The 51,585-nt window shown below is 65.7% G+C and carries 49 protein-coding genes, 1 other RNA gene, 3 pseudogenes and 1 riboswitch (1 of these 54 only partly in view); of the genes and pseudogenes, 24 read left to right on the forward strand and 29 right to left on the reverse strand.

What is annotated here, in order from left to right; all coding sequences use genetic code 11:
- Positions 1 to 307 carry the 3' portion of an aspartate 1-decarboxylase gene (gene panD / locus GQ57_RS22565; RefSeq protein ID WP_031398432.1) on the forward strand. It extends 80 nt beyond the left edge of the window, so 307 of the gene's 387 nt are visible here — the last part of the coding sequence; its start codon lies off the left edge, out of view; the stop codon is at positions 305 to 307.
- Between the two features lie 148 nt (positions 308 to 455).
- Here the strand turns inward: panD and GQ57_RS22570 are convergent, their stop codons facing one another.
- From GQ57_RS22570 to GQ57_RS22580, 4 genes are all read right to left on the reverse strand, one after another.
- The gene (locus GQ57_RS22570; RefSeq protein ID WP_034199053.1) at positions 456 to 1,124 is read right to left on the reverse strand and encodes a ParA family protein; all 669 of its coding nucleotides are present in this window, start codon (positions 1,122 to 1,124) and stop codon (positions 456 to 458) included.
- Between the two features lie 146 nt (positions 1,125 to 1,270).
- Positions 1,271 to 1,684, reverse strand: coding sequence for a DoxX family protein (locus GQ57_RS22575; RefSeq protein WP_034199054.1), 414 nt, complete (start codon positions 1,682 to 1,684; stop codon positions 1,271 to 1,273).
- A 151-nt stretch (positions 1,685 to 1,835) separates the two neighbouring features.
- On the reverse strand, positions 1,836 to 1,976 hold the full coding sequence (locus GQ57_RS43415; RefSeq protein ID WP_162836098.1) for a hypothetical protein: 141 nt from the start codon (positions 1,974 to 1,976) through the stop codon (positions 1,836 to 1,838).
- 82 nt (positions 1,977 to 2,058) lie between these two features.
- Positions 2,059 to 3,603: a cobyric acid synthase gene (locus GQ57_RS22580; protein WP_034199055.1), complete on the reverse strand. Its 1,545-nt coding sequence runs from the start codon at positions 3,601 to 3,603 to the stop codon at positions 2,059 to 2,061.
- A 74-nt stretch (positions 3,604 to 3,677) separates the two neighbouring features.
- On the opposite strand from GQ57_RS22580, the gene cobU reads away from it, so the two are divergent.
- The 4 genes from cobU to GQ57_RS22600 are packed head-to-tail and all read left to right on the forward strand — an operon-like array spanning position 3,678 to position 7,096.
- Positions 3,678 to 4,232 carry a bifunctional adenosylcobinamide kinase/adenosylcobinamide-phosphate guanylyltransferase gene (cobU, locus tag GQ57_RS22585; RefSeq protein ID WP_031398436.1) on the forward strand — a complete coding sequence of 185 codons (555 nt, stop codon included), beginning with the start codon at positions 3,678 to 3,680 and terminating at the stop codon, positions 4,230 to 4,232.
- The gene (gene cbiB, locus GQ57_RS22590) at positions 4,226 to 5,170 is read left to right on the forward strand and encodes an adenosylcobinamide-phosphate synthase CbiB (protein ID WP_034199056.1); all 945 of its coding nucleotides are present in this window, start codon (positions 4,226 to 4,228) and stop codon (positions 5,168 to 5,170) included. Before cobU ends, cbiB begins: the two co-directional genes overlap by 7 nt.
- Positions 5,163 to 6,182, forward strand: a complete 1,020-nt coding sequence (gene cobD, locus GQ57_RS22595; RefSeq protein WP_034199057.1) for a threonine-phosphate decarboxylase CobD — start codon at positions 5,163 to 5,165, stop codon at positions 6,180 to 6,182. Before cbiB ends, cobD begins: the two co-directional genes overlap by 8 nt.
- Positions 6,179 to 7,096, forward strand: coding sequence for a cobalamin-binding protein (locus tag GQ57_RS22600; RefSeq protein ID WP_034199058.1), 918 nt, complete (start codon positions 6,179 to 6,181; stop codon positions 7,094 to 7,096). The genes cobD and GQ57_RS22600 overlap by 4 nt, the downstream gene beginning before the upstream one ends.
- Positions 7,097 to 7,185: 89 nt before the next feature.
- Here GQ57_RS22600 and cobC read toward each other — a convergent pair whose 3' ends face one another.
- From cobC to GQ57_RS22625, 5 genes are read right to left on the reverse strand one after another with little or no spacing between them, the layout of a single operon-like run.
- Entirely contained in the window at positions 7,186 to 7,770 is a 585-nt protein-coding gene (gene cobC / locus GQ57_RS22605; RefSeq protein WP_034199059.1) for an alpha-ribazole phosphatase, read from the reverse strand.
- Positions 7,755 to 8,531, reverse strand: a complete 777-nt coding sequence (locus GQ57_RS22610) for an adenosylcobinamide-GDP ribazoletransferase (protein ID WP_034199060.1) — start codon at positions 8,529 to 8,531, stop codon at positions 7,755 to 7,757. Before GQ57_RS22610 ends, cobC begins: the two co-directional genes overlap by 16 nt.
- Positions 8,521 to 9,576, reverse strand: a complete 1,056-nt coding sequence (gene cobT, locus GQ57_RS22615; RefSeq protein ID WP_031398442.1) for a nicotinate-nucleotide--dimethylbenzimidazole phosphoribosyltransferase — start codon at positions 9,574 to 9,576, stop codon at positions 8,521 to 8,523. The genes GQ57_RS22610 and cobT overlap by 11 nt, the downstream gene beginning before the upstream one ends.
- Before the next feature lie 52 nt (positions 9,577 to 9,628).
- Entirely contained in the window at positions 9,629 to 10,444 is an 816-nt protein-coding gene (locus tag GQ57_RS22620; RefSeq protein ID WP_034199061.1) for an ABC transporter ATP-binding protein, read from the reverse strand.
- Complete coding sequence (locus tag GQ57_RS22625; protein ID WP_031398444.1) at positions 10,441 to 11,439, reverse strand: FecCD family ABC transporter permease; 999 nt, start codon at positions 11,437 to 11,439, stop codon at positions 10,441 to 10,443. The genes GQ57_RS22620 and GQ57_RS22625 overlap by 4 nt, the downstream gene beginning before the upstream one ends.
- 159 nt (positions 11,440 to 11,598) lie before the next feature.
- Positions 11,599 to 11,848: riboswitch (cobalamin riboswitch) on the reverse strand.
- Between the two features lie 154 nt (positions 11,849 to 12,002).
- On the opposite strand from GQ57_RS22625, the gene GQ57_RS22630 reads away from it, so the two are divergent.
- The 5 genes from GQ57_RS22630 (at position 12,003) to GQ57_RS22645 (ending at position 14,379) form a co-directional block, all read left to right on the forward strand.
- The gene (locus tag GQ57_RS22630) at positions 12,003 to 12,353 is read left to right on the forward strand and encodes an ATPase (protein WP_034199062.1); all 351 of its coding nucleotides are present in this window, start codon (positions 12,003 to 12,005) and stop codon (positions 12,351 to 12,353) included.
- On the forward strand, positions 12,350 to 12,664 hold the full coding sequence (locus GQ57_RS22635) for a cell division protein ZapA (protein WP_011352906.1): 315 nt from the start codon (positions 12,350 to 12,352) through the stop codon (positions 12,662 to 12,664). The genes GQ57_RS22630 and GQ57_RS22635 overlap by 4 nt, the downstream gene beginning before the upstream one ends.
- 81 nt (positions 12,665 to 12,745) lie before the next feature.
- A non-coding RNA gene (gene ssrS / locus GQ57_RS38525) (6S RNA) lies at positions 12,746 to 12,927 on the forward strand.
- A 71-nt stretch (positions 12,928 to 12,998) separates the two neighbouring features.
- The gene (locus GQ57_RS22640; RefSeq protein WP_031398446.1) at positions 12,999 to 13,460 is read left to right on the forward strand and encodes an EVE domain-containing protein; all 462 of its coding nucleotides are present in this window, start codon (positions 12,999 to 13,001) and stop codon (positions 13,458 to 13,460) included.
- Positions 13,461 to 13,638: 178 nt separating this feature from the next.
- Positions 13,639 to 14,379, forward strand: a complete 741-nt coding sequence (locus GQ57_RS22645) for an SIMPL domain-containing protein (protein ID WP_031398447.1) — start codon at positions 13,639 to 13,641, stop codon at positions 14,377 to 14,379.
- A gap of 111 nt (positions 14,380 to 14,490) precedes the next feature.
- Here the strand turns inward: GQ57_RS22645 and lgt are convergent, their stop codons facing one another.
- The gene (gene lgt / locus GQ57_RS22650; protein WP_034199063.1) at positions 14,491 to 15,381 is read right to left on the reverse strand and encodes a prolipoprotein diacylglyceryl transferase; all 891 of its coding nucleotides are present in this window, start codon (positions 15,379 to 15,381) and stop codon (positions 14,491 to 14,493) included.
- Between the two features lie 84 nt (positions 15,382 to 15,465).
- Positions 15,466 to 15,764 (reverse strand): annotated as a pseudogene (locus tag GQ57_RS22655) (LysR substrate-binding domain-containing protein); the annotation flags it as partial.
- Positions 15,765 to 16,040: 276 nt separating this feature from the next.
- On the opposite strand from GQ57_RS22655, the gene ilvD reads away from it, so the two are divergent.
- Together ilvD and GQ57_RS22665 are read left to right on the forward strand one after the other, a co-directional pair.
- Entirely contained in the window at positions 16,041 to 17,714 is a 1,674-nt protein-coding gene (gene ilvD / locus GQ57_RS22660; protein WP_034199064.1) for a dihydroxy-acid dehydratase, read from the forward strand.
- 126 nt (positions 17,715 to 17,840) lie between these two features.
- A complete protein-coding gene (locus GQ57_RS22665; protein WP_031398450.1) occupies positions 17,841 to 18,167 on the forward strand; it encodes a c-type cytochrome in 327 nt (108 codons plus the stop codon).
- A gap of 142 nt (positions 18,168 to 18,309) precedes the next feature.
- On the opposite strand, the gene GQ57_RS39955 is transcribed toward GQ57_RS22665, so the two are convergent.
- The 3 genes from GQ57_RS39955 to GQ57_RS22685 form a co-directional block, all read right to left on the reverse strand.
- Complete coding sequence (locus GQ57_RS39955; protein WP_407638585.1) at positions 18,310 to 18,981, reverse strand: DUF2486 family protein; 672 nt, start codon at positions 18,979 to 18,981, stop codon at positions 18,310 to 18,312.
- 466 nt (positions 18,982 to 19,447) lie between these two features.
- The gene (locus tag GQ57_RS22680) at positions 19,448 to 19,864 is read right to left on the reverse strand and encodes a DNA polymerase III subunit chi (RefSeq protein WP_031398452.1); all 417 of its coding nucleotides are present in this window, start codon (positions 19,862 to 19,864) and stop codon (positions 19,448 to 19,450) included.
- A 34-nt stretch (positions 19,865 to 19,898) separates the two neighbouring features.
- A complete protein-coding gene (locus GQ57_RS22685) occupies positions 19,899 to 21,410 on the reverse strand; it encodes a leucyl aminopeptidase (protein ID WP_031398453.1) in 1,512 nt (503 codons plus the stop codon).
- Between the two features lie 122 nt (positions 21,411 to 21,532).
- On the opposite strand from GQ57_RS22685, the gene lptF reads away from it, so the two are divergent.
- Genes lptF through GQ57_RS22700 form a run of 3 tightly spaced genes read left to right on the forward strand, consistent with a single transcriptional unit; the run spans position 21,533 to position 24,187 of the window.
- A complete protein-coding gene (gene lptF / locus GQ57_RS22690; RefSeq protein WP_031398454.1) occupies positions 21,533 to 22,624 on the forward strand; it encodes an LPS export ABC transporter permease LptF in 1,092 nt (363 codons plus the stop codon).
- Positions 22,625 to 22,627: 3 nt separating this feature from the next.
- The gene (gene lptG / locus GQ57_RS22695; protein WP_031398455.1) at positions 22,628 to 23,776 is read left to right on the forward strand and encodes an LPS export ABC transporter permease LptG; all 1,149 of its coding nucleotides are present in this window, start codon (positions 22,628 to 22,630) and stop codon (positions 23,774 to 23,776) included.
- 27 nt (positions 23,777 to 23,803) lie between these two features.
- Positions 23,804 to 24,187 (forward strand): sirohydrochlorin chelatase, encoded by a 384-nt coding sequence (locus tag GQ57_RS22700; RefSeq protein ID WP_031398456.1) that lies wholly within the window; start codon positions 23,804 to 23,806, stop codon positions 24,185 to 24,187.
- A gap of 82 nt (positions 24,188 to 24,269) precedes the next feature.
- Here the strand turns inward: GQ57_RS22700 and cobA are convergent, their stop codons facing one another.
- The 6 genes from cobA to GQ57_RS22730 form a co-directional block, all read right to left on the reverse strand.
- Positions 24,270 to 25,019 (reverse strand): uroporphyrinogen-III C-methyltransferase, encoded by a 750-nt coding sequence (cobA, locus tag GQ57_RS22705; protein ID WP_031398457.1) that lies wholly within the window; start codon positions 25,017 to 25,019, stop codon positions 24,270 to 24,272.
- 84 nt (positions 25,020 to 25,103) lie between these two features.
- Positions 25,104 to 26,420, reverse strand: a complete 1,317-nt coding sequence (locus tag GQ57_RS22710) for a sulfate adenylyltransferase subunit 1 (protein ID WP_031398458.1) — start codon at positions 26,418 to 26,420, stop codon at positions 25,104 to 25,106.
- 22 nt (positions 26,421 to 26,442) lie between these two features.
- Complete coding sequence (cysD, locus tag GQ57_RS22715) at positions 26,443 to 27,405, reverse strand: sulfate adenylyltransferase subunit CysD (protein ID WP_034199065.1); 963 nt, start codon at positions 27,403 to 27,405, stop codon at positions 26,443 to 26,445.
- Positions 27,406 to 27,485: 80 nt separating this feature from the next.
- The gene (locus tag GQ57_RS22720; protein WP_031398460.1) at positions 27,486 to 28,235 is read right to left on the reverse strand and encodes a phosphoadenylyl-sulfate reductase; all 750 of its coding nucleotides are present in this window, start codon (positions 28,233 to 28,235) and stop codon (positions 27,486 to 27,488) included.
- Positions 28,232 to 28,789: a DUF934 domain-containing protein gene (locus GQ57_RS22725; protein WP_034199066.1), complete on the reverse strand. Its 558-nt coding sequence runs from the start codon at positions 28,787 to 28,789 to the stop codon at positions 28,232 to 28,234. The genes GQ57_RS22720 and GQ57_RS22725 overlap by 4 nt, the downstream gene beginning before the upstream one ends.
- 25 nt (positions 28,790 to 28,814) lie before the next feature.
- The gene (locus GQ57_RS22730; protein WP_031398462.1) at positions 28,815 to 30,494 is read right to left on the reverse strand and encodes a nitrite/sulfite reductase; all 1,680 of its coding nucleotides are present in this window, start codon (positions 30,492 to 30,494) and stop codon (positions 28,815 to 28,817) included.
- A 214-nt stretch (positions 30,495 to 30,708) separates the two neighbouring features.
- Here GQ57_RS22730 and GQ57_RS22735 point away from each other — a divergent pair, with 214 nt between their 5' ends.
- The 3 genes from GQ57_RS22735 to GQ57_RS22745 all read left to right on the forward strand — a co-directional run bounded on the left by GQ57_RS22735 (position 30,709) and on the right by GQ57_RS22745 (position 34,389).
- Positions 30,709 to 31,650 carry a CysB family HTH-type transcriptional regulator gene (locus GQ57_RS22735; protein WP_031398463.1) on the forward strand — a complete coding sequence of 314 codons (942 nt, stop codon included), beginning with the start codon at positions 30,709 to 30,711 and terminating at the stop codon, positions 31,648 to 31,650.
- A 73-nt stretch (positions 31,651 to 31,723) separates the two neighbouring features.
- Positions 31,724 to 32,881, forward strand: a complete 1,158-nt coding sequence (locus GQ57_RS22740; protein ID WP_034199067.1) for an ABC transporter substrate-binding protein — start codon at positions 31,724 to 31,726, stop codon at positions 32,879 to 32,881.
- Positions 32,882 to 33,681: 800 nt separating this feature from the next.
- Positions 33,682 to 34,389 (forward strand): hypothetical protein, encoded by a 708-nt coding sequence (locus tag GQ57_RS22745; protein WP_034199068.1) that lies wholly within the window; start codon positions 33,682 to 33,684, stop codon positions 34,387 to 34,389.
- Between the two features lie 35 nt (positions 34,390 to 34,424).
- Here GQ57_RS22745 and GQ57_RS22750 read toward each other — a convergent pair whose 3' ends face one another.
- The 5 genes and pseudogenes from GQ57_RS22750 to GQ57_RS22765 form a co-directional block, all read right to left on the reverse strand.
- Complete coding sequence (locus GQ57_RS22750; protein ID WP_034199069.1) at positions 34,425 to 34,655, reverse strand: DUF2274 domain-containing protein; 231 nt, start codon at positions 34,653 to 34,655, stop codon at positions 34,425 to 34,427.
- Complete coding sequence (locus GQ57_RS22755; protein WP_034199070.1) at positions 34,652 to 35,968, reverse strand: TrbI/VirB10 family protein; 1,317 nt, start codon at positions 35,966 to 35,968, stop codon at positions 34,652 to 34,654. The genes GQ57_RS22750 and GQ57_RS22755 overlap by 4 nt, the downstream gene beginning before the upstream one ends.
- 2 nt (positions 35,969 to 35,970) lie before the next feature.
- Positions 35,971 to 36,723 (reverse strand): annotated as a pseudogene (gene trbG / locus GQ57_RS22760) (P-type conjugative transfer protein TrbG); the annotation flags it as partial.
- 4 nt (positions 36,724 to 36,727) lie between these two features.
- A pseudogene (locus GQ57_RS39960) lies at positions 36,728 to 38,158 on the reverse strand (ParB/RepB/Spo0J family partition protein); the annotation flags it as partial.
- 79 nt (positions 38,159 to 38,237) lie between these two features.
- Entirely contained in the window at positions 38,238 to 39,062 is an 825-nt protein-coding gene (locus GQ57_RS22765) for a DUF932 domain-containing protein (protein ID WP_034199071.1), read from the reverse strand.
- Positions 39,063 to 39,646: 584 nt separating this feature from the next.
- Here GQ57_RS22765 and GQ57_RS22770 point away from each other — a divergent pair.
- The 5 genes from GQ57_RS22770 (at position 39,647) to GQ57_RS39980 (ending at position 46,899) form a co-directional block, all read left to right on the forward strand.
- The gene (locus tag GQ57_RS22770; protein WP_160257548.1) at positions 39,647 to 40,693 is read left to right on the forward strand and encodes a PIN domain-containing protein; all 1,047 of its coding nucleotides are present in this window, start codon (positions 39,647 to 39,649) and stop codon (positions 40,691 to 40,693) included.
- A gap of 75 nt (positions 40,694 to 40,768) precedes the next feature.
- Positions 40,769 to 42,517 (forward strand): ATP-dependent nuclease, encoded by a 1,749-nt coding sequence (locus GQ57_RS22775; protein ID WP_034199072.1) that lies wholly within the window; start codon positions 40,769 to 40,771, stop codon positions 42,515 to 42,517.
- On the forward strand, positions 42,514 to 44,259 hold the full coding sequence (locus tag GQ57_RS22780) for a UvrD-helicase domain-containing protein (protein ID WP_034199073.1): 1,746 nt from the start codon (positions 42,514 to 42,516) through the stop codon (positions 44,257 to 44,259). The genes GQ57_RS22775 and GQ57_RS22780 overlap by 4 nt, the downstream gene beginning before the upstream one ends.
- Positions 44,260 to 44,346: 87 nt before the next feature.
- Positions 44,347 to 45,756, forward strand: coding sequence for a phosphoribosyltransferase-like protein (locus GQ57_RS39975; protein ID WP_081896743.1), 1,410 nt, complete (start codon positions 44,347 to 44,349; stop codon positions 45,754 to 45,756).
- Complete coding sequence (locus GQ57_RS39980) at positions 45,757 to 46,899, forward strand: reverse transcriptase family protein (protein ID WP_081896744.1); 1,143 nt, start codon at positions 45,757 to 45,759, stop codon at positions 46,897 to 46,899.
- Positions 46,900 to 46,912: 13 nt separating this feature from the next.
- Here GQ57_RS39980 and GQ57_RS22785 read toward each other — a convergent pair whose 3' ends face one another.
- The 4 genes from GQ57_RS22785 to GQ57_RS22800 all read right to left on the reverse strand — a co-directional run bounded on the left by GQ57_RS22785 (position 46,913) and on the right by GQ57_RS22800 (position 50,538).
- Complete coding sequence (locus tag GQ57_RS22785) at positions 46,913 to 47,233, reverse strand: helix-turn-helix domain-containing protein (protein WP_034199074.1); 321 nt, start codon at positions 47,231 to 47,233, stop codon at positions 46,913 to 46,915.
- Positions 47,233 to 47,595, reverse strand: coding sequence for a type II toxin-antitoxin system RelE/ParE family toxin (locus GQ57_RS22790; protein WP_034199075.1), 363 nt, complete (start codon positions 47,593 to 47,595; stop codon positions 47,233 to 47,235). Before GQ57_RS22790 ends, GQ57_RS22785 begins: the two co-directional genes overlap by 1 nt.
- A gap of 75 nt (positions 47,596 to 47,670) precedes the next feature.
- The gene (locus tag GQ57_RS22795; RefSeq protein ID WP_034199076.1) at positions 47,671 to 49,017 is read right to left on the reverse strand and encodes a tyrosine-type recombinase/integrase; all 1,347 of its coding nucleotides are present in this window, start codon (positions 49,015 to 49,017) and stop codon (positions 47,671 to 47,673) included.
- Between the two features lie 630 nt (positions 49,018 to 49,647).
- Positions 49,648 to 50,538 carry an alpha/beta fold hydrolase gene (locus GQ57_RS22800; RefSeq protein ID WP_034199077.1) on the reverse strand — a complete coding sequence of 297 codons (891 nt, stop codon included), beginning with the start codon at positions 50,536 to 50,538 and terminating at the stop codon, positions 49,648 to 49,650.
- 105 nt (positions 50,539 to 50,643) lie between these two features.
- Between GQ57_RS22800 and GQ57_RS22805 the strand changes: the two genes are divergently transcribed.
- Entirely contained in the window at positions 50,644 to 51,540 is an 897-nt protein-coding gene (locus tag GQ57_RS22805) for a LysR family transcriptional regulator (protein WP_034199078.1), read from the forward strand.
- Positions 51,541 to 51,585 lie beyond the last annotated feature (45 nt).

Genomic DNA, 51,585 nt, shown 5'->3' on the forward strand with positions numbered 1-51,585 from the left:
GATCGACGAAGACCTGCTCGAAGCATCGAACATCGTCGAGAACGAACGGATCGACATCTGGAACATCAACAACGGCGAGCGCTTCTCGACGTACGCGATCAAGGGCGAGCGCGGCAGCGGAATGATCTCGCTGAACGGCTCGGCCGCGCGTCGCGCGCAGCTCGGCGACCTCGTGATCATCGCGGCATTCGCGATGGTCGACGAAGCCGAACTGCAGGCCGGCTGGAAGCCGAAGCTCGTGTTCATCGACGACGGCAACAAGATCAAGGGCCATCGCGATCACGTGCCGACGCAGAACTGGACGTAATCCGCCCGCGTGGCCGGCCGCCCGCGCGCCGTGGCGCGCGGCGCATGACGCGGCTGCGGCGCTCACGGTAAAAGGGCCTGATTCCGTATCGCACGGGATCAGGCCCTTTCTCGTTTCATCGGGCGCGGCCCGCCCGGGTGCGATGCGATCAGGCCCCCTTGGCGGCCTTCTCCGGCTTCTCCGCCTTCGGCTCGCGGCGTTCGGCCCATTCGACGATCGGCCGCCACTGTTCGAGATCCTTCTCGACGCGGCTCTTCGCGACGTCCCACAACGTGAGGCCATGCGCGGCGATCTGCACGTAGTTCTGCGTGTCGCGCACATAGCCGAGCACCGGCAGGCCGAGCCCTTCGACGAACCGGTGAAGCTGGTCGGACGAGCGCGTGCGCGCATCGACCCGCATCCCGACGATCCCGACCTCGACATTGCCCTTGCGCACGGCCTTCTCGCCGGCGAGACGCTCCAGGAACTGCTGCGTGGCCAGGATATCGAACATCGACGGCTGCAGCGGCACGATCACCTTGTCGGCCAGTTGCAGCGCGACATTGAGCCGGTTGCCGTGCAGGCCGGCCGGCGTATCGATCACCGCATATTCGAGGCCGCGCGGCGGCTTCGACGGCGCATCCGGATCGAGCGCCCACGCCTCGATCGCCGGCAGGCCGGACGGCCGCAGGTCGAGCCACGCATGCGCCGACTGCTGCCGGTCCAGATCGGCAAGCGCGACCCATGCGCCCTGCGCCGCGAAATAGCCGGCAAGATTGGTGGACAGCGTACTTTTCCCCACGCCGCCCTTCGGATTCGCCACCACGATCACCGTCATGAATTCCCCCCGAAAAAGCCACGCGGCGCCCGCCGCATGGCCGGCGCCGCTCGATTGCGGATACAGGGAGCGATGATATCGGCAAACGGGGCGTCACCGGAACGGGTTGGCCGAACGGCTCGCCGCCGGCTCGCCCCGGCCCGCCGTTATGCGGGCCGACCCGCGGCCTCCCGCGCGCCGATCGCGAACGCGCCGCCGCCCAGCAGCGCCTGCACGGCCAGCGTGACGGCCCAGAACGCCGGATATTCCCAGCCGCCGTTCGGCGACGCGAAGCTCCAGCCGTTCGGCAGATGCGCGGCGGTCGCGCCGAGCATGAACGGCAGCAACACGAGCGCCGCGACGCGCACGCGGAAGCCCGCGAGCAGCGCCAGGCCGCCGGCCAGTTCGACGAACGTGGTCAGGTACGCGAGCCAGCCCGGCAGGCCGATCGACGCGAAGAACTGCGCGGTGCCGGGCAGCGTGAAGACGAACACCTTCTGTGCGACGTGTGCGAGGTACAGCACGCCGAGCGCGACGCGCAGCAGCGTCGCGGCGAAATCGTTCAGGCGATGGGAGGTCATGACGGGTTCCTTCGTGAGTGGATGAGAATGAATCGCACTCTATTCGAATCCGTTTGACCGATAAACTCGCAAATTCGCTTTAACTCGTTCCCATCTGGAATCAATTCGATCGAAAAAAAGGGCATGACCGATCATGCCCCTCCTGCCCGCGTCAGTAACCGCTCTTGCCCTGCGTGGCGTCACCTGAACCGGGCTGGCCGCCGCCCGATCCGGACGCGTCGCAGGCGTGCGCAACCGCCGACACGCCCAGCAGCGCCGCGAGCAGCACGCTCCACCACCATCGAGCCTTCATCGTCGCACTCCTCCAGGCGGACCTCCGCCCTCCTCTGTTGTACGCGATCGGACGGAAAAAGCGAGCGCGGCCCGGCGCCGGCTCAACGAAACTCGGCGTACAGCGCGTCGAGGTCGAGATGCGCCGCGAACGTATCCGCGAGCCGCTCGAGCGACGCCTCGCGCAGCGCCGGATAGTCGATGCGTTCCGCGCCGTCGAGTCCGGCCCATGCGAGCAGCGCCGCGCACGCGTCCGGCGCGTCGAACAGCCCGTGCAGGTAGGTCGCGAGAATCTGGCCGTCGGCGGAAACCGCGCCGTCCGGACGCGCGGCGTCCTGCGCGGCGTCCTGCGCGGCGTCCTGCGCGGCGTCCTGCGCGGCGTCGGCGGCCAGCGCCAGCGCCAGCGCAGGCGACGCGAGCGCCGGCCCGCGCGTGTCGCCCATGTGGATCTCGTAGCCGCGCACGGCGGCCCCGCCCGGCAGCGCGAGTTGCCCCGTCACGTTCCGGAGCGTCTTGTCGGGCTGCAGCGTCGTGTCGAAATCGAGCAGCCCGAGCCCCGGCATGCTGCCGGGCGCGCCCTCCAGGCCGAGCGGATCGTCGAGCGTGCGGCCGAGCATCTGCATCCCGCCGCAGATGCCGATCACCTTGCCGCCGTAGCGCAGGTGGCGGCGGACCAGCGCGTCCCAGCCCGCGTCGCGCAGCCACGCGAGATCGCGCTGCACGCTTTTCGAGCCGGGCAGGATCAGCAGGTCGGCATCCGGCACGGGGCCGCTCTTCCAGTACGTGAATTCGACCTGCGGATGCGCGCGCAGCGGATCGAAATCCGTGTGGTTGCTGATGCGCGGCAGCGCGGGCACGACGACGCGCAGCACGCCTGTCTCGCCGCGTGCGGCGGCACTGCGCGCCTGGGCGGGCAGCATGTCCTCGGCGTCGAGCAGCAGCCCGTGCAGGTACGGCAGCACGCCGAACACAGGCTTGCCGGTCTGCGCGCGCAGCCAGTCGAGGCCCGGTTCGAGCAGTCCGATATCGCCGCGGAAGCGGTTGATCACGAAGCCGCGCACGCGCGCGCGCTCGCTGTCCGACAGGCATGCGAGCGTGCCGACCAGGTGCGCGAACACGCCGCCGCGGTCGATGTCGGCGACGAGCACGACCGGGCAGTCGACGCGTTCGGCGAACCCCATGTTCGCGATGTCGCCTTCCCGCAGGTTGATCTCGGCCGGGCTGCCGGCGCCCTCGACGATCACCGCGTCGTAGCCGGCGCGCAGCCGCGCATACGATTCGAGCACCGCGTCGAACGCGACCGGCTTGTAGTCGTGATACGCCCGCGCGTCGAGGTTCATGCGCGCCTTGCCGTGAATGATCACCTGCGCGCCGCGGTCGCTCGTCGGCTTCAGCAGCACGGGGTTGAAATCCGTATGCGGCGCAACGCCCGCGGCGAGGGCCTGGAGCGCCTGCGCGCGGCCGATCTCGCCGCCGTCGGCCGTCACCGCGCTGTTGAGCGCCATGTTCTGCGGCTTGAACGGCGCAACGCGCACGCCCGCGCGACGCGCCAGCCGGCACAGGCCCGCGACGAGCGTGCTCTTGCCGGCGTCGGACGTCGTGCCCTGGATCATCAGCGTGCCGCGCGGCCGCGGCTCGGGTGCATTCATCGTGTCAAGGTGGTCGCGAGGCAAAGGCCGCATTATCTCCCGCGCCGGCGCCGCCGCGCCGTTACAATCACGCGATGATTCCGCACGACCTCACCTTCGTCCTCGGCGGCGCGCGCTCGGGCAAGAGCGTGCACGCCGAGCGGCTCGCCGCCGACAGCGGCCGCGCCGTCACCTACGTCGCCACCGCGATCGCCGCCGATGCCGAATTCGCGCAACGCGTCGCGCATCATCGCGCACGCCGGCCGGCCGACTGGGGTTTCGCCGAAGCGCCCGTCGACCTCGCCGGCACGCTCGCGCGGCTCGACGATCCGCACGCGTGCCTGCTCGTCGACTGCCTGACGCTGTGGCTCACGAACCTGCTGTGCCCGGCCGACGGCGAACCGCTCGACGACGCGCATTACGCGGCGCAGGTGGAGCGGCTCGAACACGCGTTGCGCGGTGCGCGCGCGAAGGTGATCGTCGTCAGCAACGAGATCGGGCTCGGCGTCGTGCCGCTCGGGTCGGTCACGCGCCGCTACGTCGACGAACTCGGGCGCCTGAACCAGCGCATCGCCGCGCTCGCGACGCGCGTGACACTGCTCGTCGCCGGGCTGCCGCTCGAACTCAAACCCGGAGCGCCGTCATGCTGATGCTGTCGCTGCCCGTCGTCGCGATGCTCGCGGTCGCGGCCGCGATCGTCGACCGCGCGATCGGCGAGCCGGCCGGCTGGCATCCGCTCGTCGCGTTCGGCCGCCTCGCCGCGCGCATCGAAGGCGCGCTGAACACGGGCCGGCGCGGCCGCGTGATCGGCGTCGCCGCGTGGCTCGCGGCGGTCGTGCCACCGGTGGCCGTCGCGGCGTGGCTCGCGGCCGTGCTGCCGTGGCCGCTGGCCGCCGCGCTGCACGTCGCGCTGCTGTGGTTCGCGCTCGGGGCGAAAAGCCTCGCCGACCACGTTGCACCGATCGCCGCGGCACTGCTGCGGCACGATCTCGGCGCCGCCCGCGCGCTGACCGCGCGCATCGTGTCGCGCGACACGAGCGACGCGGACGAAACCGCGCTGTCGCGCGCGGCCGTCGAATCGGCGCTCGAGAACGGCAACGACGCGATCTTCGGCGCGCTGTTCTGGTTCGTCGTCGCGGGCGGCCCGGGCGCACTGCTGTTCCGGCTCGCGAACACGCTCGATGCGATGTGGGGCTACCGAACACCACGCTTCCTGACCTTCGGCTGGGCCGCCGCCCGCCTCGACGATGCGCTCAACTGGATCCCCGCGCGCCTCACCGCCGCGAGCTATGCGCTGCTCGGCGACACGGCCTCCGCGTGGCGCTGCTGGCGCACGCAGGCGCGCCACTGGGACAGCCCGAACGCGGGCCCCGTGATGGCCGCCGGCGCCGGCAGCCTGAACGTACAGCTCGGCGGCCCGGCCGTCTATCACGGCGAGATCGAGGATCGCCCGGCGCTCGGCACCGGCGCGACGGCGACCGCCGTCCACATCGTCGCCGCCCTGTCGCTCGTCACGCGCACGCTGGCCCTGTGGCTCGCGCTGCTGGTCGCGAGCGGCGCCCTCGCCATGGCCACCCATCATGTCTGACACCCGCATCGCGCACGGCGGCAACCTGCACGAAGCCGCCCGCCGTCACGGCATTCCGTACGACGCCTGGCTCGACCTGTCGACCGGCATCAACCCGGCCGGCTATCCGGTGCCGCCCGTCCCGGCCGACGCCTGGCGCCGGCTGCCCGACGACGGCGACGGCCTCGCGGCCTGCGCCGCGCGGTATTACCGCGCCCCCGATCCCGCGCACGTGCTGCCGGTCGCCGGCAGCCAGGCCGCGATCCGTGCGCTGCCCACCCTGCTGCCGGCCGGCGACGCCGGCATCGCGGCGCTTGCCTACGGCGAATACGCACCCGCGTTCGCACGCCACGGCCATCGCGTCGTCCCGCTCGACATCCACGCGAATACGCTGCCCGCGACACTGCGCCACATCATCGTCGGGAATCCGAACAATCCGACCGCCGACTTCGTGCCGGCCGAGCGCCTGCTCGGCTGGCATGCGCAACTGGCCGCGCGCGGCGGCACGCTGATCGTCGACGAGGCGTTCGCCGATACGGGTGCGACCCAATCGCTCGCGCCTCAGGTCGACCGCCCGGGGCTCGTCGTGCTCCGCTCGGTCGGCAAGTTCTTCGGGCTCGCCGGCATCCGGGCAGGCTTCGTGCTCGCCTGTCCCGGGCAGATCGTCGCGCTGCGCGACCTGCTCGGCGCGTGGACCGTCAGCGGCCCCGCGCGCCACGCGGTCGACGCCGCGTTCGCCGATCGCGCATGGCAGGCGGCCACCCGCGAACGCCTCGCAGCCGACGGCGAGCGACTGGCCGGACTGCTGCGCACGCACGGCTTCGCGGTTCGTGCGACGCCGCTCTTCAGCTGGACCGACGACCCGCGCGCCGCCGCGCTGCATGCGGCACTCGCGGCACACGGGATCTGGACACGCTATTTCGCGACACCGTCGAGCGTGCGCATCGGCCTGCCGGGCAGCGCAGCCGAATGGCAGCGCATCGACGCCGCGCTCGCGCACTGCGTACCGCTGCTGCAACGAGGCGTCGCATGACGGCACACCTGTTGCGCCGGCTGGCGCCGGTCGCGGCGCTGGCCGCACTCGCTCACGCGCTGCCCGTGCATGCCGAGGTCGCCACGCGCGACGACGCCGGCAACACCGTCACGCTGCCCGCCCCCGCGCAGCGCGTGATCAGCCTCGCGCCGCACGCGACCGAACTCGTCTACGCGGCCGGCGGCGGCGCGAAGCTCGTCGGCGCCGTCACGTACAGCGACTACCCGCCCGCCGCGCGCGCGGTGCCGCGCGTCGGCGACAACAAGGCGCTCGACCTCGAACGGATCGCCGCGCTGAAGCCCGACCTGATCGTCGTCTGGCGGCACGGCAACGCCGAGCGGCAGACCGATGCGCTGCGGGCGCTGCACATTCCGCTGTTCTTCAGCGAACCGAAACATCTCGACGACGTGGCGTCGTCGCTGCGCCGCCTCGGCACGCTGCTCGGCACGCAACCCGCCGCCGACGCGGCCGCGGCCGCCTTTACGCGCGACATCGCGGCGCTGCGCACGCGCTACGCCGCCCGTGCGCCCGTCACGATGTTCTTCCAGGTCTGGGACCGTCCGCTGATGACGCTCAACGGCACGCATCTGATCAACGACGTAATCGAACTGTGCGGTGGCCGCAACGTGTTCGCGGCGCTCAAGCCGCTCGTGCCGGCCGTGACCGACGAGGCCGTGCTCGCGGCGAATCCGGAGGCGATCGTGACGACCAGCGCGGGCGCGACGCGCTCCGACGAACCGCAGCCGAGCCTGGCGCGCTGGCGCGCGTGGCCCGCACTGAATGCCGTGGCGCGCAACAATCTGTTCGCGATCGACGGCGATCTGCTGACGCGACCGTCGCCGCGCATCGCGCAAGGCGCGGCCGTGCTGTGCGAGGATCTCGATGCCGCGCGGGCGCGGCGGCCGACGCGCTGATCGGCGGCGATTCCCGCGCTTCGAGCGATGGGGCGCTTCGGTCGGCGTGGGCCCGCACGTCGCATCGCCGACATCCGGGCCATGCCGGCCTATTCGTCCCAGCGGACGACTTCCCACGCTCTCGCGCCCTCGCTCGCGCGCAGCCACACGACACCGCCGGTCGGCACCGGCCGCGACAGCAGCGTATCGAGCGGCACGTCCAGTACGTGCGATGCGAACGCGCGGATCACGCCCGCGTGCGTGACGGCCCAGTGCGGCCCGTCGAGCTGCGCAAGCGCATCGGCCCGCCTCGCCACGCGCGCGGCGAACCGCGCAACGCTTTCGCCGCCGTGCGCGCACGCATGCATCAGGTCGGCCGCCCACGCATCGAGCGCCGCACGGCCGATATCGTCCCAGCGGCGCATTTCCCACGCGCCGAAATCCATTTCCTGCCAGGCCGCATCACGCCGCAGCGGCACGTCGAACGCACGCGCGAGCCGTTCGGCGACCGTGGCGCAGCGCGCCAGCGGACTCGTCCAGACCAGCCGGGGCGGCGGCGCACCGGCAGCCGCCAGATGCGCGAGCACGGCCTGCGCGCCGGCGTCGGCCGGTGCGGCGAGCGGCACGTCGCTGCGTCCGTAGCAGATGCCCGGTTCGACACCGACGGCCGGATGACGGATCAGGACGACGTCCATCCGAGCACCACCAGATAGATCGCGAGTTCGCTCAACTGCTGCGCGAAGCCGAGACAATCGCCCGTGTAGCCGCCGATCCGCTTCACGAAATAGCGGGCCGCCCACGCGCGCACCAGCACGAGCGCGACGCAAACGGCCACGCCCATGCGCCAGTCCGGCCAGAACAGCCAGGGCAGGCCGAAAGCCGCCGCGATGCACGCCGCACGCGCGCCCATGCGTTGCGCGACCGGCTTCGCCTTGCCCTCGGGCCGCACGTAGTCGAGCGACATCAGCAGGCTCACGGCCGCCGCCCGGCTCGCCGCGTGCGCGGCGATCATCGTCCATGCCGCGCGCAGCGGCAACATGGACGCGAGCGCCTGCCATTTCAGGCCGAGCGCGATCACGAGCGCGACCGCGCCGAACGTGCCGATCCGCGAATCGTGCATGATGCGCAGCACGTCGTCGCGCGTATAGCCGCCGCCGAACGCATCGCAACTGTCGGCGAGGCCGTCTTCATGGAATGCGCCGGTCGCGAGCAGCGTCGCGGCCATCGACAGCCCGACCGCGATCGACGCGGGCAGCACGCGCACTGTGGCGAGATAGACGAGCGCGCCCCACGCACCGACGCAGGCGCCGACGAGCGGAAAATAGCGCGCGGCCTGGTCGAGATCGCCGGCCGCGTAGCCGATCGCGCGCGGCACGGGCACGCGCGTGAAATAGCCGAGCGCGACAAAGAAGTAGCGCAGTTCGGCACGCACGCCGCGCGCGCGATCAGGCGTCACGATTGTCGACGCCGGCGGATTCGAAGCTCGCCATCTCGCGAAGGAACGCGGCCGCCGCACGCACGAGCGGCAGCGCGAGCGCCGCGCCCGTGCCTTCGCCGAGCCGCAGGTCGAGCGCGAGCAGCGGCTTCGCGCCGAAATGCTCGAGCATGCGCCGGTGCCCGGCCTCGTGCGACGTGTGCGAAAACACGCAGTAGTCGCGCACGGCGGGGACGAAGCGCTCCGCGACGAGCAGCGCGGCCGTCGCGATGAAGCCGTCGACGAGGATCGTCATCCGCTCGCTCGCGGCCGCGAGATACGCGCCCGTCATCATCGCGATTTCGAAGCCGCCGAACGTCGCGAGCACGTCGAGCGGCGCGATCGCGTGCGAATGCTTGACGAGCGCGCGCCCGAGCACCGCGCGCTTGTGCGCGAGGCCCTGGTCGTCGAGGCCGGTGCCGCGCCCGACGCACGCGTCGACCGGCACGCCGAGCAGGCGGCTCATCAGGCAGGCGGCCGACGACGTGTTGGCAATCCCCATCTCGCCGAAGCCGATCACGTTCGTGCCGAGCGACGCATGCAGGCGCACGCGTGCAGCGCCGGCCGCGAGCGCGGTCATCGCCTCGTCGCGCGTCATCGCCGGCTCCGCCGCGAAATTGCGGGTGCCGCGCGCGACCGGCAGCGACACCAGCCGGTCCGACACCGGCAGCGGCGACGCGACCCCTGCGTCGACGATCTCGAGCGTGCTCTGCGCGACGCCCGAGAACGCGTTGATCGCCGCGCCGCCGGCCAGGAAGTTCGCGACCATCTGCGCGGTCACCGCTTGCGGATAGGGGCTCACGCCCTCCGCCGCGATCCCGTGGTCGCCGGCGAACACGATCATCGCGGGGCGTTGCACGACCGGCCGCTCGGTGCGCTGGATCAGGCCGACCTGCAGCGCGATCGCCTCGAGCTGGCCGAGGCTGCCGGGCGGCTTGGTCTTGTGGTCGATCACATGCTGCAGGCGCTTGCGCAGCGCGTCGTCGAGCGGCGCGATCGCGGGCGGAAAGGGAGTCGGTGTCGTCATCGAGGAGCCGTGTCGTTGGCGCGGCATGCGCCGCGCATCGCAGGGGAAACCGTCATTGTCGCTCGGGCCACGCCGGCAGCAGCGCATCGCGGCCGTTCTCGCGGATCAGCACGAGCGGATAGCCGAACGCCTCGCTCGCGCGCTCCGGCGTCAGGACGTCGTGCACGGGGCCGGCCCACGCATGGCCGCGGCCGTCGAGCAGCAACGCATGCGTCGCGAAACGCCGCGCGAGGTTCAGATCGTGACACGAGAACAGCACCGTGCGCGGGCCCGCGTCGAGCCATCCGGCCAGTGCGGTCAGACAATCGATCTGGTGATGCAGGTCGAGATGCGCCAGCGGCTCGTCGAGCAGCATCAACGGCGCATCCTGGCACAGCGTGGCGGCCAGCGCGACGCGCTGCCGCTCGCCGCCCGACAGCGACAGCACGTCGCGCGATGCAAGCGCGGCCAGATCGAACGTCGCCAGCGCATCGCGCGCGGCCGCGCGGTCGCCGTCGCGCTCCCATCCCCAGCCGCCGAGATACGGAAAGCGGTTGAGCAACACCGTGTCGAACACGGTCGCGCTGAAAGCGTCATGCAGTTGCTGCGGCATCAGCGCGCGCCGCTGTGCAAGCCGATCGGGCGGCCATGCGACAAGCGGCCGGCCGTCGATCTCCACCTGCCCGCCGGCCGGCTGCTGCAGCCCCGCGAGCGTCGCGAGCAGCGTCGTCTTGCCCGCGCCGTTCGGCCCGGCGACGCACCAGATCTCGCCCGGACGGAAAGCCTGGGAGAAGCCGTCGAGCAGCGTGCGGGCGCCGGCCTTCAGCGTCACGTCGACGGCCGCGTAGTTCAGGCCGCCGGTGTCGGCGGATGCTGCGGCCCACGTCATCGCGTCGGCCTCCTCAGCAACATCCACAGGAACACCGGTACGCCGATCAAGGCGGTCATCACGCCGACCGGCAACTGCGCGGGCGCGATCGCGGTGCGGGCAAGCAGGTCGGCCGCCATCACGCCGCCGCCGCCCGCGAGCATCGCGGCCGGCAGCAGCATGCGCTGGTCGTTGCCGAACGCGATACGCAGCGCATGCGGCACGACGAGGCCGACGAAGCCGATCGTGCCGGCCGTCGTCACCGCGGCCGCGGCGGCCAGCGACGCGACGAGATAGATCCGCACGCGCAGGCGCGCGACGGGCACACCGAGCGCGAGCGCGGTCGAGTCGCCGCGCAGCAGCACGTTCAGTTGCGGCGCGGCTGGCAGCGCGACGCATGCGGCCAGCAGCAGCGCACCCCACGCGAACCACGGCGCCGTCACGCCGTTCAGGTCGCCCGTCAGCCAGAAGATGATGCCGCGCAGCCGCGCATCGGGCGCGAGCGACAGCAGCAGCGTAACGAGCGCGCCCCACCCGGCCGCGATCACGACGCCCGTGAGCAGCAGTCGCGGCGACGCGTCGCGAGAATCGCCGCGCCACAGCTCGCGGCGCGCGAGACCGAGCACGAGCGCGACCGACACGAGCGCGCCGGCGAACGCCGACGCATCGACGAGCCACCACGCACCGCCCGCGATCATCGCGACGAGCGCGAAGCCGGCCGCGCCGCCGGACACGCCGAGCACGTACGGTTCCGCGAGCGGGTTGCGCAGCAGCACCTGCAGCAGCGCGCCGGCCAGCGCGAGCAGCGCGCCGCACGCGAAGCCCGCGAGCGCGCGCGGCAGGCGCAGCGTGCGGACGATGTCGGCGAACAGCGCGTCGCCGCCATGCGGCACGAGCGACGCGAGCGCCTGCCACGGCGACATCGGCACGCTGCCGATCGACAGCGACGCGACGAACAGCAACGCGACCGCCGCGGCCAGCGTCGCCCAGATCGCGGTGGCGCGCGCGGCGCTCATGCCGCGCGCAGCCCCGCGCGTGACGCGCGGCGCACCCACCTGTTGCTGCCGGACAGACACGACATGGGCGCCGCGCGGACGATTGGGGTCAGCATCGAAGAAGATTCCGTGAAGCGTTGCACGCCCTGCCTCCCCGCGGGCCGCGCGTCCCGAAGCCCGTGCGGGCTCCCCGTCTCGGCCGGTATCCGGGCTGGCGGCGGTCCGGCTCGCCTTCCCGCGCGATGACGCGCAGTGGCCCGCGCTCCGCGTGCGAAAGCCGCATGCGAAACGCGCCCGAGCCGGCCTGCGTCACGGGACGCGGCCGCTTACCGTTGCGGGGGCAGCGCAGGCTGGCGGGCTTCGCGCCCGCGCCCTGCTTCCCGTTTAACCGCGCATTCCACGCGCGAGCACCGAGGCGGCGCCAGTTTAGGAGCGGGTCGCGCGAGCGTCAAGGAAACGCCCGGAGACGTGCGCGACGCGTCGATTCGCGGCAAGAAGGGGGGAAGTTACGACTGGAAACGTTACAGATGTCGGATTGCGCGCTATTCCGCGCTAAAATGCTGGGTCTTTAGAGGACGCAGCAAATGCTCAACGAACTCGAAACCCTATCTCAAAATATTGGCCGTCTGATTTCGCTGAACAAGCGCTATCACTCGGAACGGCTCGCGCTCGAGGAGCAGGTCGCGCAATTGCGCGCGGACGCGGACACTGTCCGCGCGGAACTCGCACAACTGCGCGAGGAACGCAATACGCTCGAAGCCGAGCGCGACACCCTGTCGGCAAAGATCGACGACGCCCAGGTGAAACTGAACGCGATTCTCGAAAAGCTGCCGCGCTCGAAAAGCGCGGAACAGGCCGACAACCAGCTCGACCTGCTGGATGCGCAGGCGCGCAAGGATGGCGATGACGCGGCCAGCCACGGAGAACATGCATGAGCACCAAGCAGATCGAAGTCTCGATTCTCGGTCAGGCCTATCGGCTCGCCTGCTCGGCCGAGACCGAAGCGGCACTGCTCGAAGCCGTCGCGCGCGTCGACGCCGAAATGTCGAAAATCCGCTCGAACAGTTCGGTGCGCGGCACCGATCGCATCGCCGTCATGGCGGCGCTGTCGCTCGCATCGGAGTTGCTGCGGCTGCAAACCAGCGTGCGACACGGTGAAGCATTTCCGGCGGAGGAAATCCGTCGTACAATGCACCAGATGAATGAACAGCTCGGTGCGGTGCTCGCACAGCACGAGACGCAGTAACGTTTCAATCGATGTGTCGATTCCGCTTGATCTCGGCGATCAACGGTGGTCAAATTGGCGCATCGAATCACAGTTCAGTCAGCTTCCCTGCCTGGTTCGCCAAGGTCATATATTCCTTGAACCAATGCCATGTGCACGGTTGCGGAAATTTGTAGCACGGGCGCGCGCGTCACTCTGTCTGATGTACCCGAAGTGCTGCTAACTGCGACCAATTCTGAACCTCAGGTTCAGGATGCCGGCCTAGCGGCCAAGGCGGGGGCCTATCCAACGGCATCGGGCAAGTCCCGGTGCCGTTTTCTTTTGTAGCAGCCTCTTTCTGCGTCGATCACGATCCATGCAATACTGGCTGATGAAGTCCGAACCGGACGAAGCAAGCATCGACGATCTCGCCAACGCCCCGCAGCGTTCGCTGCCCTGGACCGGCGTGCGCAACTATCAGGCGCGCAACTTCATGCGCGACACGATGAAGATCGGCGACGGCGTGCTGTTCTATCACTCGAGTTGCCCCGAGCCGGGCATCGCGGGCCTCGCCGAAGTATCGTCGACACCCTACCCCGATCCCACCCAGTTCGATCCGGACAGCCCCTATTACGATCCGAAGTCGACGCGGGAAACGCCGCGCTGGCTGCTCGTCGACGTGCGCTACGTGAAGAAATCGCCGCTCGTGCCGCTCGCCGCACTGCGCGAGCACGATGCGCTCGCCGACATGCGCGTGCTCGCACGCGGCAACCGGCTGTCGATCACGCCTGTCACGCGAGCCGAATGGCGCTTCATCACCGAAAAGCTGATGAAGTAGGCGCACGCCAAAGGTCAAATCCGGTCGGCACGCGCTGCCGCCGCGGAACTCGCGGCACGTTCGCGCGGCCTAAGCAACCGCTGTCGGCCGATCGGGCCGGCCGCTTTTTCCGTCGCGCGGCATGCCCGCGTCGCGCACGCGCAATCCGCGTGCGCGCCCTCGCACAAGGAGTCCAACAATGACCAAGAAATCCGCACTCGCGCTGTCGCTCGCCCTCGCCGCCGCCGTTCCCGTCGCGCTGACGCTCGCGTCGCCCGCCGCGCATGCGCAGACCGCGAACCCGCACTTTCCCGAGCCGGCGGGCGTGCTGTCGCTTTCGTCGCAGGCCAGCGCCGACGTGCCGCAGGACATCATCCACATCACGCTGTTCTACGAACAGCAGGCCAAGGATCCGGGCAGCCTCACCGCGCAGTTGAACCAGCGCGCCGACGCAGCGCTGTCGCAGGCGAAGGGCGTATCGGGCGTCACTGCGCACACGGGCGCCTTCTCCGTCTATCCGAGCACCGATCGCGACGGGAAGATTTCCGCATGGCGCGGCCGTACCGAAGTCGCGCTCGAATCGCGCGATTTCGCCGCGGCGTCGAAGCTCGCGGGCCAGTTGTCGAACCTGATGCAGGTCGCGAACGTCGAGTTCTCGCTGTCGCCCGAGGCACAGCGCGCGGCCGAGCAGAAGCTCACGACCGAAGCGATCAAGTCGTTCCGCGCGCGCGCGGACGAAGCCGCGAAGGCCTTCGGCTACAGCAGCTACACGATCCGCGACGTGAATGTCGGCGGCGGCCGCAACGTGCAGCCGTATCCGCGCATGATGGCGATGGCCGCGGCGCCGATGGACAGCGCGAAGATGAGCGCACCGATCGCGGTCGAAGGCGGCAAGGCCACCGTGTCGGTCACCGTCAACGGTTCCGTGCAGATGAAGTAACGCACGGCGCGCGGCAGTCCGAAACAAAAACGCCGGCCCTCGGGCCGGCGTTTTTCATTGTGCGTGCGTACTGTCGATGCACGCGACGAACGCGCGCGCATCGACGTCGCGTCACGCCGCCGCGTTCGCCGCGCGACGGCGATACGCCCAGACCATCAGCGCGACACCCGCGAGGATCATCGGCAACGACAGCCACTGCCCCATCGACAGGCCGAGCGCGAGCAGGCCGAGGAAGTCGTCGGGCTCGCGCGCGAATTCGACCGTGAAGCGCGCGAGGCCATAGCCGATCAGGAACAGTGCGGACACGGCGCCCATCGGCCGCGACTTGCGCGAGAAGAAGAACAGCGCGAAGAACAGCACGATGCCTTCGAGCGCGATTTCATAGAGCTGCGAAGGATGGCGCGGCAGCATCTGGTATTGCATGAACACGTCGGCAAGATGCCACTTCTCGACGAGCGCCGGATGCTTCGGCAGCCATGCCGCATCGTCGCGCATCGCGCCAGGGAACAGCATCGCCCACGGTGCGGACGGATCGGTCACGCGCCCCCACAGCTCGCCGTTGATGAAGTTGCCGAGCCGCCCGGCCGCGAGCCCCGTCGGCACCATCGGCGCGACGAAGTCGGTGACCTGCAGCCAGTGGCGCTTGCGTTGCCACGCGAACAGCATCATCGCGAGCGTCACGCCGAGGAAGCCGCCGTGGAACGACATGCCGCCTTCCCACACCTTGAACACGTCGAGCGGATGCGAGAAGTAGAAATCGGCCTTGTAGAACAGCACATAGCCAAGCCGGCCGCCCAGCACGGTGCCGAGCACGCCGTAGAACATCATGTCGTCGATGTCCTTCGCGGTCCAGCCTTGCGCCGCGACGTGCGGCAGCTTCAGGCGGACCCGGCCGACGACGATCGCCGCGATGAAGCCGACGAGATACATGAGGCCGTACCAGCGCACGGCCAGCGGCCCGAGATGGATCGCAACGGGGTCGAAATTCGGGTGAATGATCATGGGTTAGCGAAGAAGTTTTCGAATGCGGTCCGGCCGTCGCACACGCACGGCACCGCGCTTTGGACGGCGCCGGCGCGCCATCGTTCACGTCACGCGGCGAAGCCCTGCAGCCGGCATCGGCAAGGCCGGCGGGGCCGGGCTCACGTCGCCCGTGCGCATGCACGGCCCGTCTCGACGAGCGGCGCATGACCGGCAAGCGGCCGGCCGACCACGCCGGTGCGCCGCAGGTTACGCAGCGATTGCGGCACCCGTGCGACGCCCGTGCCGGCCGGCACGAGGCTGGCGATCGTCCGCAACCGGATCGCCGCCCGGCCGATGCGCGGGGTTTCCCCCGCCGCGCCGCGGCAGGCCGTAATGATGTCATAAAAGCCGGGCGCCAAACGCGCGCGGCGGCGACAACGGCGCGCGGTCACCGGCGGCCGGCGCGAACGCGCGCGACAGCGGGCCGGCTTCGCCGCGCGCGAACCCCGGCCACGGACGCCGGGCAACGCCGCACGCGCCGGTCGAAAATCCTATCGATTTCACTCAATCCATTCAAAAAAACGACTGAATCGGCCATCAACAATAGATTGGACATCCCCATCCGGACACTCCATGCTTGAACGATACGAACCGGCGCGCCGGTCGCCGGCGTTGCCCAGACATCGATGGAGTCCGCCATGGCTTACAACCGTCGCTCCCAGCACATCACGCAAGGCGTGGCCCGCTCGCCGAACCGTTCGATGTATTACGCCCTCGGCTATCGGAAGGACGATTTCGACAAGCCGATGATCGGCGTCGCGAACGGCCACTCGACGATCACGCCGTGCAATTCCGGCCTGCAGCGCCTGTCGGACGCGGCCGTCGAGGCCGTGAAGGCGTCCGGCGCGAACCCGCAGATCTTCGGTACGCCGACGATCTCGGACGGCATGTCGATGGGCACCGAAGGCATGAAGTACTCGCTCGTGTCGCGCGAGGTGATCGCCGACTGCATCGAGACCTGCGTGCAGGGTCAATGGATGGACGGCGTGGTCGTGGTCGGCGGCTGCGACAAGAACATGCCGGGCGGGATGATCGCACTCGCGCGCCTGAACGTGCCGGGCATCTACGTGTACGGCGGCACGATCCGCCCCGGCCACTGGAAGGGCCGGGACCTGACGATCGTGTCGTCGTTCGAGGCCGTCGGCGAATTCACCGCGGGCCGGATGACGCAGGAGGACTTCGAAGGCGTCGAGCAGAATGCCTGCCCGACGTCGGGGTCGTGCGGCGGCATGTACACCGCGAACACGATGAGCTCGTCGTTCGAGGCGCTCGGGATGTCGCTGCTGTACTCGTCGACGATGGCGAACCCCGACCAGGAAAAGGTCGATTCGGCCGCCGAATCGGCGCGCGTGCTCGTCGAGGCCGTGAAGCGCGACCTGAAGCCGCGCGACATCATTACGAAGGAATCGATCGAAAACGCGGTATCGGTGATCATGGCCACGGGCGGCTCCACCAACGCGGTGCTGCACTACCTCGCGATCGCGCATGCGGCCGAGGTCGACTGGACGATCGACGACTTCGAGCGCATCCGCAAGCGCGTGCCCGTGATCTGCGACCTGAAGCCGTCGGGCAAGTATGTCGCGACCGACCTGCACCGGGCCGGCGGGATTCCGCAGGTGCTGAAGATCCTGCTCGATGCGGGGCTGCTGCACGGCGACTGCATGACGATCACCGGCCGCACCCTCGCCGACGCGCTGAAGGACGTCCCGGGCGTGCCGCGCGCGGACCAGGACGTGATCTTCCCGATCGACCGCGCGCTGTACAGGGAAGGCCATCTCGCGATCCTGAAAGGCAATCTCGCGGAGGACGGCGCGGTCGCGAAGATCACCGGCCTGAAGAACCCGGTGATCACGGGCCCGGCGCGCGTGTTCGACGACGAACAGAGCGCAATGGATGCGATTCTCGGCGACCGGATCCGCGCGGGCGACATCCTCGTGCTGCGCTACCTCGGCCCGCAAGGCGGCCCCGGCATGCCGGAAATGCTCGCGCCGACCTCGGCGATCATCGGCAAGGGGCTCGGCGAATCGGTCGGCTTCATTACGGACGGCCGCTTCTCGGGCGGCACCTGGGGCATGGTGGTCGGCCATGTCGCGCCCGAGGCGTTCGTCGGCGGCACGATCGCGCTCGTGCAGGAAGGCGACTCGATCACGATCGACGCGCATCGGCTGCTGCTGCAGCTGAACGTCGACGAGGCGGAACTCGCGCGCCGCCGGGCGGCATGGCGACAACCGGCGCCCCGCTACACGCGCGGCGTGCTCGCGAAATTCGCGGCGCTTGCCCGGCCGGCGAACCAGGGCGCCGTCACGGGCTGACGCGCGTGCGTCGCGGCATGCGACCCCATCAACCCGGGCGCCGGGGAAACGCCCCAAACGTGCTTTCCCTTTGCTTTTATAATGCGCGGACCATGAAGCCGGCTGTCCCCGCCGGTGGAGAACCGCATGAAACACACGATACTGCGCGTCCTGCTCGCCACGCTGCTGACCGGCGGTGCGGTGGCGGCGCGCGCCGACCAGGCCGACGGGCTCGCGCTGGCGCAGCGCAAGAACTGCATGGCCTGCCACGCGATCGGCAAGCCGCTGATGGGTCCGTCGTTCCAGGACATCGCCGGCAAGTACGCGGCGCGCGGCGACGCCGCCGATTATCTTGCCCAATCGATCGTGAAAGGCAGCGTCGGCGTATGGGGCAACGTGCCGATGCCCGCCAATACGCAACTGACGAACAGCGAGGCCCACACGCTCGCGCAGTGGGTGCTGTCGGTACGCTGAACCGGATGCGCCGGACGGGAATGGCGCAGCGTGCCGGGCTCCGCCGGCAGGCGCCCCTGCCCCGGTTGATCCACGCCTCGCCGGCGGATGCGCCGGCCCTCGCCGGAAATCGCCCCGCCTTGTCGCCGGGGCCGCCGCGCACTCAGCCGGAATGACCGGTGCGGCGGCGGGCGATCTCTTCGTCGACCGCGTCGCGAACCCAGTCCATGACCTCGGTTTCGAGCGCCAGCGCAACCTCGCGCGTGATCTGGCCGACCAGCCAGGCCGAATGCTCGTGCAGCGCGTCGCGGCAGCGGGCCTCGACGGCCTCGCGCCCCGCTCCGGTCAGATAGTTTGTCAGCCGATGACGCAGGCGCGCTGCGATGTGCTGCGCGTCTTCCGGCGTCAGCCCTGCCGCGGCCCGTGAATCCGGCTGCGGCACCGCGTCCGGCTCGACGGCCTCCTGCACGCACGCTTCAGGCGCGTGCGCGACCGCCTCATGCGCCGGTTCGGCGAACGCGGGCTGCGGCAAATCGTCACTGGCCAGCGACGATCGCAGCGACGCACGCATCGCCGCCGCATCTTCGGCGACCACACGCTCTGCCGCGCCGGGTTCGGGCGGCGCATCGGTCTCGCCCACCTTCGGCGCATCGGCCGTGGCCGCTTCGACCGTAGTCGCCTCGACCGTTGCCGTTTCGACCCAGGGCGTTTCGACAGCAGCCGCTTCGACCGTGGCCGTTTCGGCCGTAGCCGTTTCGATCGTGGTCTTTTCGGCCGTAGCCGTCTCGACCGTGGCCTTTTCAGCAGTAGCCGTTTCGACCGCAGCCGTTTCAATCGTGGTCTTTTCGGCCGTAGCCGTCTCGACCGTGGCCTTTTCAGCAGTAGCCGTTTCGACCGCAGCCGTTTCGATCGTGGTCTTTTCGGCCATAGCCGTCTCGACCGTGGCCTTTTCAGCAGTAACCGCTTCGACCGTGGCCTTTTCGACCGCAGCCGCCTCGACCGAGGCCATATCGGCCGGCAATTCAACCGCCGGCACGTGCGGCGTCGGCACGGGTTCGACCACGACGGCCTCAGCCTCGGGGTCGGGCACGTTTTGCATGAAATCGGTCGACGCCTTACCCGCGGCGGGCGGCACGATCACGTCGGCCAGTACCGGGATCGCCGCACTGTCATAAGGCTTCGGCGCCTCGGGCGCGGGTGAGCGCGCCGGCACCGGTTTGCCCGGCACCAGCACATCGGTCAGCGTCGGGATGGAGGATGAATCGGCTTCTGTCACGGGAACACTCCGTCGACGGGTGCGGCTAGCTGCCCTGCTTGTAGTTGTTCAGCGCGTATCCGCGGTCGCGGTAGAACCGGTAGCGGTCGCGGCCCGCGGCCAGCTCGTCCGGCGCATTGCCGACCACTTCGAGCAGGCGCTCGAAGCGGGCGAACTGCGCGGGCACGGCCGCGCCGAGATTCAGCAGCACGTGATGATGCGGCGCGCGATCGAGATCGGCGGCCAGCACGATCGGCGTGCCGTCGACGTGCTCGCTGTCGACGCCGCAATGCGGGATGAAGTCGAGCGGCGAAAACGTCCAGAGCCGCTCGTCGAGCGCGCGCAGGCGCGCGGGCTCGGCCAGCACGACGACCGGCTGCCCGGCCTGGTAGGCCTTGCGCAGCAGCCGGCATGCGTACGCGAGCGAATCGCCGACGTTCGAATGAAAATCGATCCGCGTCATTGCCCGCGCACCCGCATCGTCGTCAACCCCGCCATCACTGGCCGGCGCGGTCGATCAGGAACTGCGCGAGCAGCGGCACCGGGCGGCCGGTCGCCCCCTTCGCCGCACCGCCCTTCCACGCGGTGCCCGCGATGTCCAGGTGGGCCCACGGATAGCTCTCGGTGAAACGCGACAGGAAGCACGCGGCCGTCACGGCGCCGGCCGGGCGCCCGCCGATGTTCGCGAGATCCGCGAAGTTCGACTTCAGCTGATCCTGGTACTCGTCGTCGAGCGGCATGCGCCATGCCGGGTCGCTCGCCTCGCGCGACGCGTCGAGCAGCTCGCCCGCGAGCGCGTCGTTCGTCGAGAACAGGCCGCTGTTGTGGCCGCCCAGCGCGATCACGCAGGCGCCCGTCAGCGTCGCGACGTCGATCACGGCGGCCGGCTTGAAGCGCTCGGCATACGTGAGCGCGTCGCACAGGATCAGACGGCCTTCGGCGTCGGTGTTCAGCACCTCGATCGTCAGGCCCTTCATACTGGTGACGATGTCGCCCGGCTTCGTCGCGTTGCCGCCCGGCATGTTCTCGCAGGTCGGCACGATCGCGACGACGTTGATCTTCAGACCCATCTCGGCGACCGCGCGGATCGTGCCGAGCACGGAGCCCGCGCCGCACATGTCGTACTTCATCTCGTCCATGCCCTCGCCCGGCTTCAGCGAGATGCCGCCCGTGTCGAACGTGATGCCCTTGCCGACCAGCACGACCGGCGCGGCCTTCGCGGCGGCGCCCTGGTAATGCAGCACGATGAATTGCGGCGGTTCGACCGATGCGCGCGCGACCGACAGGAACGACCCCATCTTCAGCGCCTGGATCTGCTTGAGCCCGAGGACTTCGGCCTTCAGGCCCCAATCCTTCGCGATCTGCTTCGCGGTGTTGCCGAGGTAGGTCGGCGTGCAGACGTTACCGGGCAGGTTGCCGAGGTCGCGGGTGAGATCCATCCCGTTGGCGAGCGCGACGGCCTGCTTGACGGCGACCTTCGCGGCCTTGTCGTCGGACGGATCGACGCTGAACACCACGCGCTTGAGCGTGTGCGACGCCGGTTCCGGCTTGCTCTTCATCTGCGTGAAACGGTAGGTCTCGTTGCGCAGCGCGAGGATCGCGGCGCGCACGCCCCAGTCGGAGCTGCGCTCGTCGACCGGCAGCTGTGCGAGCGTGAACGTGACCTGGACGACCTTGGTCGCCAGCAGTGCGCGCCAGGCGGCCGTGGCGGCGTCGTTATAGGCTTTCTGATTGAAAGCATCCTGCTTGCCGAGGCCGACGAGCAGCACGCGCGACGCGCCGATGCCCGACACTTCGTGCAGGAACAGCGTCTTGCCGCGCTTGCCGTCCATGTCGCCGGCCTTCACCACGCGCGAAATCAGTCCCTTGGTGGCCGTGTCGATGTCGAGCGCCGCGCCCGACAGGGTCTGCGCCTCGAAGATGCCGAGCACGATGCAGTCGGACTTCCCGGTCAGGAACCCCTTCGCCTCGCCTTTGCTCCAATCACAGCCTTTTATGCTAAAGTCCATCGCGCTTGTCCTCGGATAAAATCTGGGCTAAGGATGAAAGCCGCAATTATCCGCTATTTTTCCCGTGGCGGCGCGAGCGCTCCACCACGCGTGCGCAGCCTCCCGCCCTCTTCTCATCAAGAATGATCTTCGAACGCTCCCTCCAGCGCGAGCTTGCGTATACGGCTGGCGCCGTGTTCATGGTGCTGCTCACGATCATGCTCACGACGATGATGATCCGCATCGTCGGCTACGCCGCGTCCGGTGAAATCGACCCGCGGGACGTCCTCGTGCTGATCGGCCTGACCGTGATCGGCTACCTCGCCGTGATGCTCGTCGTCACGCTGTTCGTGTCGATCCTGTTCGTGCTGACCCGGTGGTACCGGGATTCCGAAATGGTGGTGTGGCTGGCGTCGGGCGTGAGCCTCACGCGCCTCATCAAGCCGATCGGCGTGTTCGCCACGCCGATCGTCCTGCTGATCGCGTTCTTCGCATTCGTCGGCTGGCCTTGGTCGAACCAGCAGAGCAAGATGATCAAGGCGCGGTTCCAGCAGCGCGACGAAATCTCGCTGCTCGCGCCGGGCCAGTTCCGCGAGTCGGCCACGAACCATCGCGTGTTCTTCATCGAGAAGATGACGCCCGACCAGAGCAAGGTGCAGAACGTGTTCGTCACGTCGACCGAGAACGGCAAGGTCAACGTGGTCGTCTCGCAGACAGGCCACACGGAAACGCGCGACGGCAGCCGCTTCGTGGTCCTGGAGGACGGCCGTCGCTACGACGGCACGCCCGGCCAGCCGAACTTCAAGATCATGGAGTTCGAGCGCTACGGCGTGAAGATCACGAGCACGCCGGTCGTCAACGTGCCGACCACCAACAGCACGCCGACGCCCGACCTGCTGCGCAACCCGACGCGCGACAACCTCGCGGAATTCGCGTGGCGCGCGGGGCTGCCGCTGATCGCGATCAACCTGATGGTGCTCGGCATCCCGCTCGCATACCAGAACCCGCGCCGCAGCCGCACGATCAACCTCGTGATGGCCGTGCTGATCTATCTCACGTACTCGAACCTGCTGAACGTCGTGCAGTCGCAGATCGAGCAGGGCAAGATGTCGTTCGGCGTCGGCCTCGTCGGCCTGCACCTGGTCGTCGCGGCGATCGTCGCGTTCATCTTCTGGTTGCGCGTGCGCAATCGTCCGCTGTTTACACGCGCGCTGTTCGGCCGCTCGGGAGCATGATCGATGCGGCTCTATGAAAAGTATTTCGCGCGACAGATCTACGTCACGTTCGTCTTCATCCTGTTCGCGTTCTCGGGCCTGTTCTTCTTCTTCGACCTGATCAACGAACTGAACTCGGTCGGCCACGGCAACTACAAGTTCGGCTACGCCGTGCTGCGCGTCGCGCTGCAGACGCCGTCGCGCTTCTACGAGATCATCCCGGTCGCCGCGCTGATCAGCGCGATCTACGTGTTCGCGCAGATGGCCGCGAACTCCGAATTCACGATCTTCCGCGTGTCGGGCCTCGCGACCAACCAGGCGTTGCGCTCGCTGCTGAAGATCGGCGTGCCACTCGTGATCGTCACCTACCTGATCGGCGAATTCGTCGGCCCGTACGCCGACCAGCTGTCCGAGCGCGTGCGGCTGCAGGCGCTCGGGGCGTCGGTGTCGTCGAACTTCCAGTCGGGCGTGTGGGTGAAGGACACGCTCACGGCACGCGACAACGGCGAGCAGGTCACGCGCTTCGTCAACGTCGGCAGCCTGTCGCCCGATTCGACGATCAGCAATGTCCGCATCTACGAATTCGACTCGAAATTCCAGCTGCGGAACGTGCGGATCGCACAAACGGGCCGCTACGAGCCGCCCGGCCACTGGCTGCTGACGGGCGTCACCGAAACCGAGCTGACGCCGATCAAGCCGGTCGGCGGCCAGCCGGCCGATGCGCTGAATCCCGTCTACCGGTCGCAGCAGGTGTCCCTGCCCGAATACCGGCTGCGCTCCGACCTGACGCCGCAGATCCTGTCGGTGCTGCTCGTTTCGCCGGAGCGCATGTCGATCATCAACCTGTTCCGCTACATCCAGCACTTGCGCGAGAACCAGCAGGACACGCAGCGCTACGACATCGCGCTGTGGCGCAAGCTGCTGTATCCGTTCGCGGTGTTCGTGATGCTCGTGCTGTCGCTGCCGTTCGCATACCTGCACACGCGTGCGGGCGTGGTCGGCGTGAAGGTGTTTGGCGGCATCATGCTCGGCATGAGCTTCCAGCTCCTCAATACGCTGTTCTCGCACATCGGCACGCTGAACACGTGGCCGGCGCCGCTCACCGCCGCGACCCCGGGCCTCATCTATCTCGCGCTCGGCCTGTTCGCGCTCAAGTGGGTCGACCGGCACTGAGCGCCGCGTCACGACGGAGGCTTCGACATGAGTTCGCACGGCATCGTCCTGTTCGGCCATGGCGCCCGCGATCCACGCTGGGCCGAGCCGTTCGAGCGGCTCGCCGCGCGGCTGCGCGTCGCCGGCTCCCCGGCGGCGCACGTGTCGCTCGCGTTCCTCGAACTGATGACGCCGTCGCTCGGTGACGCCGTGGCGGCGCAGGTCGCCGCCGGCTGCACGCGCATCACCGTGGTGCCCGTATTCTTCGGCCAGGGCGGCCACGTCCGCCGCGACCTGCCGCAACTCGTCGACGCATGCCGCGCGGCGCATCCGGGCATCGAGATCCGCTGCGCGACGGCGGTCGGCGAAGACGACGGCGTGCTCGACGCGGTCGCGCGCTACTGCATCGGCCAGATCGGCGGCGACGCGTAAAACGACGCAGCCACAGCCCCCAAAGACAAAGCGCCGGCTTCCGCCGGCGCTTTTTTCGTTCCGGACGACGGCCGGCGCCCGCTCAGGCGGCGTCCCGCATCCGGTCGACCTTCCCGGCCTGCCCGGCGCGTTCGGCGAACGCTTCGCCGATCATCAGCAGGCTCGGCTCCGCGGGATCGAGCCACGCCTGCGCGTCACCCGCCGCCATCTGCGCGAGCGTCAGCGTCAGCGAGCGCTCGCGCGCGGTGCTGCACGCCTCGACGATCGCCACGGGCGTCGCCGGCGCACGGCCGGCGTCGATCAGTTCCTGCGCGATGCCGGGCGCGCTGTCGCGGCCCATGTAGTAGACGATCGAATCGGCGCGCGCGGCTTCGCGGATGTCGTCGCTGCCCGGCGCGCGGCTGTGCGTCGCGAACGCGACGCTGCGCGACACGCCGCGCAACGTCAGCGAACGCTTCAGCGTCGCCGCGCCAGCCAGCGCCGCGGTGATGCCCGGCACGACCTCGTAGTCGATGCCGGCCGCCTCGAGCGCACGCATTTCCTCCTCCGCGCGGCCGAACAGCATCGGATCGCCGCCCTTGAGCCGCACGACGCACGCGTGCTCCTGCGCCGCATCGACGATCTGCTTGTTGATGAAATGCTGCGCGGTCGAGCGCTGCCCGCAGCGCTTGCCGACCGCGATCCGGCGCGCGTTCGGCGCGTAGTCGAGCATCGCGGGCTCGACGAGCGCGTCGTGCAGCACGACGTCGGCCTGCGCGAGCAGGCGCGCGCCGCGCACCGTGATGAGGTCGGCCGCGCCCGGCCCTGCTCCGATCAGATACACCTTGCCCATGTTTGTCGCTTCGCTTGGTCCCTGCGAACGGCTGGTCCGGCGCGCGCCGCCCGTGGCGGCGCGGCTTGCCGCGCAGATTGACGATTACGCCGAGAACGCGCGGATCATGCCCGCGGCGACCGTGTGGTGCGTCGCCTCGTCGATCAGCACGAACGCGCCCGTGCCCGGATGCGCGTCGTACGTATCGCAGACGATCGGCTTCTGCAGCGTCAACTCGACGCGGCCGATGTCGTTCATCTTCAGGTCGTGGCGATCGGTCGCGTGCGACAGCGTATGCACGTCGAGCACCTGCTTGACGCCGCCGATCTTCGCGAACACCGTGCTGGTGGTCTGCTTCAACAGGTACTTGCGCTGCGGCGACAGCGGCGTCTCGTCGAACCAGCACAGATCGGCCTCGAGCTTCTTCGCCGGCGCAACCGGCTCGGCGGCCGTGACGAACATGTCGCCGCGCGACACGTCGACGTCTTCCGCGAGGCGGATCGTCACGGCCTGGCCCGCGAATGCGTGCGCGATCGACGCGGTGCCGCCCGGCACCGGCGCGACGATCTCGGCGACCGTCGCGGTGCGGTTCGACGGCAGCACGACGATCTCGTCGCCGAGCTTCACTTCACCCGATTCGATACGGCCCATGTAGCCGCGGAAATCGTCGGCCGAGCTGCCGTCCTGGCGCGCGACCCACTGCACCGGGAAGCGCAGCGCGTCATGCGCCTGCGTCTCGACCGTCAGCGATTCGAGCACGTCGAGGAGCGGCTCGCCCGCGTACCACGGCATGCGCTCGCTCGCGCCGACGATGTTGTCGCCCTTCAGCGCCGACACCGGCACGAAACGCACGTCGGCCAGGCCGAGCTGCTTCGCGAGCGCGACGTACGCATCGCGGATCTCGTTGAAGCGCGCTTCGCTGTAGTCGACGAGGTCCATCTTGTTGATCGCGACGATCACGTGCTGCAGCGCGAGCAGCTTGACGATCGCGCTGTGACGCTTGGTCTGCGGCAGCAGGTCCGCGACGCCGTTCTCGACCGTCACGCGCGTTGCGTCGATCAGGATGATCGCTGCATGGGCGGTCGATGCGCCCGTCACCATGTTGCGCGTGTACTGCTCGTGACCCGGCGTGTCGGCGATGATGAACTTGCGCTTCGCGGTCGCGAAGTAGCGGTATGCGACGTCGATCGTGATGCCCTGCTCGCGCTCGGCCTCGAGGCCGTCCGTCAGCAGCGCGAGGTCGAGCTCGTCGCCGACGGTGCGCTTGTTCTTCGCGCGCGACAGCGCGGACAGCTGGTCGGACAGCACCGCCTTGCTGTCGTACAGCAGGCGGCCGATCAGCGTGCTCTTGCCGTCGTCGACGCTGCCCGCGGTGATGAAGCGCAACACGCCGAGGTCTTCGGTGTTCTCGATGATGCTCATGATGTGAATGTCCTCGTGTGCTTCAGAAATAACCTTGCTTCTTGCGCTGCTCCATCGCGGCTTCGGAGGCCTGGTCGTCCATCCGCGTCGCGCCGCGCTCGGTGATCTCGGTCACCGCTGTCTCGGCGATGATCTTCTCGACGTCGTCCGCGTCGCTCTCGACCGGGCACGTGCAGCTGATGTCGCCGACCGTGCGGAAGCGCACCTGCGCGAACTCGCTCGTCTCGCCGTCGCGCATCGGTGTCAGCGGCGTGACCGGCACGAGCAGCCCGTTGCGGCGCACGATCTCGCGCTGGTGCGCGTAATAGATCGACGGCAGTTCGAGGTTTTCGCGCGCGATGTACTGCCACACGTCGAGCTCGGTCCAGTTCGAGATCGGGAACACGCGCAGGTGCTCGCCCTTGTGCAGGCGCGCGTTGTACAGGCTCCACAGTTCCGGGCGCTGCGCCTTCGGGTCCCACTGGCCGAATTCGTCGCGGAACGAGAAGATGCGCTCCTTCGCCCGCGCCTTCTCTTCGTCGCGGCGCGCGCCGCCGATCAGCGCGGTGTAGCCGTGCGCCTCGATCGTCTCGAGCAGCGTGACGGCCTGCGCGGCATTGCGCGAATCGGTCTCGCGGCGCAGCACGACCGTGCCGCGCTTGATCGAATCCTCGACGTGGCCGACGACCAGCTCGGCGCCGAGCTCCTGCGCGCGGCGATCGCGGAAATCGATCACTTCCTGGTAGTTGTGGCCCGTGTCGATGTGCACGAGCGGGAACGGCAGCGTCGTCTTGCGGTTCGCGCCGAGGCCGAACGCCTTAAGGGCCAGATGCAGCACGACGACCGAATCCTTGCCGCCCGAGAACAACAGCGCCGGCTTGCTGCATTCGGCGACCAGTTCGCGCAGGATGTGGATCGACTCGGCTTCGAGCCAGTCGAGGTGGCCCATGCGGCTGTCGGCACCGGCGGGCGGGGCAAAGGCGGATTGCTCGAGCGTCGTGCTCATGGTTTCAGTCCTTCTCTTCCGGGTTCGTGCCGCCCGCGGTCTGTCGCTGGCGGCGCAATATTCAGTTTTTTGTCAGGCTTTCAGTGTGCGGCGCCGGCCTCGGCGGTCGCGGGAAGCGGCGTGATCGTGATGTGCAGGCCGCATTCCTTCGTGTCGCGCGATTCCCACCACCAGCGGCCCGCGCGGCTGTCCTCGCCGGGGCGGATCGCCCGCGTGCAGGGCTCGCAGCCGATGCTCGGGTAGCCGCGTGCGTGCAGCGGGTTCACCGGCACGTCGAACGCCTCAAGGTACGCCCATACGTCGCTTTCGGTCCAGTCGGCGAGCGGATTGTACTTCGCGATCCCGCGCGCTTCGTCCTGTTCTTCCTCGTGCAGCTCCGCCCGCGTGACCGACTGCTCGCGGCGCTGGCCCGTGACCCATCCGCCGACGTCGGCCAGCGCGCGATTCAGCGGCTCGACCTTGCGGATGTGGCAGCACGACTTGCGCAGCTCGACGCTCTCGTAGAAAGCGTTCAGGCCGTGCTCGGCGACGTACCTGTCGATCGCGTCCTGCTGCGGGTGGAACTGCTCGATCTCGTAGCCGTAACGCTCGCGCACGCGATCGATCATGCCCAGCGTTTCCGCATGCAGGCGGCCGGTGTTCAGCGAGAAGATGCCGATCGGCACGCCTTTCGACAGGATCGCGTGCGTCAGCAGCATGTCTTCCGCCGCGAGGCTGCTCGCGAACTTCACGCGCTCGTGACGCTCGCCGATCTGCGCGAGCAACGCGTCGAGGCGCTCGACCTTCGCGGCAAGCTCCGGCGTCAGCACGGTGGCGGTCGCGGCGCTCATGCGCTCACCTTGGCGCCGGGCGCCGCCCCGTCGGCCGCGGTGGCGCGGCGGCGAAACAGCGGCGCCGGCTCGTCGAACGCGCCCTGGTAGCGCTGCGTGAATTCCGTGAACGCGTTCAGCGCGTCGTGGATGTCCTTGTCGGCGCGCACCGCGAATGCGTCGAAGCCGCAACGCGACATGTACAGCAGCTGGTCGCGCAGCACGTCGCCGATCGCGCGCAGCTCGCCCGTCCAGCCGTGGCGCTCGCGCAACAGGCGCGCGATGCTGTAGCCGCGGCCGTCCGCGAAGCGCGGAAAGTCGACCGCGACGAGCGAAATCGCGCCGAAATCGGCCGCGAGATCGGCCGGCTCGCTGTCCGGAGCGAGCCAGACGCCGAGTTCGTCCTTCGTCTTCGCGGCGACGAGCGCCGCGCGCTCGGCCTGCCACCACGCGAGCGGCACCAGCACCTTGCCGGCCGGCAGCGCATCGACCGCGGGCAGCGCACCGTCTTCCGCCGCGCGCACGACCTGCCATGCATCGTCGATCACTGCGCGGTTCTTGATAATCGAAGCCATCTGCTAATTCCTTCTACCCGGTTGGTTACGCGTTCACCGCCTGGCGCGCCGCATAGACGCGCTCCTTGAACGGCGTGAGGCCGATGCGGTCGTACGTGTCGACGAAGCGCTCTCCGTCGACGCGCGATTCGACGAACGTGTCGATCAGCTTCGCGATGACGTCCGGCACTTCCTCCGCCGAGAACGACGGCCCGATCACGCGGCCCAGGCGCGCGCCGTTGCGGCCCGTGCCCTGCTCGCCGCCGAGCGACACCTGATACCACTCCGCGCCGTCCTTGTCGACGCCGAGGATGCCGATGTTGCCGACGTGGTGGTGACCGCACGAGTTCATGCAACCGGAAATGTTCAGCGACAGGTCGCCGAGGTCGTATACGTAGTCGAGATCGTCGAAACGCTGCTGGATCGCCAGCGCGATCGGGATCGACTTCGCGTTCGCGAGCGAGCAGAAGTCGCCGCCCGGGCACGCGATGATGTCGGTCAGCAGGCCGACGTTCGGCGTGGCGAAACCGGCCGCCTTCGCCTTTTCCCACACGGCGAACAGGTCGCGCTTCTTGACGTTCGCGAGGATCAGGTTCTGCTCGTGCGACACGCGCAGCTCGCCGAGCGAGTAGGCGTCGGCCCAGTCCGCCACCTGTTCCATCTGCTGGTCGGTCGCGTCGCCCGGGGCCACGCGGTGATCCTTCAGCGACAGCGTGACGGCCGCATAGCCGGCCACCTTGTGCGGCGCGACGTTACGCTCGACCCAGCGCGCGAACGCCTTGTTCTCGAGCAGATGCTGCTCGAACGATGCGTCGGTGTCGGCCAGCTTCTCGTATACGGGCGGCTGGAAGTACTGCGACACGCGATCGACTTCCGCCTGCGTGAGCGTCGACGGGCCGTCCTTCAGGTGTTGCCACTCTTCCTCGACCTGCTGCGCGAACTTCGCGGGCGACAGCGCCTTCACGAGGATCTTGATGCGCGCCTTGTACAGGTTGTCGCGGCGGCCGTAGCGGTTATACACGCGCAGCACGGCTTCGCAGTAGGTGAGCAGGTGCTGCCACGGCAGGTCTTCCTTGATCACCGCGCCGATGATCGGCGTACGGCCGAGGCCGCCGCCCGCGAGGATGCTCGCGACCACCTCGCCCTGCGCGTTCTTCTTCAGGTAGACGCCGAGATCGTGGATCTGCACGGCCGCGCGGTCGTCCCTGGAGCCCGACACGGCGATCTTGAACTTGCGCGGCAGCCACGCGAATTCGGGATGGAACGTCGACCACTGGCGCAGGATTTCCGACCACGGACGCGGATCGATCTCCTCGTCCTGGGCGACGCCCGCGAACTGGTCGGCCGTGATGTTGCGGATGCAGTTGCCCGAGGTCTGGATGCCGTGCATCTGCACCGACGCGAGCTTCGCGAGGATCTCGGGCGTCTCTTCCAGCTGGATCCAGTTGAACTGGATGTTCGAGCGGGTCGAGAAATGGCCGTAGCCGCGATCGTGTTCGCGGGCGATGCGCGCCAGCATCCGGAGCTGGTCGCTGCGCAGGTTGCCGTACGGAATCGCGATGCGGTGCATATATGCGTGGCGCTGCATGTACAGGCCGTTCTGCAGGCGCAGCGGACGGAACTCGTCTTCGCTCAGCTCGCCCGACAGCCGGCGGCGCACCTGATCGCGGTACTGCGCGACACGTTCGTCGACGATCGTCTGGTCGTATTGGTCGTACTGATACATTCGGGGACCCCAGGGTTTTCGTGGTGACCGCGCGACGTCCTAGCCACGTCGCGCCCGAATCTCCGTTCCGCCGTCACCGCCGCCAACCACTGCCGGGTGGATTGCTAATGACGAAAACAGATATCCATATTTGAAAAACTCCGGTGAATCGTAATAAACTCGCCTTATATTTCAAACGACTAAAAAATTCTGTTGATATGCGGAAGGGTTATAAATGAACCTGCACCAATTTCGCTTCGTGCGCGAGGCCGTCCGGCAGAATTTCAATCTCACCGAGGCCGCGAAGGCGCTCTACACGTCGCAACCGGGGGTATCGAAGGCGATCATCGAGCTCGAGGACGAGCTGGGCGTGGAGATCTTCACGCGGCACGGCAAGCGCGTGCGCTCGCTCACCGAGCCGGGCCGGATCATCCTCGCGTCGGTCGAGCGGATTCTCCAGGAGGTTGAAAGCCTTAAAAGGGTCGGGAAAGATTATGCCGCGCAAGACCAGGGCAACCTGACCATCGCGGCCACCCACACGCAGGCCCGCTACTCGCTGCCGGCCGCGATCGCCGAGTTCAAGAAGCGCTTCCCGAAGGTTCACCTGTCGATCCTGCAGGGCAGCCCGACGCAGGTGGCCGAGATGGTGATCCATGACCAGGCCGATCTCGCGATCGCCACCGAGGCGATCTCCGACTATAAGGAGCTCGTGTCGCTGCCCTGCTTCCAGTGGCATCACGCGGCCGTCGTGCCGGCCGACCACCCGTTGCTCGAACGCAAGCCGCCGACGCTCGACGATCTCGCGCAGTACCCGCTGATCACCTACGACGATGCGTTCGCGGGCCGCAAGAAGATCAACCATGCGTTCGCGCTGCGCGGGCTGTCGCCGGACATCGTCCTCGAGGCGATCGACGCCGACGTGATCAAGACCTACGTCGAACTCGGCCTCGGCGTCGGGATCATGGCCGACATCGCGTTCAATCCCGAGCGCGACCGCAGCCTGCGGCTCATCCCGGTCGGCCACCTGTTCGGCAGCAACGTGACGCGCGTCGCGCTCAAGCAGGGCGCCTACCTGCGCAGCTATGTGTATACGCTCGTCGAACTGCTGTCGCCGACGCTGAACCGCAAGCTGATCGAGCAGGCGCTCAAGGGCGAATCCGAATCGTACGAGCTTTGACCGGCGTGTATAAACGCAGGGGCGCCGGCTTCCCGTTCGGCGCCCTGTTCCGCTGCCCGACGGAGATTCCCGCATGACGCTTCCCGCCCTGTTGCGCCGCGCCGCCGCCGGCGCCCTCGTGCTGGCCTGCACGGCCGCGCAGGCCGACCTGAAGGTCGGCGTCGACCTGTCGTCGACCGGCCCGGCCGCCGCGATCGGCATCACGAGCAAGAACGCGATCCTGATGTGGCCGAAGACGATCGCGGGGCAGCCCGTCCAGGTGACGGTGCTCGACGACGCCTCCGACCCGGGCACCGCGGTGCGCAACATCCGCAAGCTGGTCGACGAGGATCACGTCGACGTCGTGGTCGGGCCGAACATCACGCCGGCCGCGCTCGCAGCGCTCGACGCGATCGCCGCCGGGCAGACGCCGATGATCACGCTGGTCGGCTCCGGCGCGATCGTCGAGCCGCAGGAAGGCGCGCGGACCTGGGCGTTCAAGATGGCGCAGAGCGACCGCGCGATGGCCGACGTGATGACGCGCTACATGGCGAACCATGGCGTGAAGACGGTCGGCTTCATCGGCTTCGCGGACAGCTACGGCGACAGCTGGCTGAACGAGTTCACGCGCTTCGCCGAGCTGCGCAAGATCCGCGTCGTCGCGACCGAGCGCTTCAACCGCACCGACGCGAGCGTGACCGGCCAGGCGCTGAAGCTGATCGCGGCGAAGCCCGACGCGATCCTGATCGCGGGGTCGGGCACGCCGGCCGTGCTGCCGCAACGCACGTTGACCGAGCGCGGTTACAAGGGCCCGATCTACCAGACCCACGGCATCGCGACGCCCGAATTCATCAAGCTCGGCGGCAAGGATGTCGACGGGACGCTGTTCCCGACCCAGCCGGTGGTCGTCGCGCGCACGCTGCCGGCCGGGCATCCGGCCCGTCAGGCCGCGCTCGCGTTCGTCGACGCGTACGAAGCGAAATACGGCGCAGGCACCGTCACGCAGTTCGCGGGCGACGCGGCAGGCGTCTATCCGCGTCTCGCCGATGCGGTCGGCCGCGCGCTGAAGACCGCGCAGCCCGGCACCCCCGCATTCCGCGCGGCGCTGCGGCGCGAGCTGGAGCGCGCGCACGAACTCGTCGTGCCGAACGGCGTCGTCAACACGAGCGACAAGGATCATGTGGGGCTCGATCAGCGGGCGAGCGTGATGGGAATCGTCAAGCAGGGCCGGTTCATCTACCTGAGCCAGTGACGAGCGTGCCGGATGTCGTGCAGCTTGCCCGGCATCCGGATTTCCGCCATAATCCGCCTTTCGCCGCGCACGGCCTCACGCGTGGCCACGATCAAGCCCAGGTGGTGAAATTGGTAGACGCAGGGGACTCAAAAATAGGTACTTGTACCTATAGTTAGCTTGGGTTCATCGTCTGCAAGTCCGCGTCAGGTAAGGATTTTTTGGGGAACTCGGCTTCCGGTCAAAAAGCTCGCTTTTCGAGCCAGGAGCCAACTAGGAGTCAGTGCGGTGCTGGCTGGCTCCAAGTCAGTAGTAGCAGGTAGTTGAAGTATCATGTGCGTCCTGCCCGAGTGGTGGAATTGGTAGACGCAGAGGACTCAGACCAAATTTGAGCCCTCCAGGGGAAACCCCGGAGGTGAAGCCCGTCAAACTCGGTGAAGGCCCTGGACGCAAGTCCGAGCTAATGCCGAGCCAAGCCCTCGTACCGAAAGGTTCAAGGGAAGGTGTAGAGAGCAGACGGCGGGCACCTACGGCCGAGAGGCTATGGTGAAGGCGTGCTCCAGACCACGAACGCCCTGCCCCGTGCAGGTCGGCGGCGAAAGCCGAAGTGGGAAGAAAATCCTCCGCCGCAAGGCTTGTCGGTTCGAGTCCGACCTCGGGCACCAATTCAGAAGCCGCCTCTGTTCACGCAGAGGCGGCTTTTCTATTTCTGTAAAGTGCTAGTTGCGACCGCCGACGTCAGTGCGGCGACCTATGTGGATGTCCGCTTGCCCTCATGGACAACCTCTACGTCGCAGTGAAAAGCGCAACCCGGAGTGCAGATGAGAAAAGTTAATCCTAACGATGTCAAAGGCGACTTCACGACATTCATAAATGACCAAATCGCCTACTTCGACCGCTCTGTTGCACGCATCACGGCAGGACAACAGCACGCAGATGCAGACCTAAGCATCCTGGCGGAAACGACGCTGCATTCGGCATACGTTGGCTTTGAGAGGTTCGTTTCTGACCTGCTAATCGCATACGTTAATCGTGATTTCTCCCAGTATCAGGCTTCCTTGAAAGGAGCGATCACGAACTCGGTCAACTCCAAATTTGGCGCTTTTGGTGTTGCGCGAATGGCATTCACGCCAATTAAGCACATCAAGCTGGACGACTTGGAGGTACTGGTTGATCCAGAAGGCTGGAATCAGACTTTTAGCTCCGTCGAAAAAATGAAGGCCCGATTCAATGATTGGGTCACGCCTGCATTGCGCGCCGGCGTTACGGCCATCGATGACCACAACACGAAATTTATCGACTCAATGAGATCGGTACGCAACTTCATCGCCCACGGAAGCAAGGGGTCGAAAGACATCATGAATGCCGCTTTGGCCGACATCGCCACGGGCTCACCGATCAATGCCCCATTAGCAAGGGGACAGCATAACTTGCATGTGGTAGGCGCGTACTTGAAAGCCAAGGTAAATGGGGTTCCGCGTGTCAAGATCTATATGACTCGGATACGCGATATTGCGCAGACGATGTAGTCTGTCGGAGCCGCACTGTTCCGGCGAAAGTCTGATTAGCTTTTTCTACCTATGGCGTCCTTTCGGAACCCTCGATCCCCCGCCATGAACGCCTCCAGCATGTGCGGAATCAGCGTCGTCGCATCGACCGCCTTGCCGTAGGTCTGCGCGTGCATGGCCGCGTAGCGGTCGAGGTCGGCCTTGAGCGTGGCCGGGCACGCGAAGGTCAGCTTCACGCTTTCGGTTTTCGGCAGCGGCCCGAGCCGCAACTTGCGTGTCGTGCTCATGGTGAAGTCCCCCGATTGAAGAACAGCGGCTGGTACGGCCGCAGCACGATGTCGCGGTTGACGATGATGCTGACCGGCAGACCCGGCCGTTCGGTCAAGGTCGGCTGGATGTTGAGGTTGCGGCGCGTGAATTCCTGGCCGACCTGATTGGCCGTGTCCTGCGCGCTATCCCGGAACGCGATGACGGTATTGCCGTTGGCATTGCCTTGGTTCGAGACGGCCAGCTCGGAACCCACGCCCAATATAGTGGACAGCGCGGCACCCGCCAGAATGCGTCCCCAATGCCAATCGACGCCATCCTCCAGACCGGCATAGCCAGCCGGATCGGCACCAGCCAGGTTGTCCAGCGTGAGCGAAGACGTGTCCGGCAGGATGATGCGGTTCCACACGATCTGCACGCGGCTCTGCCCGTAGGCGACCTGGCTGTTGTATTTGCCGAGGATGCGCGAACCCTGCGGAATCAGCAGATAGCGGCCCGTCGCTGTGTCGTACACCGGCGCCGTCACGGTGCCGATCACGTCGCCCGGCAGGTCGGACTTGATACCCGTCACCAGCGCCGCCGAGATCACGGTGCCGGCCATCACCTGATACGGCGAGGCCGGCGTTTGCAGGCTGCCGGAATTACGGGTTTGCGTGGTTCCGGCTTTCTGGAACGCCTCTTTCTGATCTTGCCGGTTCTGCACGGCGGTCGGATCGGCCGGCTGCGCCGCCGTCGAGGCCGGGCCGGCGGCCTGCGGGTCGAAGCCCGCCAGACCGGATGCGGGCGCAGCCGAAGCGATCGGCGTGGGTGCAGCGGTAGCAGCAGCGGCGCGTTGCGGATTGCTGGAGCGGAAGAACACCGACGAACCCGCTGCCGCTTCGGCTTCCTTGCGCAGCGCATCGCGCTCGGCCGCCGCCGCGTCTTGGCCCGGTGGCGCGTAGTTGGCCACCGCCGGCTGCTGCGACTGGACGATGGCCGGACCGAGGTCGCCCGGCAGCGGCGGCCCCAGCTCCGGCACCTTCGCCGGCAACGGCGTTGGCTGCGGCGGCAGCTTCGAGTAGTCGGCGGGAAGCTGGCCGAGTTCTTCGGACTTCGATACGCGATCGACGTTGTATAGCTCGTTTGTATCGGTGTTGCCGCGCGAGTGCTTCGGCTGCAACGACCACATCGTTGCGCCGAGCACCGCAACGCCGAGGCCACCGGCCAGCAGTGCCAGCGTGCGCCGGTTGAGGCGCGTCACCGGGCGCGGCTGTGCGCGCAGCGCCACGTTGTCCGGCGCGACCTTCGGCGCCGCGTCGGGAATCGGCTCGCTCGGGATTTCGTTCTGGCTCATGGTCAGTTCCCCCGCGTGCCATCCGTGCGCTCGATACGCACCACGTCGCCTTTATCCCCGCCGAGACGCAATTCGGCTGCGCCGAACAACCGATCCACGATGTAATACGGCGAGCGGAAACGGTAGTTGACGAGCTGGCCGTCACCCTGCGCGCCGATGACGAACAGCGGCGGCAGTTCGCCTTGCGCGATGCCGGGCGGGAACTGGATGTAGACCTTTTCACCATCGTCGAAGGCACGCAGCGGTTTCCACGGCGGATTGCTGCCGCTAATCGCGTAGCGGAAGCGAATCTTCTCCAGCGATAGGCCTGTATCGACGGGGGCCGCCGCCTGCGCGGCCTGATCTTGCCGCTGCAAGGCCAGCATCTGATCCTTCGGGTATTCCCACGACACCGAGGCCATCCATGCCTTTTCGGTCGACGTCAGCTCCAGCAGGTAGGTACGTCGGCTCGTGGTGATGACCAGGTTCGTCTTGAGATCCGAACGGATCGGCTTCACCAGTACGTTCACGCGCAGCGCGTCGCCGGCGCCGCTGGACGTGTCGCCGACGATCCAGCGCACGGTGTCGCCGGCAGCGACCGTCACCAGCTCCTCGCCGGATTGAAGCGAAATCACGGTGACGCGGCCCGGCGCGGCATAGACCTGATACAACGCGCCGTCGGTAAAGGGCCAGACTTGGATCGCGTTGACGAAGCCCTCGCGCGTGGGTGCCATGCGCGCCGCGGCGTTCGCACGCGAGACGCGCACGGTTTCGTCGGTTGCCATGCACCAGCGCGGCCAGCGCAACATGCGGATGCCGTGCGACTTCGATTTGCAGCGCCGCCGTGCGGTGGGCGCTCAACCGCTGCGCCAGCCGGTCGGACAGGCTCGCGGTCTTGGGCGCTTCGCCTTCGTCGTGGCCTTCCTCGTCGTTCGCACCGTCGCCTGCGCCGAAACCCTGCCGCAGCTTTTCGAGTGTCCGCAGCGCCTTCGCCTCGGCCTCGCGCAGCAGGCCGCGATGAATCACGGCGTCGCCTTCACGGTCAAGCGTGACGATGGCACCGGCCACGGCGCGCACGTCTGGGGCATAGCCTTGCAAACCGTCCTCGATGGCTTGCAGTTCCTCGGCCACCTGTTCGCGGCGCGGTTCCAGCGTTTCCACCTTGTCCCCATCCTCGGTGTCGTAGGCTTCTTCCAATTCGGCGTCGAGCTTGTCGAGGCGATTTTGCAGGGACGCGATGCGGCGGGCTTCGCGGCTGGTCGGTTCGCGGCGCTGGCGCGGCGCGTTCTGGAACGACTGCCGCTCGGCGTGGTTCATGTGCGGCACGGCTTCCACCCACGCCCAGCCCTCGGCGCGCACGTCCTCGGCCTGCGCGTCCAGCTTGTCGCGCACCAGCGTTTCCAGCAGCGCGGCGTCGGTCAGGTAGGTTCCCGCGTTGCCTTCCGCGAACAGGTCGCGGAGGATGCCACCGCCTGCATGCGTGTAGGCGTCCAACCCGACGAAACGCACCAGCGGATGCGTGGCGGTGATTTCACGCTCGGTCAGGCGGTCGCGCAGTGCGGATGCGCCGCGCTGCCATTCTGGCGCACCGTAGTACGCGGTTTCCTGTGCGGCGTGGTCGTCGGTGATGGTCAAGGCCATCAACTGTTCCAGTGTGGCGGCTCCGGCGCGGTAGTCGGTCAGCAGGCGCGGCGAGACATTCGCCAGCTTCAAACGGCGCTGCACCACCAACGGGGACACGCCAAAGTCGGCGGCAATGTCTTCCACCGGACGGCCTTCCTTGACCAGCGCAGCGAAGGCCGCGAACTGGTCGGCGGGGTGCATGGCTTCGCGCTGCACATTCTCGGCGAGGCTGACGGTACGGGCAGACGCATCGGCCACCAGCAGGCACGGCACTTCGTAGTCGGCGGCGATGCGCTTCTTCTTCGCCAGCAGCTTCAAGGCGGTCAGGCGGCGGTCGCCTGCGACGACTTCGTATTGCTCGCCATCGGCGGACACGATGACGATGAGGTTTTGCAGCAGGCCGACACGGGCGATGCTCGCGGCCAGTTCGGGGATGGACTGGCGCGGAGTCGTGCGGACGTTGCGCTTGGAACGGCGCGGCAACAACTGCGACAGAGGAACCAGAATCAGGTTCTTGGTCGGGTCGGCCACTTCCAGCGGCGCGGCGGTTTCGAGGGCGATGGCTTCGGTTTTGAGTACGGCGTTCATGGTGATAACTCCTTGCGGTTAGGGATACAGCAGCGAGAGAAGCGGCAAGGGCTGCTGCCTGCCCCTGCCGCGTGGGTAATCAGGCTTTCAACTGGCGCAGGCCATCGGCCAGCAGCCACAAGGCGCGATTCAGGCGGATGCCGTTGTCGATGCCTTGCACCGGGCGCGTGGTCTGGCGACGACCATTCGCGGCGCGGGCGGACAGGCCGCCTTTGATGAGGTTTTCTTGCGTGCGGTTGAACACGCTCCACAAGTCGCGGCGGCTGTCGTCGTGACGGCGCGGCAGCAGGATTTGCGATTCGGTGATGGGCGCGGGCTTGTCGTCGTCGTACTTCAACGCCAGCGCAGCGCGGGCGAACACTTCCGATTCCCCTGCATCCAGCGTGATTGCCTGCATGGCATCGCGGGATTCCTGCGCCCGGTCGAAACCGTGCAGGACTTCGTAAGCGCCTTCGATGACGTGGGCGGCTACGTCGCCCTTGTGGGGAACGCGCACGTCCGCCACGGTGTCGCCACAAACGAGGCCGTTCTGGCAGACGAAGCGGAACATCCCGGCCAGCATCTGATAACTGCTGGTGCCATCGTGCGAGTTCAGCAGGATGATTTCGTTGGCTTCGCGTCCGTTGATCTGGCTGACATGGCGCAGTCGGAGCATGTGCTTGGTGTAGTCGCGGCGGTCGTCGGCACGCACGCGGGTCTGGCACACCATGAACGGCTCGAAGCCTTCGCCGCGCAGTTCTTGCAGCACGGTCGCGGTGGGGATGTAGCTGTACCGCTCGGAGCGGCTTTCGTGCGGGGCGTCCGCGAAGATGGAAGGCGCGACGGCGCGGATTTGGTCATCCGACAGCGGATAGTCGGAACGCAGTACCGGCGAGCGCGAAGCGAAACGGGAAGCGAGTTGCATGGCATTTCTCCTGACGAAAAGGGTTTGCTGTTCAAGCCGCACACCGGATTTCTAGATTCGGAGCCCGCCTTTCGGCGGTTCTGTGCGGTCGGCACGAGGAACCCGGTTGGCCCTGTTGCCACCGTCTTTCCTGAGTTCATCGCCCGCGACGGTCAGGAGCGCGCGGACGGGGGCCGTCAAGGAGGAAAGCGCAGGGTTGGTGCGGCCCGCAGCGCAGCGAGGACACGGCCCTGCGCGCCTTGACGGCACACGGGAGCGGGCTACAGTCGCGGACAAGGTGATGAAGTCAGGGGAGACGGCTGGACAAGGCAACGGCCATCCCTGTGTGCCGACCGCACGCAAGCGAAGCGCGCAGGCCCGGATCGAGGAATCCGGGCCGTAGGCGTCAGCGATGGAAGCCCGCAGGGGGCGAAACTCGCGCAGCGAGGTTCGATGCGAAGCACGAGAGCGCGACCGGCCGCCTGGCCGGGGACGCCCATTGGAAACTTCCTAAGCGTCCAGCAGCATGAGATAGCATCTCTTTTGTCGGGCAAAATGCCGCGAGACCTATCCGATGCGATGGCTCAAACGATCAAAATTTGGAGATGGCTTTGAAGCTTCATCTGCTTATAGATACGTGCGTCTGGCTGGATCTGGCCAAAGACTATCGGCAACTTCCGCTTCTTGATGCTGTACTCGCCATGAAAAACGCCGGCGAACTTGAAATCGTCCTTCCTCAGATAGTGGTGGCGGAATTCAACCGAAACAAAGAGCGCATCATTGCCGATAGCAAGCGCAGCCTGTCGAGTCATTTCAAGCTAGTTCGGGAAGCCATGTTGAAGTTTTCACAGGAAGAAGGGCGTGAAGACGCACTGCGAAAACTGAATGAGGTCGATCACCGGATAGCGATCGGTGGTGAGGCGGTGAACGACGCCATCGAGATCATCGAAAAGATATTCGCGTCCACCGATCACATCTCACTTACCGATGCCGTTAAGGCCCGAGCAGCAGATCGCGCGATCGCAAAAACCGCCCCATTCCATCGGCAACGTAATGGCATCGATGACGCCATCATCATCGAGACATACATCGATGCACTTTCCGCCAAGACGGATACCGACGAGGTGTATGGCTTTGTGACCCATAACATCCACGACTTCAGTGATCGCGGCAGCGACTCGCGCTTGCCGCATTCGGATCTGGCCGCGATATTCGACAATAGCAGCTCCCGATATGCGACCAGCCTTGGGCCGTTGTTAGGTGAGTTCGCCGAAGACCTGCTGGAAGAAGTTAAATTTGAGCGAGAATTCAACCAAGAGCCACGCAAACTGTCTGAACTGCTGGAGGCCGAACACCGGCTGTTCACGCAGGTTTGGTACAACAGGCATTGGAACTTGCGCATTTCTATCGAGCGTGGAAAACACAAGCTGGTAAGTGGCGAGGCGTGGGAGAAGTTGTCGCCCAAGAAGCGGATCAACACGACCGTAGATACGGTATGGGAAGGCGCTCTTGCGGCGGCCAAGCGAGCAGAAGACGAACTTGGCCCGGATGGCATTGGTCCGTGGAGCGATTTCGAGTGGGGAATGATTAACGGCAAGCTATCCGCCATCCGATGGATGTTAGGCGACGATTGGGACATGCTCGACACGTAAGTGCGGCCTGGCGGTCCGGGAACGACAACCTCGAACTATCGCAGGCACATCAAAATTTGTGACTAGGGGGCGCAAGTGCATTTGGCGCAGTTAACGATCTCGAATTTCCGAAAATTGCAGAAAGCAGAATTGCGATTCCAACCGGGCTTAAATGTCCTGGTGGGTGCCAATAACGTCGGGAAGACTGCCGTGGTTGATGCCTTACGGGCTTTACTTGCCGGGCACGACGAACCCTACCCACGCCTCGACATCGATGACGTTCATCGACCTCACGGCGGGGTGCCCGGCGGAGACATCACGTTCCAGTACATATTCCGCGGCCTCGATGAAGACGACGAAGCCGACTTCCTGCCGGCGTTGAAGATAGATGCCGCTGGCAAGGCTGAGGCTCACATCACCATCCGCTATGCGGAAGCCGACAAGATTGGCCGGCTGCGCGCCAAACGCTGGTGTGGCGATCACGAAGACGTCGGGCTGACCGCCGACATGATGGAAAATCTGCGCGGGGTGTACTTGCCACCGCTGCGTGATGCCTCCCAAAGCTTGAAACCGAGTCGCAGTAGCCAACTTGCCCGGTTATTCCAGCTTCTGTCCGACGATGCCGGGCGGAAAGAGATCAACGAGGCACTGGAGAAGCTCGATGAAGAACTGAAAAAGCATCAGCCGATCACCAATACCCATACGGCCATCAAGAGTCGGCACGACAGTATGCTCGGCCCGCAGTTGGCCCAGCTTCTGGAACTCGGATTGAGCGGAAGCGACTTTCAGAGACTGGCATCCCGTCTTTCGCTCATGGTCGATGCTTTCGAGATCGAACAGAACGGCCTCGGCTTCAATAATCTGATTTTCATGGCAGTCGTCCTCAGCGAATTGGCCAAGAACCCGGAATCAAGTTATCGCGGATTGATTATTGAAGAGCCGGAAGCGCATTTGCATCCTCAGCTCCAAGCTGTCCTCTTGGGTTATCTGGAAACGATCAAGGCAACCGATGGAGAGAAGCCGGTTCAGCTTTTTGTAACCAGTCATTCTCCGAATTTTGCCAGCATTGCCGACATCAAATGCTTGGCCTGTCTGGTGGATACGGGAAGCACGGTCGAAACCTTCTTCCCGCGCGACGTTGCCTTCGAGAAGGGGAAGCGAGAGAAGTTGGAGCGTTACCTCGATGTGACGCGCGCGGAGCTATTTTTTGCTCGGCGCGTCATCTTCGTAGAGGGCGCCGCTGAATTGATGCTGGTCAGTGTGCTGGCCGAAAAAGCCGGATACAAACTGCGCGAGCATGGTGTAAGCCTCATCAGCGTGGAGGGACTGAACTTCGACTCGTTTCTTCCCTTGTTCGGCGAAAGTGCCTTGAAGATCCCAGCTTCCGTGATAACCGACGCGGACCCCGTGGACACGCCAACCGATGGAAGCGAACCCAAGGCGCTGTATCCGGCTGCCGGCGATGCCGTCAAGGTATCCGACAATACGGCCAAGATGAAACAGAGCGAGGATGCGCTCGTCAAGATTTTTCACGGGGTCAAGACACTGGAGTACGACCTAGCCCTGCATGAAGATAATCGCTCGGCGATGCTCAAAGCACTCAAGGAACTGCATCCAAAAATCGGCGAAGCCGTCGAGACTACGGTCAATGCGGCCATTGGAGATGCCGACAAAGCCCGCCTTCTGTTCAGCGGCATGTTTGAGCGCACGCAGAACAACGTCCAGAAAGGGCGATTCGGACAGGCTCTCGCTCAAATTCTGGCCGAGGGAGCCGCATGCACCGTACCCGAGTACATCCGCCTAGCCATTGAACACGCCTGCCAGAAGACACCGGAGAATCCATGACGGAGCTTTCCTCGGAACAGTCCACAATTATCGATGCGACGCTTGCACCCATGTCTGTCATCGCGTGTGCGGGCAGCGGAAAAACGCTGACATCGGTTCGACGGCTCGCGGAAATACGCCGACAACTTGGCGACCATCGAGGACGGGTTGCGTTGCTTTCATTCTCTAATGTGGCCGTGGATACTTTCCGACAGAACTATCAGGTTCTGCTCAAGGAAATGTCTGTTGGCATGGGTGGCCACCGTGTTGACATCGATACGCTGGATGGATTCATCACGCGCCATGTGCTTCACCCACATGCCCATCAAACGATGGGCGCGACGCAGGCTGCCTTTCTCGTCATGGGTGGCGAGTCGTTTCTAAACGGATTTACGTTCAAGCCAGGGAATTATCCCGTCAGCATCACGAGCATGCAGGTCGGCGCACGCACGTCTGGCGTCTACTTCTATTATGTGAACAACGATCAGGTGGTCGAGCTGAATCAAAGCGACGCATCCAAGCTCGTGCATCGACTAGGGAAGACGGGCGCCTACACGCACAATCTTGGTCGCTACTGGTGCTACCGAACGCTGCAAGAACAGCCGGTCATCCTGCGCGCCTTAGCTCGCCGGTATCCACACATTCTTATCGACGAGGCGCAGGATATTGGCACGCTGCACCAAGCTATCCTCGAACAACTCATCGGCGCCGGCGTACGAGTCTCGCTGATCGGAGACCCCAACCAAGGTATCTACGAATTCGCTGGCGCAAATGGCGCGTTTCTCTCGCAGTATGGCGGGCGCACTGGGGTCACGGACCTTGGACTGACCCGAAACTATCGGTCTGTACCGCCGCTCGTCAAACTGGCAAACAAGCTGTCCGCACGCAATGATGTGGCCGATCGAGAAGCACCTGATACCACGCATGGCGCGTTCTTCATTCCGTACAAAACGGCCGAGCGCGATAAAGTCGTCACGGCCTTCCAAGCGGCGGTGCTTGCAGCGGAACTGAAAGTTGAACGATCCGCGGTGTTATGCCGTGGCCGCGACCTTGCCGACAAGCTAGCCGGCAACGATTCCCCGGCCGGTCAAGGAACAGTGAAGGGCTTTGCTCAGGCGGCCATTGCCCGCGACAAGAAACAGGACTATCTGGGCGCCTTCAAGGGCGTAGCTACATGCGTCGTTAGCCTCCTTGCTGATCCACCGAAGGGGTTGGTGGCCTCGATTACTCAGCCCGCACGATACCCCGAGGCCCAAAGTCTGCGGCGTCTCATTTGGCGCTTTGCGCGTAACCCCGATACGGGCTTGCCGTCCACGACACTTCTGGCCGACACGGAATGGCATCCACAACTACTCGCCAGGGTGAAAGCATTGCTCGCCGTCTTGGAGAGCGATCACGGTCTTAAGCCTACTGACAACATCGGCATGAAGCTGGCAAAAAAGAGCTTACCCAATGCACCGCTAGCCGTTGTTTCCGACCTCGCCGCACCCAGCGCCGCTCGGGTTCGCGTGGATACTGTTCACCAGGCAAAGGGCGAAAGTCTGGATGCAGTGCTGTACATGGCAAACAAGGAGCACGTTTCAGCGCTGCTGGGCGGAGTCAGTTCCGAGGTCGGACGCATAGGCTACGTGGCCGTTACCCGTGCCCGAAATCTCTTATGGCTGGGCGTGCCCTCCAATGCGCTACCAGACCTACGCCAAAGCTTGATTTCGCATGGTTTTCAAGAGGCTGGCATTTCCGCTGTCCCCTCCGTAACCAGCTGAGTCTCAGAATTAACTCGGCGAAAGCAGCATTCCTTAAGAACGGAACACGGAATAGAACAACACAAGTCTATATCAGCGAGTCAAGCCATGACACCTCATAAGACAAAATTGCAGCAGCTTTCAATTAGTGCAATTGAGCAATCCGCTGAGATTCAGGCGTGGCTATCTCAGTTTAATACCGGACAACAGGCCACCGCCAAAACGCTACTGAGTCACATAAAATTTGTATCACGGGACGAGTTCGCGTCGTGGTTGCGTCAAGCCATAGGACAGCTTCCACCTCAGCAAGTACATGCCTTGTACTCAGTAAGAAAACTGGAGTCAGAACAAACAAATTTTTTTGATGACTCAGGGAATCCCATTAGCAGACCGGGAGATTCGCTCGGAAGCGAGGACTTGGTCTACTCGCTCATATCGAACTGTGTCCGGGCAAGCAATGGAAAACTTCTTGACCATCCTTCGCTGTCGATCTTGAAGTCTCAAAAAATACGAAGCTATGTGCTTCTCGATGATTCCATTGGAAGCGGCGATCGCGTCTCGGGCTTCATCAACGCGATGCTGAAAAGTCCGACATTCCTGAGTTGGTGGAGCTTTGGCTGGATTAAGTTTCATGTTGTCAGCTTTGCAAGACCGCGCGAAGCCGAGACAAAAATTATCGCCAAAATTCGTGGCTCAGACCACGGAAAACGCCATTTCAGAAAATCCGAAAAAGTCGATTTCACTAGTGAAATAGTCTATGAAACCGATTGGTATCAGGCTCGCTGGGGTGAGCAGTATAGGCTGGTGATCGACCTTTGCCGCCACCAGACCAAAATTCCGACTAAATGGCGCCTAGGATACGGGGCCGTTGCTGCGAATATCGTGTTCTACCATAGCGTTCCAAACAATCTTCCTGGTGTGCTCTGGTACTCGAAGGAGGACAAATGGCAGGGACTGATGCCGGGGCGCGCAGTCCCTGACTGGCTTTTGGCATTCCTTGACCAAGACCGCAGAGAAGTGGTTCGGGGCAATACCTCAATCTCAGAGGAAATATATAAGCTGCTAGCGCTAGTAAAACGTGGAATCCGCAGCCCAAACAGTGTCGCGCTTCGGCTCGGCCTCGACCAAAGGTATGCCCAAAATCTGATCTTACATGCGGGGGCACTCGGACTACTGACGCCACATACTCGCCTGACCCCGGCCGGCCTTAACTGCCTGATGCAATCAAACAAGGTTGCGAATATACCCAAGTGGGATCATAGCCTGTATATTCCAGTTTCGTGGTGTGCTGGCCGGGCGACCGTTCAGCCGTTGACCGATGATGAAGGCAGTGCCTTTCAGGAGTCGACAAATTCTGTCGTAGCTTCTACATCGACAGATGGAGATGTCGGACAGGCATCTCTGGAAAGATCTGACGCTAAGGCGGCTGCGCCGCCCTTCAGTGTCATGCCCCAATCACCTTCGATGTCTCGGGAGAGCCATGACACTGATGGCCCCGTGGGCTCAAAGGAGAGGTGAATGGAGACCTGGTCAGTACACCACCTTTCCCAACAAGCGACTTCCGTTCTCGGCAAATCAATTGCTCAAGACCTAACTTCGTATGCTCAACGCCTACGACGCTCAGGGCTGCCGGTAGTTTTCACACTGCGCCATCTTTCCAGAATCGTTGGTGTCGATTATTCCCTGCTGCGAGCATCAGTTGAAAGGCGCCGAGAGTCTGCCAATTACCGCATGTTTGCAATCAAGAAACGCTCGGGCGGCCGACGGCACATTCATGCAATCACCGGAGACCTGTTTAAAGCACAGCAATTTATAAATGCGGAAATTTTGCAGAAACTAAATCCACATCCAGCATCATTCGCCTTTCATCCCGGGGGAGGAATTCGAGCCTGCGCCGCTGCGCATTGTGGCGCTCGTTGGCTGTTTCAGTACGATCTCTCGGATTTTTTCCATTCGATCAGTGAGGCTGATGCCTATAAGGTTTTTTTTACCGCTGGGTATCGACCCCTACTTGCCTTTGAGTTAGCCAGAATTTGCACAACGACTCGATTGCCAGACCATTTGAAGCATCATCTCTGGGCACACCGAGCTTGGAGGGATTATAAATTCTATGGCGACCATACTCACGCGATGGGAGTGTTACCGCAAGGAGCGCCAACGAGTCCCATGCTAAGCAATTTGGCTGCACATCATTTGGATATAGTGCTGACGGAGTTTGCTGACCGGCATGGAATGAGCTATACCCGCTATGCAGACGACTTGACTCTATCTACAAGCAGCGATTTACCTGATGGGATGTCCATCGGGAACATTCATCGCGCAGTCATTGGAATCATCCGCAAGAGCGGTTTTCAGGAAAATAAGAAGAAGATAAGAATTGCCGGCCCAGGCTCAAAAAAGATCGTACTAGGGCTACTTGTCGATGGCACTGCGCCAAGACTATCAAAGGAAACATACAAGCGCATTGATCGACATCTACACGCCACTCAAAAATACGGACTTGCTAACGTAGCAAGTCATGAGGGCTTTGACTCACCACTTGGCTTCTACAATCATCTCAGCGGCTTGATTGCATTCGTGAAGGATGTTGATCTAGTTCGATGGAAAGAATTTCACGATCAGTTTTCAAAAATAGAATCACCCATGAACGGGGGAGTCTAAGGGAATCACTCTGCTAGACAGCGACGGTGATGCCGGGGGTATGTGCTCGATGTGCAGGCTGCACGATGATTTCGACGCGCTGATCGAGCGACACCAGCGCCTGCATCAGCCGCTCCAGCGAAATGTTCTGGAGCTTGTAGCGGCGCACCTGCGACACCTTCGGCTGGGTCATACCGGTGATCATCGCGGTTTCAGACTGACTAAGGCCGCGCTGGTCGATCAGTGCGTTGAGCTTGAACGCAAGCGCGGCCTTTGCCGACAACTCCTTGGCGTCGTCGAAACCGAGGTCGAGCAACACGTTGTCGGTGCCTGGGGGATGGTTGATACGGGTCATCACGCTCTCCCGCTCGCCCCATAACGGGCAAGCACTGCTTTCAGCCGCTTCTCGATCAGTTCCACGTCCGGCTGCGGCGTAGCGATGCCAGACTTGGATTTCTTCTGGAACGCATGGAGCACATGCACCGCGTCGCCGACCCGCACGGTATAGACCGCGCGAAAGGTGTCGCCGCGATGGTCTTCCGCCAGCTCATACACGCCGGAACCCAGCCCCTTCCAGGGCTTGGCCGAATCCGGCGTGCCGCCCAATTGGACGACGAACAACGCCACACCCATGTCCTTCTGCACGTCGATCGGGAACTCCTTGAAGTCCTTTTTCGACGAGCCTTCCCAATAGAGAAGCTTGCGTTTCTGTACCATGAAATTATATCCGTTCGGGTATGGATGGCAAGTCCGAATTGTCGTATCAGCGATACGACAATTCGGGTGCCAGGTTCAGGTGCCGGCGGCCGCCCCTGGTGTGGCCCGCTTTGTGCCAGGCGGCACGGCGCGCTTCGGGCTTTTGCGGTGGCGATAGGGCCGATAGTTGCCCTGACTGGTGCGGGTCTTCTCGCCTTCCGCGATGGCGGAAACGGCTGCCGGCGGCGCAGTCGGCGTAGCCGACGCCCGGCTGTCGATGGCATCCCGACGCAGGTTGGCGACCTTCTCGGCAGCCGCCCGGATCGGGTCATCCTCGGTATGCACATACGTCATGAACTGCGTGACGGTCTTGTGCGCGGTCAGCGCCATGCCGACCTTGATGGGAACTCCGGAATTGGCGATGTCGGTGGCCGCGCGATGGCGAATGCCGTGCGTGCCGACGTGCGGCACCTTGGCCCGCTCCAGAATGCGCCGCCAAGAGTTGTAATAGGTGCCTTCAGGCAGCGGTTCCTTGCTATCGAAGATGGCTGGACACACGTAAGGCGAATCGTTGATGCGCGGGGCATTGGACAACAGTTGGTAGGCTGCTTCGCTCATCGGCTTGGAAATGTCGCCGGTCTTGCTGTCTGGCCAGACGACTCGGCGATTCTCGAAATCGACCCAGGCCCATTCAAGCGTGCGGATCTCTATCATGCGTGCCGAAAACTCGAATTGCAGGCGGATCGCCAGCGTCAGGATCGGGTGCTCTAGCCCTTCGGCATCCGCCCGGTCCAGATAGGCATAGAGACGCGCCAGCTCGTCGTTGACGATGTAGCGCGTCTCGCCATCTTCCCGGTACTTGGGGACGTGACGGCATGGATTGGAGCCGTCCGGCCGATAGCCCCACACTTCGGCCATGTTGAGCATCTTGCGCAGGCAGGCCAGAAGTCGGTTGGCCGTGACGGCGATGTGTGCCTTGTCCCGCATCAGCGCCGTAATGTCCGCCCGCGTCAGGTCGGGCACCTTCATCTTGCCCAGCGCCGGGATGATGTGACGGTCGATGTAGCCTTGGTAGGTATCGACCGTGCGAGGCTTGTTGCGCGGCTTCGAGTATTCCTCGATGAACTGCCCACATAACTCCTTGACCGTGGGGGCCATGCGCGCGGCCAGCTTGGCGGCGCTGGGGTCGTTGCCCTTGCGCACGTCGGCCAGCCAGTCCTGAGCGATCGAGCGGGCCTGCTCGACGGTCAGCTCGCCGAACTGGCCGATTTTCGGCTTGCGGCGCTCGCCCCAGTTTGTGCGGTACTGGAGCATAAAGACCTTGCGGCCGTGGGCGGTGACTTTGCAGAGGAATCCGGGGACAATGGTGTCCCGCAGTTCGTAGTCTTTGCCGGTGACTTCGGCCACATCGACAGCGGATTTGGTGAGCTTGATCTTGGCCATGACGCCTCCTAGTTCGGGATCGAACGCAGGAACCAGCCAAGAGCCACGACATCGGAAAGTGTGCCGCAATCGGTCTGGTCAAGGCGTAAGGTTAGACGGGACTAACCTCTTGGAAAACCAAGCCCAGCAAGGCTTAGCGGGTTCCAGCGTAGTCCCATGCTATTCTTCAAGAACAATCTCAAAATCCCCCGCCGCAAGGCGTGCCGGTTCGATTCCGGCCCTGGGCACCAGTATTTAGCAGCGTCTCACGATGCCGCAGACGAAACCCGCACAAGCTCGCCGCTTCGCGGGTTTTTTGTTTTTTGCCGAGCACGCCGCAACGCGTGCCCCTGCGCGACGGCCCGGCCATCCAGAGGACGCGCGGCACGAAGGCACGCAATATCGGTGCGCCCGATACCGTCTCCGCCCTCCCCCGGCATGCGCGTCATGGCGCGCTTGCTCATCGCGGACGGAAACGACATGCCGAGCGCCCGAATCCGCTCCCGGACGCCATCCCGCATCGCCCCGAACGAAAGGCCTCAACCGGCCATCGTCCACCTCCCCTGCGCACGCCATCGACACCCGCGCGAAATCGAGTAACGCAGGCCGAGCAGCGCACCCCGCGTCGCCGACCGTCACCGGCCGACAGCATCAGCCGTGCCCGCAGAACCCGACGATCGCATCGGCGACCGCCGCCGGCGCCTCGCGCTGCGGAAAATGGCCGACACCATCCAGCACGGCGCGCGCATAGCGGCCCGAGAAGAACCGCTCGCGCCCGGCGGACGTATCCGCGGCATTGCAGGTATCCACGGCGCCGTGCAGCACGAGCGTCGGCACCGACAGCACGGGTGCGGGCGTCAGCCGCGCCTCGTCCCCCGCGTACGCGGCCCCGCCGTCGACGAATCCCCAGCGATAACGGTACGAATGCAGCACCACGTCGATCCAGTCAGGCCCGTCGAACGCCGCGGCAGCCGCGTCGAAGTCGCGCTCGTCGTACCAGCCGGCAGGCGACCACGTGTCCCACATCAGGCGCGCGAATGCGCGACGATCGTCGCGCAGCGCGCGCTCGCCGCGCGCCGTCGCCATGAACCAGTGATACCAGTAGTTGCGCGCCTGCGGCAGCGACAGCGGCTGCGCCGGATCGTTCGTGCCATAACCCACCGACAGCATCACCAGATGCGACGCCGCGGCGTTGTCCAGTCCGCACGCGTTCGCGACCGCACGCGCGCCCCAGTCGTGCCCGACCAGCACCGGCCGCGCGATGCCGAGTGCGTCGTTGAATTCGAGCAAGTCACGGCCCAGCGCCGCGAGCCGGCCGCTGCGCGGCGTGGCGGGATCGCGAAAGCGCGTCGGCGCAAAGCCGCGCAGCGCGGGCGCGAGCACGCGGTAGCCGCGCGCCGCGAGCGCCGACGCCACGGCCTCCCAGCCGACCGGGCTGTCCGGCCAGCCGTGCAGCAGCACGGCCACGCGCTCGCCGCGCGGGTTCCATTCGAGATAGGCGATATCGAGCGACGCGGTCGTCGCATACGCATAGGCAGTCATCGTGCACTCCGTTGGTCAACCTGAGCGCACGATGGTAGGTCGGTCTTTCAACACGATTCACGGAGTATCATCACTCATTCTTCGAGTATTGCGTTGAATTGACCGATGGAACCGTTGACCGATCCCGCGTCGAGCTCGCTCGACATCACGCTGCTGCGCACCTTCCTGGAAGTCGTCGACAGCCGCGGCTTCGCGCCGGCCGCGGAACGCCTCGCGCTGACGCCGTCCGCCGTCAGCGGCCACATCAAGCGGCTCGAACAGGCGGCCGGCACCGTGCTGCTCGCGCGCACGACGCGCCGCATCGCGCTCACGCCGGCCGGCGACACGCTGTACGCGTACGCCCGCAACATCGTCGACATGGAGCGCGAAGTGCGCGCGCGGCTGCGCGGCGCGCCGGCGCACGGACGGCTGCGGGTCGGCGCATCGGAGGATTTCGCGGGGGCGTGGCTGCCGCACGTGCTGCGCACGTTCCGCGACCGCCATCCGCATACGTCGATCGAGCTGAAGGTCGGGATCACCGCGTCGCTGCTGCACGAACAGACGATCGGCCGGCTCGATGTCGTGTTCGGCAAGCAGTGCCGGCAGGTCGACGCGCCCGGCGAACTGCTGTGGGAAGAACCGCTCGTATGGGCGTTCGCGTCGGATTGCCCGCTCGACGCCCGCGGCGAAGTGCCCCTCGCGCTGTTTCCGCAGCCGTGCGTCTATCGGGAAGCCGCCGTCGCGGCGCTCGCCGCCGCGCTGCGGCCGTTCCGCGTGCTGTTCGAGAGCGGCAGCATGGCCGGCTGCGTGTCGGCCGCGCTCGCGGGCTTCGCGGTCACCGCGCTGGCGCGCAGCCAGCTGCGCGACGGCCTGCGCGCATGCGGGGCGCCGGACGGGCTGCCCGCGCTGCCGGCCGCGCGCTTCTACGCATTCGCGGCGAAACCGGACGGCGTCGGTTCAGCCTTGATCGACGCAGTACGGGAGGCCGGGCGCGGCCGGCGGTTTGCAACGCAGCCCGGTTGAAAAAACGCGGCGGCGCCCGGCCTCCCGTACTGCGTCGAGCAAGGC

The sequence above is a fragment of the Burkholderia sp. MSh2 genome, assembly GCF_000731655.1.
GTDB classification, from domain to species: domain Bacteria; phylum Pseudomonadota; class Gammaproteobacteria; order Burkholderiales; family Burkholderiaceae; genus Burkholderia; species Burkholderia paludis.

Coding starts and splice junctions, on each gene's coding strand:
- GQ57_RS22795 (WP_034199076.1), bottom strand. CDS start 49,017: ATGGCCAAGATCAAGCTCACCAAATCCGCTGTCGATGTGGCCGAAGTC.
- GQ57_RS22740 (WP_034199067.1), top strand. CDS start 31,724: ATGACGCTTCCCGCCCTGTTGCGCCGCGCCGCCGCCGGCGCCCTCGTG.
- GQ57_RS39975 (WP_081896743.1), top strand. CDS start 44,347: ATGACACCTCATAAGACAAAATTGCAGCAGCTTTCAATTAGTGCAATT.
- GQ57_RS39980 (WP_081896744.1), top strand. CDS start 45,757: ATGGAGACCTGGTCAGTACACCACCTTTCCCAACAAGCGACTTCCGTT.
- GQ57_RS22580 (WP_034199055.1), bottom strand. CDS start 3,603: ATGAATGCACCCGAGCCGCGGCCGCGCGGCACGCTGATGATCCAGGGC.
- GQ57_RS22765 (WP_034199071.1), bottom strand. CDS start 39,062: ATGCAACTCGCTTCCCGTTTCGCTTCGCGCTCGCCGGTACTGCGTTCC.
- GQ57_RS22785 (WP_034199074.1), bottom strand. CDS start 47,233: ATGACCCGTATCAACCATCCCCCAGGCACCGACAACGTGTTGCTCGAC.
- GQ57_RS22805 (WP_034199078.1), top strand. CDS start 50,644: ATGGAACCGTTGACCGATCCCGCGTCGAGCTCGCTCGACATCACGCTG.
- GQ57_RS22620 (WP_034199061.1), bottom strand. CDS start 10,444: ATGACGTGGGCCGCAGCATCCGCCGACACCGGCGGCCTGAACTACGCG.
- GQ57_RS22755 (WP_034199070.1), bottom strand. CDS start 35,968: ATGAGCCAGAACGAAATCCCGAGCGAGCCGATTCCCGACGCGGCGCCG.
- GQ57_RS22575 (WP_034199054.1), bottom strand. CDS start 1,684: ATGACCTCCCATCGCCTGAACGATTTCGCCGCGACGCTGCTGCGCGTC.
- GQ57_RS22750 (WP_034199069.1), bottom strand. CDS start 34,655: ATGAGCACGACACGCAAGTTGCGGCTCGGGCCGCTGCCGAAAACCGAA.
- cobA (WP_031398457.1), bottom strand. CDS start 25,019: ATGGGCAAGGTGTATCTGATCGGAGCAGGGCCGGGCGCGGCCGACCTC.
- cysD (WP_034199065.1), bottom strand. CDS start 27,405: ATGAGCACGACGCTCGAGCAATCCGCCTTTGCCCCGCCCGCCGGTGCC.
- cobU (WP_031398436.1), top strand. CDS start 3,678: ATGATTCCGCACGACCTCACCTTCGTCCTCGGCGGCGCGCGCTCGGGC.
- GQ57_RS22735 (WP_031398463.1), top strand. CDS start 30,709: ATGAACCTGCACCAATTTCGCTTCGTGCGCGAGGCCGTCCGGCAGAAT.
- GQ57_RS22790 (WP_034199075.1), bottom strand. CDS start 47,595: ATGGTACAGAAACGCAAGCTTCTCTATTGGGAAGGCTCGTCGAAAAAG.
- cbiB (WP_034199056.1), top strand. CDS start 4,226: ATGCTGATGCTGTCGCTGCCCGTCGTCGCGATGCTCGCGGTCGCGGCC.
- cobC (WP_034199059.1), bottom strand. CDS start 7,770: ATGGACGTCGTCCTGATCCGTCATCCGGCCGTCGGTGTCGAACCGGGC.
- GQ57_RS22640 (WP_031398446.1), top strand. CDS start 12,999: ATGCAATACTGGCTGATGAAGTCCGAACCGGACGAAGCAAGCATCGAC.
- GQ57_RS22730 (WP_031398462.1), bottom strand. CDS start 30,494: ATGTATCAGTACGACCAATACGACCAGACGATCGTCGACGAACGTGTC.
- lptG (WP_031398455.1), top strand. CDS start 22,628: ATGCGGCTCTATGAAAAGTATTTCGCGCGACAGATCTACGTCACGTTC.
- cobD (WP_034199057.1), top strand. CDS start 5,163: ATGTCTGACACCCGCATCGCGCACGGCGGCAACCTGCACGAAGCCGCC.
- ilvD (WP_034199064.1), top strand. CDS start 16,041: ATGGCTTACAACCGTCGCTCCCAGCACATCACGCAAGGCGTGGCCCGC.
- GQ57_RS22685 (WP_031398453.1), bottom strand. CDS start 21,410: ATGGACTTTAGCATAAAAGGCTGTGATTGGAGCAAAGGCGAGGCGAAG.
- GQ57_RS22635 (WP_011352906.1), top strand. CDS start 12,350: ATGAGCACCAAGCAGATCGAAGTCTCGATTCTCGGTCAGGCCTATCGG.
- GQ57_RS22680 (WP_031398452.1), bottom strand. CDS start 19,864: ATGACGCGGATCGATTTTCATTCGAACGTCGGCGATTCGCTCGCGTAC.
- GQ57_RS22770 (WP_160257548.1), top strand. CDS start 39,647: ATGGCTTTGAAGCTTCATCTGCTTATAGATACGTGCGTCTGGCTGGAT.
- GQ57_RS22710 (WP_031398458.1), bottom strand. CDS start 26,420: ATGAGCATCATCGAGAACACCGAAGACCTCGGCGTGTTGCGCTTCATC.
- cobT (WP_031398442.1), bottom strand. CDS start 9,576: ATGACGACACCGACTCCCTTTCCGCCCGCGATCGCGCCGCTCGACGAC.
- GQ57_RS22700 (WP_031398456.1), top strand. CDS start 23,804: ATGAGTTCGCACGGCATCGTCCTGTTCGGCCATGGCGCCCGCGATCCA.
- GQ57_RS22645 (WP_031398447.1), top strand. CDS start 13,639: ATGACCAAGAAATCCGCACTCGCGCTGTCGCTCGCCCTCGCCGCCGCC.
- GQ57_RS22665 (WP_031398450.1), top strand. CDS start 17,841: ATGAAACACACGATACTGCGCGTCCTGCTCGCCACGCTGCTGACCGGC.
- GQ57_RS22780 (WP_034199073.1), top strand. CDS start 42,514: ATGACGGAGCTTTCCTCGGAACAGTCCACAATTATCGATGCGACGCTT.
- GQ57_RS22600 (WP_034199058.1), top strand. CDS start 6,179: ATGACGGCACACCTGTTGCGCCGGCTGGCGCCGGTCGCGGCGCTGGCC.
- GQ57_RS22625 (WP_031398444.1), bottom strand. CDS start 11,439: ATGAGCGCCGCGCGCGCCACCGCGATCTGGGCGACGCTGGCCGCGGCG.
- lptF (WP_031398454.1), top strand. CDS start 21,533: ATGATCTTCGAACGCTCCCTCCAGCGCGAGCTTGCGTATACGGCTGGC.
- lgt (WP_034199063.1), bottom strand. CDS start 15,381: ATGATCATTCACCCGAATTTCGACCCCGTTGCGATCCATCTCGGGCCG.
- GQ57_RS22570 (WP_034199053.1), bottom strand. CDS start 1,124: ATGACGGTGATCGTGGTGGCGAATCCGAAGGGCGGCGTGGGGAAAAGT.
- GQ57_RS22800 (WP_034199077.1), bottom strand. CDS start 50,538: ATGACTGCCTATGCGTATGCGACGACCGCGTCGCTCGATATCGCCTAT.
- GQ57_RS22745 (WP_034199068.1), top strand. CDS start 33,682: ATGAGAAAAGTTAATCCTAACGATGTCAAAGGCGACTTCACGACATTC.
- GQ57_RS22725 (WP_034199066.1), bottom strand. CDS start 28,789: ATGGCTTCGATTATCAAGAACCGCGCAGTGATCGACGATGCATGGCAG.
- GQ57_RS43415 (WP_162836098.1), bottom strand. CDS start 1,976: ATGAAGGCTCGATGGTGGTGGAGCGTGCTGCTCGCGGCGCTGCTGGGC.
- GQ57_RS22720 (WP_031398460.1), bottom strand. CDS start 28,235: ATGAGCGCCGCGACCGCCACCGTGCTGACGCCGGAGCTTGCCGCGAAG.
- GQ57_RS22630 (WP_034199062.1), top strand. CDS start 12,003: ATGCTCAACGAACTCGAAACCCTATCTCAAAATATTGGCCGTCTGATT.